42 protein-coding genes are annotated in these 53427 nt (G+C 70.2%); 22 read left to right on the forward strand and 20 right to left on the reverse strand.

What is annotated here, in order from left to right:
- Positions 1-104 precede the first annotated feature (104 nt).
- Together OXS27_RS23800 and OXS27_RS23805 are read right to left on the reverse strand one after the other, a co-directional pair.
- Positions 105-1553, reverse strand: a complete 1449-nt coding sequence (locus OXS27_RS23800; RefSeq protein ID WP_267359128.1) for an amidase family protein — start codon at positions 1551-1553, stop codon at positions 105-107.
- 13 nt (positions 1554-1566) lie between these two features.
- Positions 1567-3159 (reverse strand): ABC transporter substrate-binding protein, encoded by a 1593-nt coding sequence (locus OXS27_RS23805; protein WP_267359130.1) that lies wholly within the window; start codon positions 3157-3159, stop codon positions 1567-1569.
- Positions 3160-3374: 215 nt separating this feature from the next.
- Between OXS27_RS23805 and OXS27_RS23810 the strand changes: the two genes are divergently transcribed.
- The 3 genes from OXS27_RS23810 to OXS27_RS23820 all read left to right on the forward strand — a co-directional run bounded on the left by OXS27_RS23810 (position 3375) and on the right by OXS27_RS23820 (position 6758).
- Positions 3375-4220 (forward strand): aspartate dehydrogenase, encoded by an 846-nt coding sequence (locus tag OXS27_RS23810; RefSeq protein WP_267359132.1) that lies wholly within the window; start codon positions 3375-3377, stop codon positions 4218-4220.
- Positions 4221-4309: 89 nt separating this feature from the next.
- Positions 4310-5629, forward strand: a complete 1320-nt coding sequence (locus OXS27_RS23815) for an MFS transporter (protein ID WP_267359134.1) — start codon at positions 4310-4312, stop codon at positions 5627-5629.
- 361 nt (positions 5630-5990) lie between these two features.
- Complete coding sequence (locus OXS27_RS23820; RefSeq protein ID WP_267359135.1) at positions 5991-6758, forward strand: substrate-binding domain-containing protein; 768 nt, start codon at positions 5991-5993, stop codon at positions 6756-6758.
- Between the two features lie 48 nt (positions 6759-6806).
- Here OXS27_RS23820 and OXS27_RS23825 read toward each other — a convergent pair whose 3' ends face one another.
- The 5 genes from OXS27_RS23825 to OXS27_RS23845 all read right to left on the reverse strand — a co-directional run bounded on the left by OXS27_RS23825 (position 6807) and on the right by OXS27_RS23845 (position 12752).
- Positions 6807-7604 carry an alpha/beta fold hydrolase gene (locus tag OXS27_RS23825; RefSeq protein ID WP_267359137.1) on the reverse strand — a complete coding sequence of 266 codons (798 nt, stop codon included), beginning with the start codon at positions 7602-7604 and terminating at the stop codon, positions 6807-6809.
- A gap of 4 nt (positions 7605-7608) precedes the next feature.
- Positions 7609-8967, reverse strand: coding sequence for an MFS transporter (locus tag OXS27_RS23830; protein WP_267359139.1), 1359 nt, complete (start codon positions 8965-8967; stop codon positions 7609-7611).
- Positions 8968-9236: 269 nt separating this feature from the next.
- On the reverse strand, positions 9237-10292 hold the full coding sequence (locus OXS27_RS23835) for an Ldh family oxidoreductase (protein ID WP_267359141.1): 1056 nt from the start codon (positions 10290-10292) through the stop codon (positions 9237-9239).
- 101 nt (positions 10293-10393) lie between these two features.
- Positions 10394-11449 (reverse strand): lactonase family protein, encoded by a 1056-nt coding sequence (locus tag OXS27_RS23840; protein WP_267359143.1) that lies wholly within the window; start codon positions 11447-11449, stop codon positions 10394-10396.
- Positions 11450-11456: 7 nt separating this feature from the next.
- The gene (locus OXS27_RS23845; RefSeq protein ID WP_267359145.1) at positions 11457-12752 is read right to left on the reverse strand and encodes an MFS transporter; all 1296 of its coding nucleotides are present in this window, start codon (positions 12750-12752) and stop codon (positions 11457-11459) included.
- 278 nt (positions 12753-13030) lie between these two features.
- On the opposite strand from OXS27_RS23845, the gene OXS27_RS23850 reads away from it, so the two are divergent.
- A complete protein-coding gene (locus OXS27_RS23850; RefSeq protein WP_267359147.1) occupies positions 13031-13723 on the forward strand; it encodes a GntR family transcriptional regulator in 693 nt (230 codons plus the stop codon).
- A 198-nt stretch (positions 13724-13921) separates the two neighbouring features.
- On the opposite strand, the gene OXS27_RS23855 is transcribed toward OXS27_RS23850, so the two are convergent.
- The 12 genes from OXS27_RS23855 to OXS27_RS23910 all read right to left on the reverse strand — a co-directional run bounded on the left by OXS27_RS23855 (position 13922) and on the right by OXS27_RS23910 (position 28420).
- Positions 13922-14728 (reverse strand): amidohydrolase family protein, encoded by an 807-nt coding sequence (locus tag OXS27_RS23855; RefSeq protein ID WP_267359149.1) that lies wholly within the window; start codon positions 14726-14728, stop codon positions 13922-13924.
- Between the two features lie 62 nt (positions 14729-14790).
- Positions 14791-16719, reverse strand: a complete 1929-nt coding sequence (locus tag OXS27_RS23860) for a TRAP transporter large permease subunit (RefSeq protein ID WP_267359151.1) — start codon at positions 16717-16719, stop codon at positions 14791-14793.
- A gap of 6 nt (positions 16720-16725) precedes the next feature.
- On the reverse strand, positions 16726-17727 hold the full coding sequence (locus OXS27_RS23865) for a TRAP transporter substrate-binding protein (protein WP_267359153.1): 1002 nt from the start codon (positions 17725-17727) through the stop codon (positions 16726-16728).
- 381 nt (positions 17728-18108) lie between these two features.
- Positions 18109-19416: an MFS transporter gene (locus OXS27_RS23870; RefSeq protein WP_267359155.1), complete on the reverse strand. Its 1308-nt coding sequence runs from the start codon at positions 19414-19416 to the stop codon at positions 18109-18111.
- A gap of 69 nt (positions 19417-19485) precedes the next feature.
- Positions 19486-20658 (reverse strand): CoA transferase, encoded by a 1173-nt coding sequence (locus OXS27_RS23875; RefSeq protein WP_267359157.1) that lies wholly within the window; start codon positions 20656-20658, stop codon positions 19486-19488.
- A 73-nt stretch (positions 20659-20731) separates the two neighbouring features.
- Positions 20732-21520, reverse strand: a complete 789-nt coding sequence (locus OXS27_RS23880) for an enoyl-CoA hydratase (RefSeq protein WP_267359159.1) — start codon at positions 21518-21520, stop codon at positions 20732-20734.
- Positions 21469-22914 (reverse strand): MFS transporter, encoded by a 1446-nt coding sequence (locus tag OXS27_RS23885; protein WP_267359161.1) that lies wholly within the window; start codon positions 22912-22914, stop codon positions 21469-21471. The genes OXS27_RS23880 and OXS27_RS23885 overlap by 52 nt, the downstream gene beginning before the upstream one ends.
- Positions 22915-22928: 14 nt before the next feature.
- On the reverse strand, positions 22929-24272 hold the full coding sequence (locus OXS27_RS23890) for an MFS transporter (RefSeq protein ID WP_267359163.1): 1344 nt from the start codon (positions 24270-24272) through the stop codon (positions 22929-22931).
- Positions 24273-24342: 70 nt separating this feature from the next.
- The gene (locus OXS27_RS23895; protein ID WP_267359210.1) at positions 24343-25716 is read right to left on the reverse strand and encodes an MmgE/PrpD family protein; all 1374 of its coding nucleotides are present in this window, start codon (positions 25714-25716) and stop codon (positions 24343-24345) included.
- 11 nt (positions 25717-25727) lie between these two features.
- The gene (locus tag OXS27_RS23900; protein ID WP_244006336.1) at positions 25728-26531 is read right to left on the reverse strand and encodes a class II aldolase/adducin family protein; all 804 of its coding nucleotides are present in this window, start codon (positions 26529-26531) and stop codon (positions 25728-25730) included.
- A gap of 102 nt (positions 26532-26633) precedes the next feature.
- The gene (locus OXS27_RS32695; RefSeq protein WP_267359167.1) at positions 26634-27404 is read right to left on the reverse strand and encodes an IclR family transcriptional regulator C-terminal domain-containing protein; all 771 of its coding nucleotides are present in this window, start codon (positions 27402-27404) and stop codon (positions 26634-26636) included.
- Positions 27405-27526: 122 nt separating this feature from the next.
- Positions 27527-28420 carry an amidohydrolase family protein gene (locus tag OXS27_RS23910; RefSeq protein ID WP_267359169.1) on the reverse strand — a complete coding sequence of 298 codons (894 nt, stop codon included), beginning with the start codon at positions 28418-28420 and terminating at the stop codon, positions 27527-27529.
- 318 nt (positions 28421-28738) lie between these two features.
- Between OXS27_RS23910 and OXS27_RS23915 the strand changes: the two genes are divergently transcribed.
- From OXS27_RS23915 to OXS27_RS24000, 18 genes are all read left to right on the forward strand, one after another.
- The gene (locus OXS27_RS23915) at positions 28739-29995 is read left to right on the forward strand and encodes an alpha-hydroxy acid oxidase (protein ID WP_267359171.1); all 1257 of its coding nucleotides are present in this window, start codon (positions 28739-28741) and stop codon (positions 29993-29995) included.
- A gap of 21 nt (positions 29996-30016) precedes the next feature.
- The gene (locus OXS27_RS23920; protein ID WP_267359173.1) at positions 30017-31000 is read left to right on the forward strand and encodes a 2-hydroxyacid dehydrogenase; all 984 of its coding nucleotides are present in this window, start codon (positions 30017-30019) and stop codon (positions 30998-31000) included.
- 53 nt (positions 31001-31053) lie between these two features.
- A complete protein-coding gene (locus tag OXS27_RS23925) occupies positions 31054-32505 on the forward strand; it encodes an MmgE/PrpD family protein (RefSeq protein ID WP_267359175.1) in 1452 nt (483 codons plus the stop codon).
- 113 nt (positions 32506-32618) lie between these two features.
- Entirely contained in the window at positions 32619-33515 is an 897-nt protein-coding gene (locus OXS27_RS23930) for a LysR family transcriptional regulator (RefSeq protein ID WP_267359177.1), read from the forward strand.
- A 186-nt stretch (positions 33516-33701) separates the two neighbouring features.
- Positions 33702-34427 carry a PIG-L deacetylase family protein gene (locus OXS27_RS23935; RefSeq protein ID WP_267359179.1) on the forward strand — a complete coding sequence of 242 codons (726 nt, stop codon included), beginning with the start codon at positions 33702-33704 and terminating at the stop codon, positions 34425-34427.
- Positions 34424-35113, forward strand: a complete 690-nt coding sequence (locus tag OXS27_RS23940) for a 4-carboxy-4-hydroxy-2-oxoadipate aldolase/oxaloacetate decarboxylase (RefSeq protein ID WP_267359181.1) — start codon at positions 34424-34426, stop codon at positions 35111-35113. Before OXS27_RS23935 ends, OXS27_RS23940 begins: the two co-directional genes overlap by 4 nt.
- A 120-nt stretch (positions 35114-35233) precedes the next feature.
- Positions 35234-36538, forward strand: coding sequence for an MFS transporter (locus OXS27_RS23945; protein WP_267359183.1), 1305 nt, complete (start codon positions 35234-35236; stop codon positions 36536-36538).
- A gap of 1188 nt (positions 36539-37726) precedes the next feature.
- Positions 37727-37993, forward strand: coding sequence for a hypothetical protein (locus OXS27_RS23950; protein WP_267359185.1), 267 nt, complete (start codon positions 37727-37729; stop codon positions 37991-37993).
- Between the two features lie 78 nt (positions 37994-38071).
- Complete coding sequence (locus OXS27_RS23955) at positions 38072-38917, forward strand: Crp/Fnr family transcriptional regulator (RefSeq protein ID WP_267359187.1); 846 nt, start codon at positions 38072-38074, stop codon at positions 38915-38917.
- Positions 38918-39098: 181 nt separating this feature from the next.
- Positions 39099-39806 carry a sugar transferase gene (locus tag OXS27_RS23960; protein ID WP_267359189.1) on the forward strand — a complete coding sequence of 236 codons (708 nt, stop codon included), beginning with the start codon at positions 39099-39101 and terminating at the stop codon, positions 39804-39806.
- Complete coding sequence (locus OXS27_RS23965; protein WP_267359191.1) at positions 39803-40660, forward strand: glycosyltransferase; 858 nt, start codon at positions 39803-39805, stop codon at positions 40658-40660. The genes OXS27_RS23960 and OXS27_RS23965 overlap by 4 nt, the downstream gene beginning before the upstream one ends.
- Positions 40657-42069, forward strand: a complete 1413-nt coding sequence (locus OXS27_RS23970; protein ID WP_267359193.1) for a hypothetical protein — start codon at positions 40657-40659, stop codon at positions 42067-42069. The genes OXS27_RS23965 and OXS27_RS23970 overlap by 4 nt, the downstream gene beginning before the upstream one ends.
- Entirely contained in the window at positions 42066-43484 is a 1419-nt protein-coding gene (locus OXS27_RS23975; protein ID WP_267359195.1) for an O-antigen ligase family protein, read from the forward strand. Before OXS27_RS23970 ends, OXS27_RS23975 begins: the two co-directional genes overlap by 4 nt.
- The gene (locus OXS27_RS23980; RefSeq protein WP_267359197.1) at positions 43481-45655 is read left to right on the forward strand and encodes a family 16 glycosylhydrolase; all 2175 of its coding nucleotides are present in this window, start codon (positions 43481-43483) and stop codon (positions 45653-45655) included. The genes OXS27_RS23975 and OXS27_RS23980 overlap by 4 nt, the downstream gene beginning before the upstream one ends.
- The gene (locus OXS27_RS23985; protein WP_267359199.1) at positions 45652-46896 is read left to right on the forward strand and encodes a polysaccharide biosynthesis/export family protein; all 1245 of its coding nucleotides are present in this window, start codon (positions 45652-45654) and stop codon (positions 46894-46896) included. The genes OXS27_RS23980 and OXS27_RS23985 overlap by 4 nt, the downstream gene beginning before the upstream one ends.
- The gene (locus tag OXS27_RS23990; RefSeq protein ID WP_267359202.1) at positions 46893-47996 is read left to right on the forward strand and encodes a polysaccharide deacetylase family protein; all 1104 of its coding nucleotides are present in this window, start codon (positions 46893-46895) and stop codon (positions 47994-47996) included. Before OXS27_RS23985 ends, OXS27_RS23990 begins: the two co-directional genes overlap by 4 nt.
- Positions 47993-49120: a glycosyltransferase family 2 protein gene (locus OXS27_RS23995; protein WP_267359204.1), complete on the forward strand. Its 1128-nt coding sequence runs from the start codon at positions 47993-47995 to the stop codon at positions 49118-49120. Before OXS27_RS23990 ends, OXS27_RS23995 begins: the two co-directional genes overlap by 4 nt.
- Before the next feature lie 49 nt (positions 49121-49169).
- Positions 49170-51905, forward strand: coding sequence for an AMP-binding protein (locus tag OXS27_RS24000; protein WP_267359206.1), 2736 nt, complete (start codon positions 49170-49172; stop codon positions 51903-51905).
- A 28-nt stretch (positions 51906-51933) separates the two neighbouring features.
- Here OXS27_RS24000 and OXS27_RS24005 read toward each other — a convergent pair whose 3' ends face one another.
- Positions 51934-52887 carry a class I SAM-dependent methyltransferase gene (locus OXS27_RS24005; RefSeq protein ID WP_267359208.1) on the reverse strand — a complete coding sequence of 318 codons (954 nt, stop codon included), beginning with the start codon at positions 52885-52887 and terminating at the stop codon, positions 51934-51936.
- Positions 52888-53427 lie beyond the last annotated feature (540 nt).

Below are 53427 nucleotides of genomic sequence, written 5' to 3' on the forward strand. Positions count from 1 at the left end.
GTAGGCACGGGGCGAGTCGGCACCTGCGAGGAACGTCTCCGCGGCGGCCTCAAAGCTCGGGGTTCGGCGGTGCGGATCGTAGGTGCCCATCTCTGCTCCTCGGGTCAGTCGAGTTCCGGCAGCGGCGGCCGCCGGTCCGCCCAGGGCATCGCCCGCTCGAAGGCGGCCGCCACGCGCAGCAGGCGCGCGTCCTCGCCGACGCGTCCGACGAGCTGGATCGCGACCGGTACGCCCGCTTCGTCGAGCCCGCAGGGCAGGCTCACGGCCGGGTTGCCGGTGAGGTTGAACGGCATCGTGTAGGGGTACCAGGCCGCGCGCAGGTTCGGCACGGGTGTCCCGTCGATCGTGATCGGCCCGAAGAAGTCTTGGTCGATCGGCAGGGCCGTGCGCGACAGGGTCGGCATCGCCAGGACATCGATGTCGTCAAACCACGCTTGCACCTGACGGTAGAGGGCGGTGCGGGCGAAGATCGCCGCGTAGAGCTCGGCGGCCGAGACGTCGCGCACCCGGTCCATCTGGCGCACGAAGGTCGGGCACAGGATCTCCCGGTGCCGCGCGAGGTGGTGGCCGAACTGCGCCATGCGGTAGGCGCCGTTGCTGACGAACCAGAGGGTCTCCGGGTTTTCGAACGGCGCCGCGTGCCCGCGCGTCTCGGCACCGAGATCCGCCAGGGCGGCGACCGCCCGCTCGCAGGCGGCCAGCACGTCGGCCGCCACGTGCGCGTTGCCGAGGAGTGGTCGCCAGCCGACGCGCAGCCCGGCGAGGGACTTCGCTCCGGGCGAAACGGCGTCCAGCGTCGCGACGAAGCCCGGTTGGAGCCGACCCGCGCTGAGTGGATCCCGGGGATCGGGTCCGGCCATCGCGTCGAGCATCAGCGCCGTGTCGCGGACGGTGCGGGTCATCGGCGTCACGTAGGAGATGTTGCCGAACCCGTCCTGGGCGTACTCCTGCGGCACGACGCCGAGCCCCTGCTTGAATCCGACGACGCCGTTGCAGGCGGCGGGGATCCGGGTCGAGCCGCCGCCGTCCGTAGCGACGCCGAGCGCGGTCAGTCCCGCCGCCGCGGCGACCGCCGCCCCGCCGCTGGAGCCACCCGATGTGCGGCCCGCGTCCCAGGCGTTGCGCGTGCGCCCGAACAGGGGCGCCTGGGTCAGGCATTGCTGCCCGAATTCCGGTGTGGTGGTCTTGCCCACGACGATTGCGCCGGAAGCCTTCAGGCGGGTCACCACCTCCGCGTCGGCCTCCGGCACGTGCTCGGCGAAGACGCGCGAGCCCCAGGTGGTGCGGATCCCGGCGGTCGGAACGAGATCCTTGATCGAGACCGGCTGACCGTGCAGCGGCGCCAGCGGCTCTCCGCGCATCACCGCGGCCTCCGCTGCCCGGGCGCCGGCGAGCGCCTGCTCCTCCGCGACGGTGATGAAGGCGTTCAGCACAGGTTGGGCCCTGGCGATACGCGCGAGCGTCGCCGTCATGAGCTCCACCGGTGACAGCCGCCGCGTTCGGATCAGGGTCGCGAGTTCCGCCGCGGGCATGTAGGCGAGGTCATCCGCCATGATCCCGATCTCCTCAAGCCCGCCGCACATTCCAGAAGGTGCTGAAGCCCTTCAGAATGCCTGTGAGGTCGCGCTTGGCCGCCGTGGCGTAGAAGGCTTGCCCCAGCGGCATGAAGGGCACCTCGGCCATCGCCCGTGCCTGGATGTCCCTGCAGATCGCCCGCTGCTGCGCGGGGTCGCCGCTCGCCAGCCACTGGGCGCGCAGATCCTCCACCCGTGCGTCGGTCGGCCAGCCGAACCACGCGCGCTCGCCGGTGCCGCGCAATGCCAGGTAGCCCGCGGGGTCGAGCAGGTCCTGGCCGGAGAAGGTCGTGAAGAACGCGCTCCAGCCACCCTGCGCGACCGGCTCCTTCTTAGCGCGGCGCTGCACCACGGTGCCCCAGTCGGTGACCTGCGGGTCGACGTTCATGCCGATGCGACGCATCAGGTCGGCCGCCACCTCGCCGAGCGCCTGGAGCTTGGGGCTGTCGGTCGAGATCAGCACCACCGCGCGCTCGCCCCGATAGCCCGCCGTCTCCAGCGCGCGCTTGGCCTCCTCCACCGGCCGCGGGCTCGTCAGGACGTCGAGGCCGGCCTCGCTCGCCATCGGCGTGCCGGGCGGGAAGATGCCGACCCCGTCGCGCCACAGGGCGCGGTCCTCGCCCATCATCGCCAGCATGAAGTCCTCCTGGCGCACGGCCGAGAGGACGGCGCGGCGCACGCCCGGATTGTCGAAGGGCGGGTGCAGGTGATTCACCCGCATCAGGGCGACGTTGCCGAGGGGATCGCCCTGGAAGACCTGGAGGTCGCGACTGCGGCGCAGGATCGGCAACAGGTCGGTGGGCGGATTGTAGAACATGTCGACCTCGCCCGCGACGAGGGCGTTGACTGCGGTGGCCGCGTCCGGCTGGACGAGCCACTCGACCCGGTCGAAATGCACGATCTTCGGCCCGGCGGAGCCGCTCGGCGTCCCGGTCTCGCGCGGGCGATAGCCCTCGAACCGGGTGTACACGGCGCGCGCGCCGACGACGCGCTCGTCCGCCTTGAAGCGGAACGGGCCGCTCCCGACAATCTCGGTGAGCTGGGTGAAGGCGTCGGTCCGTGCCAGCCGCTCGGGCATGATTGCGGGGTAGGGGGCGCCGTTGCGGGCCAGGGCGTAGGGCAAGAGCGGGAAGGGCCGCTTGAGGCGGAAGCGGATGGTGCCGTCGTCGGGTGCCGCGAGTTCGTCGGTCACGGCCATCAGCGCCCCGCCGAAGGCGTCACGGCGCGCCCAGCGCACGAGGCTCGCGACGCAATCGCGGGCGAGTACGGCCGAGCCGTCGTGGAAGTTCAGTCCCGGCCGTAGCGTGAGATCCCAGGTGAGGCCATCGTCCGAGACCGTGTGGCCATCGAGCATCTGGGGCTGGGGCGTCAGCCGTTCGTCGAGGGCGAACAGCGTGTCGTAGACCATCGCCGCGTGGTCGCGGGTGACGTAGGCGGTGCTCCAGGTGGGGTCGAGGACCGTGACGTCGGTGTAGGGCACGTAGCGCAGGACGCGTGTGCCCTGCGCGGCGACGCGGACCGGCCGTGCGATGCCCGCGGTGAGGGCCGGGGCCGCTGCGAGCCGGAGGAAACGACGGCGATCCATCCTGCACCTCGTCGAGCACGCACGCGCCCGGCGCGCCAGTCAGGGTCACATCCCCGGGGGCACATGGCAAGCCGCATGCCGGCGGCGCGTTCGGGCCTAGCAGCCGGTTGATCGGCGGTCCAAGATGGAGCCGATCCGCGTCATTGTTCGGCACAGCCGATGCGTAAGGGTGGCGGTGGCCGGCCGTTTCGGCCGCGATAAAACGGGACCCCAGCATGCCGACGCAGGAAGCAGCCAGATCGCCGGTCCGCGGTGGGCGCGTCGCGATCGCCGGCCTCGGCACCGTCGGGCGCGCCGTGGCGCGCGCACTCGACGGGGGGGCCATACCGGGTCTGACCCTGACCGCCGTCGCGGTCCGCGACGCCGGCAAAGCCCGCGCTGCGCTCGCGGCGTTCGCTGAACCGCCCGAGGTCGTCACAGCGTTCGACGCTCTGGAGCCGCGGGCCGACATCGTGCTGGAATGCGCGCCGTCCCAGCACCTCCCCGCGATCGTGCGGCCGTTCGTGACGGCGGGCAAAACCGCCGTCGTGCTGAGCTGCGGGGCGCTCCTCGACCACGAGGACCTCGTGGCGGCGGCGCGTGCCAACGGCGGGCAGATCGTCGTGCCGACCGGCGCCTTACTCGGCCTCGATGCCGTGACGGCCGCCGCGGAGGGAACGATCCACACCGTGCGGATGATCACCCGCAAGCCCGTGCGCGGCCTCGTCGGCGCGCCCTACCTCGTGGAGAACGGCATCGCGATCGCCGGCATCACCGAGCCGATGCGGGTCTTCTCGGGCAGCCCGCGCGAGGCGGCGCGGGGGTTTCCGGCCAACCTCAACGTCGCGGTCGCGCTCTCGCTCGCCGGCATCGGACCGGATCGGACCGAACTCGAGATCTGGGCGGACCCGAACCTCGACCGCAACACCCACCGCATCGAGGTCGAGGCCGACGCGGCGCGGTTCTCCATGACGATCGAGAACGTGCCGACCGACGAGAACCCCCGTACGGGCCGCATCACGGCCCTGTCGGTCATCGCCTACCTGCGCAAGCTCGCCGCCCCGCTCCGGGTCGGCACCTGACGGGCCGGGCTGGCACAGCCCGTGCTGCCGGTCGCCTGCGCCCGGACCAGCATCCGCGCGCGGATGCCCCCTCAGACCCGGAGCGGCCCGTGACATCGACGAGCGACGACACCCCGTCCGAGATCGAGCGGGCGACGATGCGGCGCGTCACGCTCCGGATCATGCCGCTCTTGATGCTGGGCTTCCTCGTCGCCTTCATCGACCGGGTCAATGTCGGCTTCGCGGCGCTGCAGATGAACGCCGATGCCGGCCTCTCGGCCTCGGTCTTCGGCCTGGGCGCGGGCCTGTTCTTCGTCGCCTACTTCCTGTTCGAGGTGCCCTCGAACCTGATGCTCGAGCGGTTCGGCGCCCGCCTGTGGCTGGCCCGGATCATGATCACCTGGGGGTTGATCTCCGCGGCCACCGCGCTCGTCGTCGGACCGGTCTCGTTCTGCGCGGTCCGCTTCCTGCTCGGCGCGGCTGAAGCCGGCTTTTATCCCGGCGTGATCTTCTACCTGACGCGCTGGTTCCCGAAGGCCTATCGCGCCCGGGTGATCGCCCTCTTCGCGGTGGCCGTGCCCCTGTCGAACTTCGTCGGCTCGCCGCTCTCGGCGGCACTGCTCGGGCTCGACGGCTGGCTGGGTCTGCGCGGTTGGCAGCTGATGTCGATCGTCGAGGCGATGCCGGCCGTGGTGCTGGGCTTGCTCGTCCTTCGGTTCCTCCCGGAGGGCCCGGACCGGGCGCCCTGGCTCGACGCAGCGCAGCGCGGCTGGCTCACCGGACGTTTGGACGCCGAGCGCGCGGAGCAGCCGCTGGTCCGGCCGTCCGTCTGGCGGGTGATCCTCGATCGACGCGTGCTGGCGGCCGGCCTGATCTTCGCCGGCAGTGTCGGCGCGAGCGCGTGCCTGTCGATCTGGCAGCCGCAGATCTTCAAGTCCTATGGCCTCTCAACCATGGAGATCGGCCTGCTCAACTCGGTGCCGTTCGGGGTCGCGGCCGGGCTGATGGTGCTTTGGGCCCGACGCTCGGACCGCACGGGGGAGCGGGCCTGGCACGTGGCCGGGCCGCAGGCGCTCACCGCGCTCTGCCTCGCGGCGGCGCTGGCCGCGCAGGGGTTCGGATCAACGGTCGCGATCCTGTTCCTCGCGATCCTGGGGACCTACGCCGTCAAGGGCCCATTCTGGGCCATGGTCACGGAATGGCTGCCGCCGGGCGCGTCCGCGGCCGGGATCGCGCAGATCAACGCCATCGGCAATCTCGGCGCCTTCGTCGGGACGTTCCTGATGGGCGTGATCAAGGATGCGAGCGGCAGCTACGCGCTGGGCCTGCTGCCGCTCGCCCTGGTCACGGCCACGGGCGCCGCGCTCGCGTTGGGATTGGGCCGCACGCGCGCCCCGCTGATCCCCGTCCTACCGGGCGAGCGGGCGTAGGCCGCAACGCTCGCCCCGCGGGCGAAAACACCCGAGGCAGGATGAGGGGCAAGTCCCGGCTTCGAGCACCGCCCGCTCCGCGCTCCGTGGCCGACAGCCCGCCCTCGCTGTCCGGGCTCACTTCCCCGGGCGACCGTGCGGCGATGCCACGAGGAGAGGCGTCCCGGTGCCGCCGTATCGGGCGTCTCCGGGGCCGCGCTCGGACGGGGGAGGGCGCGACGGGGGAGGGCGCGACAGGCGGGGCGGCGGACAGCGGCCGGACGCGGCCCATCGTGTGTAGAGTGCGGCGCTCCGCGTTCCGCAATCCGACGCATCCCGTCGGTTCGCGCGATCGCGGGCGTCGCGCCCGAGGAGAAATTCCATGTGCCGAGCTCAGCTGCTGTCGATCGCCTGCTGCATGGCAGCGCTAAGCCCGCCCGCGGCGGCGGCCGACATCCGTGTGCTTGCGACGGGCGTCTACGCGTCCAGCCTGCGCGACCTCGCCGGGCCGTTCGAGGCAATGACCGGCGATCACCTCGTCTTGACGATCACCAATGCGGGCGGCGTCCTCGCTAAGCTTGCCGCGCACGAAGACGCCGACGTGGTCATGACCGCCTCGGCCGGCATCGACGCGCTGGTCGCGCGCGGCGACGTCCGGCCGGAGACCAAGGTCGATGTCGCACGTATGCGGCTCGGCGCCGCCGTCAAATCCGGGGCCGCGCTCCCCGACCTGACGGGCGGGGCAGGTTTCCGCACCGCGCTCCTTGCGGCGCCCGCCGTGGCCTACATCGATCCCAAGGGCGGCGGCTCGGCGGGCGCCTTCTTCGACGGGATGCTGACCCGGCTCGGCCTCGCTGAGGCCGTGCAGGCCAGAGCGGTGCTCTGCGCCACCGGCGCCGAGGTGGCATCTGCCGTCGCCTTGGGCCGGGCAGCGATCGGGCTGACACAGGCCAGCGAGCTCATCGACGCACCAGGTGTGGCGTTCGCGGGGTTCCTGCCCGAGGCCGTCAACACGTGGACGCCCTACGCCGCCGCCGTCACGACAAAGACGCAGGACCCGAGCGCGGCACGCGCCTTCATCGCCTTCGTGACCGGACCGAACGGGAGCGCCCGGCTGAAGCAGGCGGGTTGGGACGTCCCGCCACGCTAAGGGAAGGACCCGTATCAGCGGGACATCCGAGGGGTTCAGCGTTCTCGATCAACCGGCGAGGAAGGCGAGCAGGCGCGCGTTGAACGCCTCCGCGCTATCCAGAGACGAGATGTGCGCGGCCCCAGGGATGATCGTGAATTGCGCATCGGCCATGCCGTCGCTGACCTCGCGCGCGACGGCGGGCGGGAACAGCCTGTCCTCTTCGCCGGCGATCACCAGGGTGGGATGCCCGATACCCTGGAGGCGGCCCGCGACGTCGAACGCGCGCATGCCGAGGGCGACGTTCGCGAGTGAGGACCCGCTGTGTCGCTCGGCCAAGCGGCACCAAGTTGCGTAAGTCGCGCGTCCGGCCGAGCTTTCCCGGTACTGCGCGTTGAGCATCACGGGCCACGTCGCTTGGAAGCGTCGGAGTGGCCCGCCCGGCTGATGAAACATCTCGACCCAGCCGGAGACGAGACCCGCCGTCGCCGGGTCGTTGAACGCGGCCCGCGAGTTGGCCACGACCAGCCGGTCGACCCGCTGCGGCTGCTCGAGCGCGAGCGTCAGCGCGATCATGCCGCCGAGCGACAAGCCGCAGACCGAGGCGCGCGCGATCGCGAGATGGTCGAGCAACCCGATCACATCCCGGGTCAGATCGTCCACGGTGGTGACGTCGGCGGCGGGATCCGACAGGCCGTGCCCGCGCAGATCGGGCAGAATCACACTGTAGCCGGCGAACACCAGGGCGGCGACCTGGTTCATCCAGGACCACCCGGCGTTCGTGAAACCGTGAATCAGCATCACGGGATCGCCCCGGCCGAGCACCTCGTAGTGCAGCCGGCGTCTGTCGCGTTCGAAATGCGGCATCGTCTCACACCTGACCCGTCGTCCCGGCGAGTTCCGCCGCGACCGCTTCCAGTGATTTGCCGCGCGTCTCGTAGCCGAGGAGGTAGCCCCCGACACCCCCGATCAGCAGCAGGACGCCCAAGGCGGTGAAGAAGGCGTAGTTGGGGGCGCCGCTGCCCAGCATCCATCCGAGCATCGGCGCCGCGACGATCCCGCCGATCCTCTGCCAGGCCGCGGCCCAGCCCGTCCCGACCGCGCGGTACCGCGTCGGGTAGACCTCGCTCGTGTAGGCGAAGAGTGGACCGCCCGCACCGCCCGAAGCGAAGAACGCCGTCAGCGCGCCGAGCCCGAGGATGGACCAGGATTCGGTGGCCTGCCCCCACGCGAACATGAGGAGACCCCCGACGCAGAGGAACACCGGGACGGTCGTGCGCCGCCCCCAACGATCCAGCAGCAGGCCGCCCGCGATGTTGCCCAGCGCGCCCGTCCCGGCGATCAGTCCGGTGAACGCGAAGCTTTTGACCACCGGAAAGCCCATCCGCGCGAAGATCGACGGCAGCCAGATCGCCACGGCGAAGAACACCGCCCCGCCGGTGAGCTGCATCAGCCAGATGCTCGCGGTCGGCCGCAGATAGCCGCCGCGCAGAATTGCACTCAGGTGCGCCGGCTCGGCCGGCGGTCGATGTCGGGGCGGCGGAAGCGTCCGTGGGTCGATGGTGCTGAGACCATCGACGATGCGGCCGGCCTGTTCGAGACGTCCGCGGGCGATGAGGAAGCGGACCGACTCGGGTAGCATCACCCAGAGCACGATCAGAACGAGGCCTGGAACGGCTCCCGCGATGAACATTCCCCGCCACGTGAACGCCGGGATGATGAAGAGGGCGACCATCGCCGCGAGGAAGCTCGAGCCTTGCCAGAACGCCACGGTCGAGGCGAGCATGAGGCCGCGCCGGCGCGTCGGGATGAACTCGGAGAGGTACGTGAAGACGAGCGGCACCTCCGCCCCCAAACCGATACCCTGGAGGATCCGCAGCACCAGGAGTGAGTCGTGGTTCCAGGCGAACGCGACGGCGCAGCTGAGGGCGCAATAGGCGGTGATCGCGCCGACCATCGTCCACTTGCGTCCGAACCGGTCGGCGAGGAAGCCGACACAGGTCGAGCCGATCAGCATGCCGATGAAGACGCTCGAGGCGAGGATGCCGGCCTGAGCTGGGCTGAGCGCGAAGGCCGCGACGATGCCGGGCAGCGCGAAGCCCATCATGTTGATGTCGAAGCCGTCGAACAGATGGCCGAGCGCGGCCGTCACGTACATGCGCCAGTGTTTGGGCGTGAGCGCTGATCGATCGAGGCTTTCGAGCAGCTGACCCGAGTTTATCTGTGGCATCGTGTTCAGCAACTCGACTGTCTTAATTGTTTCGTCTCTTCGCTCGAATATCGCTGCAAATTCGGGTCCATCACCCATCGACTTGTCGCCCCGGTGCTTCAGGCCGCTCGGTGCTGAGCGTTCGGCAGAGTGCGCAGCGCGCGTTATCGGGCGCGCGGGTGACGAGCGGCGCAGGAGGCTCCCCGCGCCGCTTCGCGGAGTGACCGGGCAGGATCCGCGGTCGTGTCGTCGCGTCAGCAGACTTTGCCAGGCCCCGGACGCCGCGCCGCTCAGGAGAAAGGAAGCCGGTCCGCGAGCCCGATCTCGCCCGCGAGTGTTCGCAAGTCGTCCAGCGTGTCGTCGGGCAGCTGCAACCCGGCGCGCCGATGATCGGCGTCGTTCCGAGCCTCGATCTCGCCGGGATAGAAGACCTCGTCGTATCCCTGTGCCAGCGGGACGGCCTTCAGGCCCGCGATCATCTCGTCCATGCGCGTGCCGAAGTTCTCGATCGGCTGGAATGCCGCGATATCGAGGGCGATCATCAGGTGACCGGCGCCGCTGCGTTCCCGGGCCTGATACGGCCCGTGCACCCCGGGTCCGAAGGCGCTGCCGGTGAGAACCCCCGAGAGCATGTCCATCGCGACCGAGATGGCATAGCCCTTGTGCTGCGCCATGGGCAGGATGATGCCGTCGATCGCCTCCTGCGGATCGATGGTCGGCGCGCCCTCAGCGTTGATCGCCCAGCCTTCCGGGATCGTTTGCCCCCTCTGACGCGCGAGGTAGATCTTGCCGCGGGCCACGCCCGTGTTGGCGATGTCGAGCACCAGAGGCGCGTGGGTGCCGGCGGGTGCGGCCCAGGACCACGGATTGTTGCCGACGACCTTCCGCCGCCCGCCCCAGGGCGCCATGGCGGGGCTGGCGTTCGTCGAGAGAAAGCCGACGCAGTCCGCGCGCGCCGCCATCAGCGTGAAGTACATCGCGGTTCCGAAGTGGTTCGAGTTGCGGACCGCCACGGCGCCGATGCCGTGCCGCTTTGCTCGATCGACCGCTTCCTGCGCCGCGCGGGCAGCCGAGATCTGTCCCATGGCCTCGCGGCCGTCGAGGACCGCGATCGCACCGCCGTCGACCACGAGTTCGGGTTCGGCGAGCGGATCGCAGACGCCGGCCCGCAACCGGGCCATGTACCAGGGTAAGCGCATGACGCCGTGCGACTGGTGCCCCCAGAGATCGGCCTGCACGAGCGTGTCGGCGCACAGCGCCGCCCAATCCTCCGGCATGCCGGTGGTCGCGTAGGCGGCCGTCGCGAAGGCGCGCAGCCGGTCTGGGGAAATTCGCTCGTCGGTCATGGGCGCGGATCCGGGGTCGGACGGGGATTCGATCTGTGAGGAGAAAGGCGGCCATCTACCGCCGGGTCCGGCAGGCCGTGGCGGCGCGGAGCGCTGATCCATCATGCCGCCGGGCTGCCGAACACGACGCAGACGGGCGATCCGGTCTCGACCGCCTGCCCGGTCCGGGCGAGAGCGCCGGTGACCTGATCCACGGCGAAGGATACGATCGTATCGCTGTCCTCGTTCGCGACCAGCAGCGTCAGTCCGGTGGGGTCCAGCGTGATGAAACGCGGCTTCGCGCCCCCGGTCGGGATCCAGGCCTTCGGCCTCAGGCCCGCGGCCTCCACAGCGATGACTGCGATGCTGTCGTCGCCACGGTTCGACACGTAGAGCCAGCGCCCGCACGGGGTCAGCGCGATGCCGGCGGCGTGGCTGGTCTTGAGGCAGCTGGCCGGCAGCGTGGAGACGATCTCGCGCGGCGAGAGACGGCCGCTGCCTGCCTCATAGGCGAAGCGGGTGACCGTCGAGTCGAGCTCGTTCGCCACGAAGAGGATGGTGCCGGAACGATCGAAGACGGCATGGCGCGGCCCGGCGCCCTCGCGGCCGGGTGGCGGTCCGTCCGGACTGAGTGCGAGGCGGCCGTCATCGCGTCCGACGGCGACGACGAACACTCGGTCCAGGCCCTTGTCCGGCACGATGACCCGGTCGCCGGTCGGGTCCAGCACGACCTGATGGGGATGAGACCCCGTCTGCTGGGTTCGATGCGGGCCCGTCTGACCCGGCAGTTCGAGACGCTGGGCCACGCAGCCGAGCGTGCCGTCCGCGTGGATCGGTAGGCGCGCGAGGCTCCCGGTGGCGTAATTCGCGACGAGGAGCGCGCGCGCGCGTTCGTGGATCAGGAGGTGGACGGGGTTTCGCCCCTCGGTCGCTCGTGTGCCGAGGAGCGAGACGGCACCGTCCCGCGCGACCGCGAAGGCGCTGACGCTCTCTCCGTCGCCGTGCACGGCGTAGAGCCGATCCGCCGCCCGGCTCAGGGCGAGATAGGACGGGTTGGTCAGGCCACGCAGCACATGGCGCAGCTCCCAGGTGCCGTCGGGCAGGACCGCGTAGACCGACAGACCCTCGCCCCGCGCGTTGCGCTCGACCGTCGTGCGTGATCCGACGAAAGCGAACATGACGGCCTCAGATCCGCTGCGACAGGGGAGCGACCTCTGCCTCGACTTCGGATCGCCGCGCGCCGATCGGCGTGCGGGTGAGCGTCAGGACCGAGGCCGCGCCGCAGATGAGGAGGGCACCGGCGACGTAGAAGGCGCCGTCGTAGCTGCCCGTCGCCCGGATGACGTACCCGGTCACGATCGGCGCCATCAGCCCGAAGACGTTGCCGCCGACCACGACGAAGGCCATGGCGACACCGATATCGCGCGGGTTAGGCAGCAGGTCGTTGACCAGGGAGAACGTCAGCGACGTCGTCGAGGCGATGCCGGTCAGGGATACCGCGATCAGCGCCAGGATCAGCCACACGGCGTCGACGAAGGGCGCGAACAGGACGGTGGCCGCGAGCATCATCGTGGACGCGATGACGTACCGGCGCCGACCGCCGCCGACCTCACCCCGCATCATACGATCGCTGAGAAACCCGATCACGATGCAGAGCACCATGGCCACCGTGTACGGGATCGCGGCGTAGAGACCGGTCTTGGCGATCGTGAGCCCCTTGGTGGTCTGCAGATAGCTCGGCAGCCATGTCAGGAAGAGGTACTGCGAGTAAACGTTGCAGCCCATCGTCAGGGCCAGCCCCCACAGCGTCGGCCCGGACGACAGCATACCGACCAGGCCCGTGCGGTCGCCCGCGGCCGCCGTGTTGCCGGTCCGCTCGGCCAGGATCTTGGCCCGCTCAGGCTCGCTCAGCCAGCGCGCGTCCTCCGGGCGGAAGAAGAGGCTGAGCCAGCAGATCAGCCAGAGCAGCCCGATCGCCCCGGCGGCGAAGAAGAGCGCGCGCCAGCCGAAATGCTCGATGATGGGACCGGCCACGAGGGCGCACAGGGCAGGCCCCGCGTAGGACCCGCTGTTGAAGGCCGCGTTCATGGCCCCACGCTCGCCGGCCGGCATCCATTCGCGAATGACGCGAGCGCCCGCGGGATTGCTCGTCGCCTCACCCGCCCCCATCGCGAGACGTGTCGCGAGAAGCGAGGCGAAGCCGGTCGACAGGCCGGTCGCCGCCGTCGCCAGCGACCAGAGCGTGAGCCCGAAACCCGCGACGCGCTTGGCACCGAACCGGTCGACCAGCAGGCCCATCGGGATCAGAAACAGCGCGTATGTCCACAGGAACGACGAGAAGAGATACCCCAAGGAAACCGGATCCAGCCCGTATTCCTTCGCGATCGGCCCTGCGGCAAAAGATAACGTTACGCGATCGATATAATTGATCATCGCGAGCGCGAACAGGAGCAGCGCGATCCAACCTCGCCTGAACGGCATGTCTACTCCCGGGCGATGTTTCACTGACTCCAGGCCCGCGCGTTACGGGCCGGATCGTGCAGGGCGGCGACCTTCTGTGTGTCGCTCTCGTTTGGCGCGCCGGGTCGAACGGCCCCGAATGGAGGCCCGCAAATCCCGAAATGGCAGGACCACACTCGGAAGGCTTCGCGGGCCGTTGCACGCGGATCCGACCCGTACCCGTCAATCCATATACAATTGTATACGGTTGAGTCCAGCGTGACGTGACGGTAGGGTTCGAGGCGGGACGCGGGAGCGTGATGGAGGGACAACTGCGGTCGGAGGCTGAGAAATCCTGGCTGCCCGGAAGTCCAGGGGGTGACCGGCCGCTGAGCCGCCGCGCCTACGACGCGATCTTCACGGCGATTCAGGACGGTCAGCTGGCGCCGGGATCGCTCGTGCGCGAGGCAGATCTGACCACGTGGCTCGAGATGAGCCGCACGCCGCTCCGGGATGCCCTGCAGCGCCTGGAGGCGGAGGGACTGCTGAGCATGCAGTCGCATCGCGGCATCCGGATCGCGGCCCTGGATCAGCAGCAGGTCTCGGAGCTGTACACGGCGCGCGAATGGGCCGAGGGCGCCGCAGCGTCATTGGCCGCGCGATACGCGACGCCGGTCGACATCGCACGGATGCGGCACATCCTCGAACAGGAGCGCGCCTCAGCGGACGATCCCGTGGCCGGCGCACGGCACAACCGCGAACTTCATCTGACGATCCACACCTGTGCCCGGAACCGGTACCTCGCCGAGCATCTCAGCTCCATGGCGGCCCTGCTGGCCCTCGTCGGCAACACGCGGCGGCGCAATGCGAACCGTGTGGTCGAAGCCGAACAGGAGCACACCGCGCTGGTGGTGGCCATCGCGGATGGCGACAGTCAACGTGCGGAGGCCAGCGCCCGTCAGCACATCCAGGCCGCGCAGCGAAACGTGCTGACCCATTGGGTCGGCGCCTGAGTTCGAGGCGTTCCCCGGAGAGGATGGCGTTCGCGTCCCTGCCCGATCCGCGGGCCTGAAGCTCCGTAGGGCGTGGGTCGCCCCCAATCCCGCTTGTCCGTCCCGGGGGACGGGGAGGGAAGACCGTTCCTCGCCCCGGAAGCCGATGGTGCGGCGGACCAGTCCATCGCGACCGACGATGCCGCCCTGTCAACGCGCTCAAAATTCGAAGAGCGCATCCGGGTTGTCGACGAGAATGCGCCGACGGTCAGCCTCGTCGGAAACCCAGGAACCAAACAGTTCTAGGAGGTCGCTGGTGTTGGGCATCCCGCTTCTCAACCCGACATGTGGCCAGTCACTCCCCCACAGGAGACGATCGGGTCTGAGCGCGAGGAGGGCCTCCACATAGGGGCGAAGCTCCGGATAATGCGGGCCTCCCTGAGACAGGCGATAGGCGCCGGAAAGCTTGACCCACCCCGTGCCGGCTTCGATGAGGCGACGCAGGGCCTGAAACCCCGGCTGCTCGAGCCCCTGCTCGGGCGCCAGAAACCCCATGTGGTCGATCACCACCGGACAGGGAAGCCGCCGCAGGCGCGGCTCCAGCTCCACGAGGTGTGCGGGCTTCAGGAGGAACTGGAGGTGCCAGCCCATCTCGCAGGCCCGGGCCGCGGCCCGCTCGATCCCGGACGGTTCGAGGCCGCCCGGATGGGCCATGATGAAGCGAATGCCGCGCGCACCTCGCTCGTGCAAGGCACGCATCTCCGCCTCGGAGGCGTCCGGACCGACCACCACGACCGCGCGCATCGGTAGCCCGATCTGGGCGCCTTCCTCGAGCTGGTCACGGTTGTCGAAGCCGAAGATGCTCGCCTGGATGACGACGATCCGCTTGATGCCGAGCGCGTCGAACAGCCGGCGCGCGCTCGCGGCCGCGGCTTCCGGCGGCGTGTAGTCGCGCTGGGGCACGAGCCGCGCGAGGCGGTTCGGACCGAAGACGTGGAAATGGGCGTCGGTCGCACCGGGCGGCATCTGGAAGGTCGGGGGACGCACGTCCGGATCGGGTGCGAGGCAGGTATCGTCCATCATGGGGCTCAGCGCGATCCGACGAGGTTGGGCAGGGCGTGGGTGAACCAGGGTATGAACGCCACGGCGAGCACGCCAAGGACGAGCACGATGAGGTAGGGGATCATCGCCCGGCTGGCCGCCTCGATGCGGCTCTCGGCGACGGCGCACGCGATGTAGAAGCCGATGCCGATCGGTGGAATGAAGATGCCGATCCCCATCGCGAGGATGATGACCATCGCGTAGTGGATGCTGTCGATCCCGTACTGGCCCGCGATGGGGATCAGCAGCGGCCCGAGGATGATCAGCGCCGGCAGCCCTTCAAGCAGCGAGCCGACCACGACGAGCAGCGCGAGCGAGCCGATCAGGAACGCCGCCCGGCTGTCGCCGAGCGCGTGCAGGAGCGAGATCAGGGCGACCGGAAGGTTCGCCGCGGTGAGCGTCCAGGCGAACGAGCCGGCCGCGGCGATGATGAACAGCACCATCCCGGACAGCACCCCGCATTCCACGACGATCCGCACGAGATCGCGCAGCCCGAAGGCGCGGTACACGCCGCAGGCCAGGATGAGGCCGTAGAGCACGGCGACCGCCGATATTTCCGTCGGGGTGGCGAAACCGAAGCGGATGCCGACGACCATCAGGACCGGCATGACGAGCGGCAACGCGGCCGCCCCGGCCGCCAGGGCGAGTTCGGGTCCGGTCGCGCGCGGCATGCGTGGTGCCCCTTCACGCACGGCCAGGCCCCAGTTCAGGATCATCAACAGAACGGCGATCACGGCCGCGGGCAGGAGGCCGGCGATGAACAGTGTCCCGATGGAGATCGGCGCGACGGAGCCGAGGACCAGCATCGCCAGGCTCGGCGGGATCGTCTCCGACATCGCGGCCGAGGCTGCCAGGACCGCCGCGCTCCGCTCGGGCCCGTAGCCCTGCTTCTTCAGCTCGCCCCGCAGCACCGAGCCGACCGCGACGACGTCGGCGACCTTCGATCCGGAGATGCCGGACACGAGGTAGATCGTCAGGACCACGACCTGGAGCAGGCCGCCGCGCAGATGGCCGACGAGCGCCATCGCGAAGCGAACCAGCCGGAGGCTGATCCCGCCGCGTTCCATTATGAGGCCCGTCCAGATGAAGAACGGCAGGGTCAGCAGGATGAAGTTGCCCGTCCCATCGACGGTGTTCTGCGCTGCCGCGATCAGCGGCGCCGTTCCGGTCAGTTGGAGGAAGAACAGCGAGCCGAGCAGCATCGCGAAGCTGACCGGCAGGCCGAGGAGGACGGCGGCGAAGAACAGGACCAGCATCAGGCCGAGCGCCGCCTGTGGACCGGGGCGCGAGACGGCTGGCAGCGCGGTGACGGCGAGCACGATCGAAACAGTGCCGGCGACGCCAGCCAGCGTGCGCCAGGCGAGAGCAGGGCGGTAATCCGTCGCGAACCGCTCGATCGCAAACAGCACGACGAGCGCCATACCGACGCTGAGCGGGACGACGAACCAAGCGGCGCTGATCTGCAGGATCGGCGTCGTGGACAGCGCAGTGATCGATAGAAGGTCGAGGGAGACGTAGCCGACGGTGGCCGCGGTCACGAGGACGAGACCGTCGATCGCGATCGCGACGGGCTCGCGCCAACCGGCCGGCAGCAGTTGGCGCACGAACTCGACGGTGGTGTGATGCTTGGCGCGGTAGGCCAAGGCGCCCCCGATGAAGGCGAGCGTCGTGAGGCAGAGCTTGGCGGCCTCGTCCGCCCACAACAGCGACAGATCGATCGTCGAGCGGGCGGTGATGTCCCAGAGGATGATCCCGAGTTCGCCGACGAGCGCCACGACGAGGAGGGCGCGGCAGAGCCACTCGACGAGGTCGAGCCCGCGGCCGTACAGGCGGAGCGCGGCGTATGGCGACAGGGCGAGCGTTGTCGATGTCCGCTCGATCGTACCGTGGGCCAGCGTGGGCTCTCCGGCGGACACGGGAGGCTAACCCTTCCCGACCTCCTTCATCACGGTATCGACCAGATCCGGCCCGATGATGTCGCGGAACTGCTTGTACACCGGCTCGACCTGCTTGCGGTATGCGTCCTGGTCCACCGGCAGGATCGCCAAGCCCTTCGCCTTGAAGCGCGCGGTGGTCTCGTCGGTCGCCGCCGCGATCGTGGTGCGCCAGTCGCCCGTCATATCGTGCGCCGCCGCCCTGATCGCGCTCCGCGCCTGCTCGGGCAGGGCGTCGAACTTGGCCTTGCTCGCCATGAGGACGCCGACGTTGTAGACGTGATTGGTCGTGTTGATCGTTCGCACGACTTCGTCGTGCTTGCCGGCCGCGACCGAGATCATCGGCGTCTCGATGGCTTCGATCGTGTGCTGGGACAGCGCGAGGTAGACTTCGGTCAGGTCGATCGAGATCGGGTTCGCGCTGAGTGTTCGGAACATCGCCGCGAAGATCGCGCCGGGCTGGACACGGATCTTGAGTCCCTTGATGTCAGTCGGCTCCGGCACCTTCCGCTCGACGCTCGATACGACGCGCCAACCCCAGTGACCGTAGGATAGTCCGTAGATGCCCTTGGCGGGCATGAGGTCGAGGAGTTGACCGCCGATCGGCCCGTCCAAAACCCGTTCGGCGGTCTTGGCCTCGGGGAAGAGGAAGGGCAGATCCACCACTTGAAATCGCGGGAAGAGCGGGCCGATGAAGCCGGAGGTGTGTGCGCACAGATCGATGATGCCGGTCTGCATGCCGGTGATGATGTTGGTGCCGCTGCCGAGCTGGCCGATGCTGAACACCTGGATTTCGACAGCGCCGTCCGTCCGCTTGTTTACGTTCTCGGTGAAGCGCTTCAGCACAGCGTAGAGCGGATGCGCCTGCGTGTCGGCGAAGGTGAGCTTCAGTGTGTGGGTCGGTGTTGCGGCGAAGCCCGATCGCGCCAGGAACGGCAGGGCTACCGGCGCGCCGAGGACGGCACCGGCGAACGTGCGGCGACTGATCAAAGGCGTTCCCTCGTTCCCCGGGCAGGCCTATTGGCTGGCCTACCACTTGTTCTTCGGCCCGTTTTTCTGGGCCGCGGATTGATTGCGAGGATGTCCCCGACCGGGGTGCCCGTCAATCATGCTCTACAGGCAGCAATGTACATCGGGTGACAGTTGGCTCTTGAATTTCAGCCGCTGATCCGGCGGCGCATCGTTTGCTTTACCGATTGCTGGCTTGCGCGCCCCACAACCATGTTAGACCAAACCGAGTGGACTGACGAAGATAATTAATCCTCAACCCCAGATGTTTGCATCTTATACGATAGCGTAGAATTTCCCCGCAGTGTCTGGACGAAACATCTGGACCTGCCAGATCGTCGGATCCAGGAGACCATTCCGCTCTTAGACAGGAAGCGCCTTGTTCGCGGTCTCAGGAGCAAGCCAGATTGTCGGCAAGCCGATGAGATAGATCAGCGAGATGATCGCCAGGGCTTCCGGATACGATCCTGTCACGACCACGAGGCTGCCGACGATCGTCGGCCCCAGCGCGCCGAGGATGCGCCCGAAGCTGAAGGCGAAGCCGGATCCGAAGGCGCGGCGGCGCGTCGGGAACAGCTCGGGCAGCCAGATCGTGTAGAGCGCGAACACCGCGTTGGTGAAGAAGCCGACGAGCGGCAACAGCGCGATGAACAGCGTGACGCTGTCGAGCCAGACGGCTGCGCCCAGATAGGCCACCAGGTTGATGGTGAAGGCGCCGAGGAAGAAGGCCGTGGCCGTCCGGCGGCGGCTGCCTAACCACGTCGCGATGAACGGCATCGCGAGGCAGCCGATCAGCGTGCCGATGTTGGTGATGATCCCGCTGATCGCCGCCACCTTCTGGGCGGCGGCCGGCGTCGATCCCGTCGCGACGAGCTTGCTGATCACCAGGGTCGGCGCCCAGTAGGTCGAGGACCACAGGCCCAGGATGATGCACGACATCATCAGCCCGGCCGCCCAGGTGGTGCGGCCCTGCGGCCCCGTGAACATGGCGGCGAGGCTCGGCTGATCGGCGCCGGGCTCGGTCCGCGCCTGCTGTGCCCGGGGCGGTTCCTGCACGGTGGCGCGGATCGCCACGACGAGGAGGGCGGGCAGCACGCCCAGGAAGAACATGCCCCGCCAGCCGATCACAGGGGCGAGGAACGAGGCGGCCGCGCCCAGCAGCAGACCGGTCGGCGTCGCGGTGTGGAGCCAGCCCGCGAGCCGCACGCGCTGATGCTCGCTCACCGATTCGTGGAGCAGCGGCGTTCCCGCCGCCCACTCGCCGCCGACGCCGAATCCCGCGCAGAACCGGAACACGGCGAACGAGGCGAGCCCGCCCGCGAGGCCGCAAAGCCCGGTGAACACCGAGTAGACGAGGATCGTCAGGCACATCACCTTCACGCGCCCGATCCGGTCGGCGAGCCAGCCCCAGAACATCGAGCAGGCCCAGCCCAGCATGAAGATCGAGAAGAAGTAGCCGCCGTAGAGCGCGATCGTACCGCGGGCGGGCTCGATGCCCCCGGCCGCGAGGAGGTCCGATACCGCCGGGACCAGCACGAAGATGTAGATGGCCGAGTCGAAGCCATCGAGCATCCAGCCCGCCCAGGTGATCCAGAAGACCCGGCTGCTTGACGTCACCCGTGCGGCCGTGGGTGCGCGGTCCGGGACCGCGGCGAGGCTCAAGCGGTCCATGGGCGTCTCCGGTCCGACATGGTGTCCTCCCTGATGGCCGCCCGGTCTCGGGGCCGGGCTGGCCGGTCTTCAGATCACGCGCTTCTCCCGCAGGTCCGCCACCGCCTGCGCGTCGAAGCCGAAGGCGTGCAGGATCGTGTCGCTCTGCGCGCCGAGATCGGGCGCCGCCGTTCGTACATGCCCTTCCGAGCGGGACATCCGGATCGGCTGGGCGATGAGACCGATGGGCCCGAGGCGTTGATGCTCCACCGTCTCGGCCATGCCGAGATGCTGCACCTGCGGGTCGGAGAAGACCTGATCCATCGTGTAGACCGGGCCGCAGGCGATCTCGGCCGCGTTCAGGGCCTCGACCCAATGGGCGGCTATCCGGGTCCGCGTCACCGCGGTGATCGCCTCGGCGAGGTCGTGGCGGTTGCGGCTGCGCGCCGGCTGGTCGGCGAAGCGCGGATCCTCGGCCCATTCGGGATGGCCCAGCACGGCGCACAGGCGCCACCACATGGCCTCGCCGATCGGCGCGATGTTCACGTGCCCGTCGGCCGCCGGGAACGCGCCCATGGGGCTGGCGGTCGGGTGGTGGTTGCCGATCTGCGGCGGGACCTCGTGGTCCATGGTCCAGCGCGCCGCCTGGAAGTCGAGCAGCGCGATCTGCGCCTGCAGGAGCGAGGTCTGGACCCACTGCCCCTGGCCCGACTGCTCCCGCTCCAAGAGCGCCGTCAGGATGCCGAGGGCGCAGTACAGGCCGGCGCTCGAATCGGCGACCGCGATGCCGGCCCGCACCGGGCCCCCGCCGGCCTCGCCGGTGATCGACATCAGCCCGCCCATCCCCTGCGCGATCTGATCGAGCCCGGGGCGCATGCGGTAGGGGCCGTCCTGCCCGTAGCCGGAGATGCTGGCGTAGACGAGCCGGGGGTTCTCGGCCGCCAGCGCCGCGTAGCCGATGCCGAGACGGTCCTTCACGTCCGGCCGGAAATTCTCGACGAGCACGTCGGCCGAGTGCCCGAGCCGCTTCAGCACGGCGACGCCCTCGGGCTGCTTCAGGTCGAGGGTGAGGCTGCGCTTGTTGCGGTGCAGGTTCTGGAAGTCCGAACCGTCGCGGTTGCCGCCGATCCGGTCGCCCCCGGGGGGCTCGATCTTGATGACGTCTGCGCCCCAATCGGCGAGTTGGCGCACCGCCGTGGGCCCCGAGCGCACGCGGGTGAGATCCAGCACCGTGAAGCGGCTCAGCGCATGGGCGGAGGGCATGGGCGTCTCCCGGTTTCGCGTCGCAGGGTTCTGCGTGGCAAGGTTTCGCGCGGTGTGGCGGGTCGGGGGCCGCTCAGCGGCCCTTGAAGTTCGGCGGCCGCTTCTCGCGGAAGGCGATCGGACCCTCCCGGTAATCCTCGCTGGCGAAGCAGGCCTTGATCGCCCGGTCGACGGCGGCCAGCGCATCCGGGCCGGGCTCGGTGGTGGCCGCGTCGATGGCGAGCTTGGCGGCCGCGATCGTCAGCGGCGCGTTGGCGGCGACGCGGGCCCCGTAGCCGCGGACCTCCTCCTCCAGTGCCTCTTTGGGGACGACCCGGTTGATCAGCCCCATGTCGAGCGCCTCGGCGGTGTCGAACTGGCGTGCCGAATAGAAGATGTCCTTGGCCCGCGAGGGGCCGACCACGTCGACGAGGCGGCGCATGCCGGCGTAGCGGTAGCCCAGGCCGAGCTTGGCCGCCGGGATCGCGAACCGCGTACCCTCGGCGGCGAAGCGCAGATCACAGGCCAGCGCCAGGGCGAGGCCGCCGCCGATGCAGTAGCCGCGCACCATGGCGAGCGTCGGCTTGGGGCAGGTCTGGATGATGGCCGTCGCCGCATCCGCGGCGGCGTTATAGGCCATCTGGGCCTCGCTGGAGCCGCGCTTCGTCTCGAACTCGGAGATGTCGGCGCCGGACACGAACGCCTTCTCGCCCGCGCCCTTCAGCGCGAGGATGCGGATCTCCGGATCCTCCGCGAGGCCGGCGATCGCCTCGGGCACGCCGCCCCACATCTCGAACGTCATGGCGTTGTGCTTGGCGACGTTGCTGAAGATCAGCCAGCCGATCGGCCCGTCCCGCTGCACGATGAGTTGGGGGTCTGCCATGGGGTCAATCCTTGGTCGGTCTGGCTGTGATCGTCACGGATCGGGAACCGGTCGCGCGCGTCGTCCCCGCCCGCAAGGCTTCCCGCGACCCGCTCCGGATCGAGGCTCGCCGTGCCGCCCTCCTTGAGGAACAGCGTCGTGACGAAGGTACAGGCGATGCAGGCGCTGACGTAGTAGAAGAACAGGCTCTCGTGGCCGAGACGCTTGAACCACAGGCCGACATACTCGGCGCTGCCGCCGAACAGGGACGTCGCCAAAGTATAAGGAAGGCCCACGCCGAGGACGCGCACGCTGGTCGGGAACAGCTCCGCCTTCACCACCGAGTTCACCGACGTGTAGCCGGACACGATGACGAGCGCGATCATGAGGAGGATGAGTGCCGACCACGCATCGTGGACCCGGGTCATCGCGGTCATCAGCGGCACGGTGCCGAGCGTCCCGAATACGCCGAAGGCGAGCAGCAGGGGCTTGCGCCCGATCCGGTCCGACAGCGCGCCGAGCAAGGGCTGCAGCAGGGCGAACACGAACAGCGTGGCGCAGGAGACCAGCGTCGTCTGGTCCCGCGTCAGCCCCGCCGAATTCGACAGGAAACGGTGCATGTAGACGGTGTAGGTGAAGAACGCGACCGTGCCGCCGACGGTCATGCCGGCGACCAGGACCAGCGCGCGCGGGTAAGCCAGGAGGCGCAGGGTTGGCCGCTCCGGCGGGCCCCGGCGCTGGAGCGCCTTGAACTGGTCCGTCTCGGCGATGTTCCGGCGCAGGGCGTAGCCGATCACCGCGCAGGCCGCCCCGATGGCGAAGGGGATGCGCCAGCCCCAGGCGGCGATCTGGTCGGTGCTGAGCAGGATCCGCATCAAGACCAGCAGGGCTGTCGCCAGCAGCTGGCCGGAGATCAGCGTCACGTAGTTGAAGCTGCTGAAGAAGCCGCGGCGCCGCGGATCCGCGATCTCCGTCAGGTAGACGGAACTCGCTCCGTACTCGCCGCCGAGCGACAGGCCCTGAAGCATGCGCGCGAGGAGCAGCAAAGCCGGCGCCAGAATCCCGGCCTGGGTGTAGGTCGGGCAGATCGCGATCATCAGCGAGCCCGCGCACATCAGGGTCACGCACAGGCTCAGCGCGGTACGCCGCCCGTGCCGGTCGGCGTAGATGCCGAAGATCCAGCTCCCGAGGGGCCGCAGCAGGAAGCCCAGGGCGAAGATCCCGGCGGCGTTGAGGAGCTGCACGTTCGGCGAGTCGCCGGGGAAGAATTGCGGCGCGAAGTAGAGCGAGAACGCCGTGTAGATGTGCAGATCGAACCACTCGATCAGGTTGCCCACCGATCCGCCGAGGATCGAGGCGACGCGGGTGTGAAGGGCAGGGCGCGCGGCCCCGAGGGCGGTGTCCGTGGCGAGCATTGCGCGTCCCTCCGTCATCGTGCCGCGGAGGCGGCGACGCGCCGCTCGAAGGCGGGGGCGAGCAGGGCCTGCACGCCCCCCAGGAACGCGACCACGGCCAGAAACAGGAGGCCGTAGGCGAAGTGCCCCGTCGAATCCTTGATCCAGCCGACGAGGTAGGGGGGCAGGAAGCCGGACAGGTTGCCGAGCGCCGTCACCATAGCGATCGAGCCGGCTGCCGCCGGCCCCGGGAAGCTCTCGGTGTAGAGCGCCAGCGACGGACCCTTGAGTCCGTAGATCCCGATCATCACCACGCAGATCGCGGCGAACTGCGCGAGCGGCTGGGCGAGCCAGACCGAGGCCGTGAGGCCGGCGGCCACCAGGAAGGTCATGGCGGCGGTCGGCACGATCCGGTCCGCGTGCCGATCCGACCACCAGCCGCCCAGCACCATCGCCAGCGTGCCGAACGCGTAGGGTATCGCGGTGACGAAGCCCGTCTGGGCGTTGGTCAGGCCGGCAGCCTTGATGATCTGCGGCAGCCACAGGCTCAGGCCGTAGCTCGCCGTGGTGACGTTGAAGAACAGCAGCGCGTAGAACAGCACCCGCGGGTCGCGGATCGTCGCCCAGACGTTCAGCGCGGCGTGCGCCCGGACCGGCTCGGCGGCGAGCGTGCGGCGCAGCCAGTCCCGCTGCGCGTGGCTGAGCCACTCGGCCTTGTCGGGCGTGTCGGTCAGGACGAACAGCAGCAGCACGCCGAGGATGACTGCCGGCAGCCCTTCGAGGATGTACATCCACTGCCAGCCGGACAGGCCGAGCCACCCGTCGAGGCCGAGCAGCAGCCCCGAGATCGGCGCGCCGACGAGGCTCGACACCGCCATGCCGATCAGCATGACGCCGATGCAGCGGGCGCGGTAGGCTTTCGGGTACCAGAGCGAGGCGAACAGCAGCAGGCCGGGGAAGAACCCGGCCTCCGCGACCCCGAGCAGGAACCGGGCGATACAGAACGAGACCGGCCCGGTCACCAGCGCCATCCCGGCCGAGATGAAGCCCCAGGTGATCATGATGCGGGACAGCCAGAAGCGGGCGCCGACCCGGCCCATCATCACGTTGCTGGGATACTCGAACAGGAAGTAGCCGAGGAAGAAAATCCCGGCGCCCCAGCCGTAGGCGGTGGCCGAGAGGCCGAGTTCCTTGTTGGCGGTCAGCGCCGCGAAGCCGACATTCACCCGGTCGATGAACGAGACCATGTAGGCGATGACGAGGATCGGCATGAACCGCCGGTTGATCCGGCGGATCGTGTCACGCTCCAGGTCCGTCACCCCGTCCGACCGCGTGCCGTCCTGTACGGCGAGGCCGGCGGGGATTGCCCGCGTGTCCATGCGCTCTCCTCCCTGGAGGCCGCCGGCCGATCTCGCGGCTCTGGCGGGTATGGTCTTGCGGCGCGCCCGCCTAGTCTGGCATCGGCGGTCCGAGCCCGAGCCGCGCCACCGCCTTGGCCGGGGCCGTGTCCAGCGTGCGCAGAGCCGCCAGCAGGTCGGCCGCCGCCGCGTCCCCCACAGCGGGGACGGCGAGTTCGCGGAACTTGTCGGCCAGCTCGTCGTCGGTGAGCGGCGCGTCCGGATCGCCCTTGCGGGTCGGCTGCCGCTGCATGAGGCGGCGCCCGTCCGTCAGGGTGATGGTCACCACGGCCGAGCGCCGGGCCGGGAACGCGGCCTCGCTTTCCGGATCGACCACCATCGTGACCCGGCGCATCAGCGCCTGGACCCGCGGATCGGAGAGGCGCTCCGGCGAGACCGCGTCGAGGCGCACGCTGCCGTGGACCAGGGCGCTCGCCACCGTGAAGGGCGTCGAGAACCGCCCCTCGAAGGGCGTCGCGACCGTGCGCCGGTCGGTGACGTCGAGGGCCGTCCGGTAGGTGCCGATGGTGATCGCCGCAATGGCGTCGAGGTCGAGATCCGGCCGCAGCGCCAGGGCGGCGTCGATCGCCGCGAAGGCGTGGCCGCAGCAGCCGTGGTTCTTGAACGTCATGGCGCAGATGTTGTAGCGGCGCCCGAGTTCATCGACAGCGTGCGCCCACTCGGCGCCCCGGCTCATCGCGGCCCCGAACCCGGCCTCGCCCTCCAGCACGTCGAGGGCGCCGGTGACCCCGCGGCTGGCCGCGAGCGCCGCGAGGGCGCCGGCTTCCGCGGCGTGCCCGGCATGGAGCGGCTTCGACATGGCGTCCGAGCGGAAGGCTTGCTGGAGCCCGGCCGCCATCGTGGCGGCGGTGGCCAGCGCGTGGGCGAAGCGCCCAGCATCGAGGCCGAGCAGGGACGCGGTCGCGGCGGCGGCCCCGAAGGTCCCGATCGTGCCGGTCGTGTGCCAGTAGTGATAGTGTGAGGGCTGGACCGCCACGCCGATGCGTGTCGAGACCTCGTAGCCGATGACGATGGCGCGCAGCAGAGCCGCGCCGTCGGCGCCGACCGTTTGCGCGGCGGCGAGCGCCGCGCCGATCACCGGGCAGCCCGGATGATAGATCGCATCGCGAAAGATGTCGTCGAATTCGACGCTATGCGAGGCGGTGGCGTTGATCAGCGCCGCCGTGCGCAAGGGGGCCCGACGCTCGGTGCCGTACACCACGGCGCCGCCGGCCGTCCCGAACTCGTCCGCGAGCGCCGCGGCCAGCAGGGTCGCGGGCGGGAGCTGCGCGCCCGGCAGGAGCGCGGCGAACCAGTCGATCAGGGCGCGCTTGGCGTGGTGCAACACGTCCGCCGGCAGCGATCGCTCGCCTTCGGAAGCCGCGTAGTCCGCCAGCGTCTCGATCACCGTGCCGGGATGCGCCATGGCCACGGCGGTCAGTCCCGGTAGGTCGGATCGATCCGGTCGAGCTTGCGCAGGAGGGCCGGCCATTCGAGCACGCCGAACGGGCGGCGCACCTCCGGCCGGTAGAGGTGGTTGGTCTTGGCGATCACCTCATCCGAGGGCAGGACGAGGTCGGTGCTCGCCGCCATCGCCATGAGTTGCGCCTTGCAGGCGAGTTCCGCGCGGTAGATGTTGCTGAAGGCCTGCGGCACGGTCGGCCCGACGACCAGGAGGCCGTGGTTGCGCAGGATCATCAGGTCGGCGTCGCCGAGATCGTCCACGATGCGCTTCTGTTCTTCGAGATCGACCGCCACGCCCTCGTAATCGTGGTAGGCGACCGTCGAGAACCGCATCGCCGTCTGGGTCATCGGCAGCAGGCCGCACTTCATGGCGGAGATCGCCATGCCGGCCGGCGTGTGCGTGTGGATCACGCAATCGACCTCGTGCCGGGCCCGGTGGACCGCGCTGTGGATCACGAAGCCGGCGCGGTTCACGCCGTAATCGAAGGCGGGCTTGTCGACGATGTTGCCGTCGAAATCGATCTTCACGAGGTTCGAGGCGGAGATCTCCTCGTAGAGCAGACCGTAGGCGTTGATCAGGAAGTGCTCCGGCTCGCCGGGGACGCGAACCGAGATGTGGTTCGCGATCATGTCGGTCATGTCCCAGAGGGCGACCAGCCGGTAGCAGGCCGCGAGGTTGACCCGCGCCTCCCACTCCGCGGGCGAGACCTGGTCGCGCAGCGAGGGGAGGTCGAGGTCGTAGCGCTTCCCCCGAAGCTCGGCGATGCCGCTCGTCATCCGCTCCTCCCGTCTGTCCGACGCAGGTCCCGCGGGACCCGGCGCATCGGCGTGTGTTGACCGGAGGGTCGCTCACTTCCGCAAAATTTACAACCGTGAATTTCAGGGATCGACGCGCGGTGGCCCGACGATGCTGCGCAGGCTCGCGAGGATCCGCTCCCGGTTCGGTTCGAGCCGCGACAGGGGGCCGGCGACCCCGAGGACGGTGGCACGGCCATCGGCCATCTTGGGCGCGAGCACCGCCATGGTCCCGGCGCCCTCGGTGACCTGATTGGCCGACCACCCGAAACCCGCGGCGCGAACCTCTTGGAGGCCGTCCCAGAAGGAGTCGAGATCGAGGGTCACTCCAGCACGCCGGTCGAGTTGCCGGACCAAGCGGGCGATCGCGTCCCGCGACTGGTGGGCCAGCAGCATGCGGCCAGCGGCCGTGGAGTGGATCGGCCGGAACGTACCGGGGTGCAGGTGATAGCGCAGGAGATGGCGCGCCTGGACGACATGGATGTACTGCACGTGAAGATCGTTCTGCATGCCGAGAACGACAGTCTCGCCGGTCGCCTCCTGCAGTGCCTCCATCAGGCGGATCAGCACCCCGTCGCGGAACACGCAGGCCTGCACCCAGGCGCCGAGCATCGCCACCCGCATGGTCGGACTGTAGGTGCGACGCTCGAAGTCGTAAGACAGATAATCGAGGGCCAGCAGGCTCTTGAGCAGGGCCAGGGTGCTGGAGGCCGGGTAGCCCAGCGCCAACGCGATCTCGGTGAGCGATTGCGGGCACTGGACGCGGTCAAAATGCTCCAGCACCTCGACCACGCGGCGGGCCGACTTGACGGCCGCGCCCTGTGCCTCGGGCGGGATGTCCGCACGTAGGGTCACGAGGCCCGCACCACCAGCATTCTATTCACATATATGAAACGCATGCCCCAGTCCGGCCGACCCGCTCCTTCGACGACCGGTTGGTGATACCGGAAGGCGCGGAATCCCGGTAGCGGCGGCGCTCACGGGAAGCCGTAGAGCGTGGCCGGGTTGTCCACCAGGATGCGGCGCAGGCTCCGGTCATCCGTCCAGCGCCGCAGCGCCCGCAGCAGATCCGCATCCGACGGGACGCCCAGGTCGGTCGCGCCGCCGAAATAGTTGATGTGCGGCCAGTCACTGCCCCAGACGAGGCGCTCCGGATTGGCCGCGATCAGCGCCGCGGCGAAGGGATCGACGTCGTCGTAGGGGGAACCCGCCGCGGTGAGGCGGTCCGCCCCCGAGATCTTCGTCCAGGCAGCCCCGTCCGCCACGAGGCGGCACAGCTGCGTGAAGCCCGGATCGTCGACGCCACGCGCCGTGCTCATGCGGCCCATATGGTCGATCACCACCGGCATGCCGCTGGCGGCGAGGGCCGGCCAGAGCTCGAGCAGGTCCGGCGCGTGCAGCCACGCCTGGAGGTGCCAGCCCCGCGCCCGCAGCCGCGGCGCGAGCGCCCTCAAAGCCTCCAGCCCCATGCCGTTGCGGTAGACCTGACGGCCGTCCCGCCGGAACAGGTTGACGCGCACGCCGCGCACGCCGGCTGCCGTCAGGACGTCGAGTTCGGCCTCGCTGACGCCGTCGGACAGGACCGCCACGCCGCGCAGGCGGTCGGGTGCCTGCGCGAGCGCATCCAGCATGGCGCGGTTGTCGGCCCCGTAGGCGCTGGCGGTGACGATCACGCACCGGGCGAGGCCCATGGCATCGAGCTGGCTCAGGAGGGCCGCGCCGTCGTTCTCCGGGGGCGTGTAGCTGCGATCCTCCGCCAGGGGGTAGCGCGCGTAGGGCCCGAACACGTGGGTGTGGCTGTCGCAGGCACCTTCCGGCAGCGCAAAGCCCGGCGGCGCTGGCGCCTGCGGAGCGAGGCAGTCGCGGCTCATGGGCGTCCTCCGGCTTGATTCTGGCAGCCTTGATGGCCTGCTGCAGATGCGGCCACAATGCACAGATATAAATTTTCTGAGGCAACATCGGCGTTATCCCGGCACGCCGTCCGTCACCACATCGCGGTTTCACCCCACTCTTGTGCGCTGACAGACTCCGTCGCGCTCAGTCACCCATTGCGCACAACGCGGCTGTCTCGAAAGAACTGGACCTATGGACAGCCGGCAGCCGATCTTACACACTTGTGAAACGCGCGGCTAGGGTTCCGCCGCCTTGCGGGCATCGCGACACCCGGCCCAGCACCGAACGGACGATCGATGGCGTCAGGCGCTCAGAAACTACCCGGCCGCACGGAAGCGAGCCCCGGCACGGCGGCGACCGAGACCGCCAGGACGGCGCGCCGGCGCGGCAAGCCCGTTGCGCTGGCCCTGGCGGATTACGAAGCGGCAGCGCGGCGGCACCTGCCGCGGCCCGTATTCGGCTACATCGCGGGCGCCGCGGAAACCAATGCGGCGCGCGACGACAACCGGCGGGCGCTGCGCGAGGTCGGGTTCGTGCCGCGGGTTTTGGTCGGGGTCGGTGCGCGCACATCCGCCGCGACGGTGCTCGGCCCGGATTATGCCGCGCCGTTCGGCATCGCCCCGATGGGCCTGAGCGCGCTTGCCGCCTATCGCGGGGACATCGTGCTGGCGGCGGCCGCGCGGGCGGCGCGGGTGCCGATGATCATGAGCGGCTCGTCCCTCATCCGCATGGAGGACGTGATCCCGCACAACCCGGACGCGTGGTTCCAGGCTTACTTGCCCGCAGAGCCCGATCGGATCGCCGCCCTGGTCGACCGGGTGGCGGAAGCGGGCTTCGGCACGCTGGTCGTGACCGTCGACACCGTTGTCTCCGGCAACCGCGAGAACATCACCCGCACCGGCTTCTCGACGCCGCTTCGGCCGAGCCTGCGCCTTGCCCTCGACGGGCTCGCATGCCCGCGCTGGACCGCGGGCACGTTCCTGCGCACGCTGGCGCGCCACGGCATGCCGCATTTCGAGAATTCCTACGCGGTGCGGGGGGCGCCGATCCTGTCCGCCTCGGTGCTGCGGGATTTCGGCAACCGCGACCACCTGTGCTGGGACCACCTGCGGCTGGTGCGGGCGCGCTGGCGCGGCCGGCTGGTGATCAAGGGAATCATGGCGGCGGCCGACGCCGTCGCGGCCCGGGGTCTCGGCGCCGATGGGGTGATCCTGTCGAACCACGGCGGCCGGCAGCTCGACGCCACGGTCTCGCCCTTTCGCACCCTGCCGGCGGTCGTCGCGGCGCTCGGCGGGACGATCCCGGTGATGATCGACAGCGGCTTCCGCCGCGGCACGGACGTGCTGAAGGCGCTGGCGCTGGGCGCCGCCTTCGTGTTCGTCGGACGGCCGTTCCTCTACGCCGCCGCAATCGGCGGCCAGTCCGAGGTCGAGCGCGCGATCGCGATCCTGAAGGATGAGATCGTGCGCAACATGGGCCTGCTCGGCGTGAACGCCCTGTCCGAGCTCAGGTCCGATCGCCTGTACCCCGTCCCGGCCGGACCGCAGACCTGAATGTCGGAGGAGGGAGCGCGCATGAGCGATTGGTCGTCGAGGCCCGGCGAAGCGGGCGGGCTGAAGCCGGACGTGCTCCTGGCGATCGACCTCGCGCCCTTCGCCCTCGACCGGCTGCGGGCGCGCTTCACCGTGCATCAGGCCGTCACGCCCGAGGCCCGCACCGACCTCGCCGCGCGGGCGGGCGACCGCATCCGGGCCATCGTGACGAACGGCACGACGCCGATCCCGGCCGCCCTGATCGCGGCGCTGCCCAATCTCGGGATCATCTGCGCACAGGGCGTCGGCCATGAGGGCGTCGACCTGCCGGCGGCCCAGGCACGCGGGATCGTCATCACGCACGGCACGGGCATCAACGCGGGCTGCGTGGCCGATCACGCCCTCGCCCTGTTCCTGGCGGTGCTGCGCGACATCCCGCGCTTCGACGCCGCCGTCCGGGCGGGCCGCTGGCGGGAGGGCGGGACCGCCCGGCCGGGGGCGCAGGGCAGGCGCGCCGGCATCCTGGGGCTCGGCGGGATCGGCAGCCGCATCGCCCGGCGCTGCGCCGGCTTCGACATGGCGGTGCGCTACCACAACCGCCGGCCGGTCCCGGACGTGCCGTGGGACTACGCCCCGAGCCTCGGCGATCTCTGCGCCTGGGCGGACGTGCTTTTCGTGGCACTGCCGGGCGGCGCTGCGACCCGTCACTGCGTCGGCCGCGCGGCCCTCGACGCCCTCGGCCCTGGCGGCTTCCTCATCAATGTCGGGCGCGGCTCGGTCGTGGACACCGAGGCCCTGATCGAGGCCCTGGAGGCGGGCCGCCTCGCCGGGGCGGCGCTCGACGTGATCGAGGGCGAGCCTGCGGTGCCGGCTTCCCTGTGCGCGCTGCCGAACGTGGTGCTGTCGCCCCACATCGCCGGGCGCTCGCCGGAGACCCTGGAGGCGACGATCGGTCAGGTCGTGGCCAACCTCACCGCCTTCTTCGCGGGCGAGCCCGTCCTCTCGCCGATCCCCGAGCGCGCCTGAACCGCGCGCACCACGAACCGTCCGGAGCAAAGATGTCACCGAGAGGCAATCCGATGCGCGCGAGCCGCCGCGCCCTGCTGCGCGGCGCCGGTGCTGGCGCCGTCTTGGGGGCCGCGCCGCTGCGCGCCCTGGCGGCGACAGGCACCATCAGCCCCGTCATGGCCAAGCTCAGCGCCTACATGGCCGAGGCCGCGGACCGGCCGCTTCCGGACGCGGTCGTCGAGGCGGCCAAGCACCACATCCTCGACACCTTCGCCGCCATGGTGTCGGGCTCCGGCCTGCTGCCGGCCAAGGCCGCCTACAGCTTCGCGGCTTCCTACGGCGGCTCCGGCAACGCGACGCTCGTCGCTTCCAGAGCCACGGCCGACCCGCTCGTGGCGGCGCTGGTCAACGGCATGCTGGCGCATTCGGACGAGACCGACGATTCGAACGAGTTCTCGCAGTCGCATCCGGGCGCGCCGATCGTGCCGGCGGCGCTCGCCGCCGCGGAGAAATTCGGGATCGACGGCACGCGCTTCCTGCGCGCCGTGACGCTCGGCTACGATGTCGGCCCGCGGGTCACCCTCAGCTTCGACGCGATCCCGTTCCGCAACACCAGCCACAAGAGCACCCACGCCATCGCGGGGGCCTTCGGGGCCGCGGCGGCGGCCGCCTGCACCGCCGGGCTCGACGCGCAGCAGATGCGCTGGGTCCTCGACTATGCGGCCCAGCAATCCTCCGGGATCGGCGCCTGGACCCGCGACACGCAGCACATCGAAAAGTCCTTCGTGTTCGCCGGGATGCCCGCGCGCAGCGGCCTCACCGCGGCGCTGATGGTAGAGGCGGGATGCACCGGCATCGACGACATCTTCTCGGGCGCCGACAATTACTTCCTGGCCTACGCGCCCGATGCCCGCCTGGATGCGCTGACGGCCGAGCTGGGCGCGCGCTACGAGATCTCCCGCACTAACATCAAGAAATGGACGGTGGGCTCCCCGATCCAGGCGCCGCTGGATGCCCTGAGCAACATCCTCCAGCGCCGCTCCGTCGATCCCGGGACGATCCAGTCGGTCACCGTCCGCGTCGCCCACACCGAGGCTCGGGTCGTCGACAACCGCGACATGCCCGACATCTGCCTCCAGCACATGGTGGCGATCATGCTGCTCGACGGGACGGCCTCGTTCCAGGCGGCGCATGACAAGGACCGCATGGCCGATCCGACGGTGCTGCGGATGCGCGCCAAGGTCCGGCTGATCCCGAGCGACGAGCTGGAGCGCCTCGAGCCGGCACGCGCCGCCATCGTGGAGATCGCGCTGAACGACGGGACGGTCCTGTCCGACACGGTGCTGGCGGTCCGCGGCACGGCCGACAACCCGATGCCGCGCGCGGAGGTGGTAAGCAAGTGTCGCGACCTGATGGCGCCGGTCCTCGGGGCGGACAAGACGTCCCGGCTGATCGACACCGTCCTCGCCCTCGAGTCGGTGGGGACCATGCGCGACGTCGCCGGCCTGCTGCGCCTGAGCTGATCGGGCGCCGCAACCGCCGCCCTGGACACGTTACGCGCTGCGCGCAATTCCGCCCCGGCTCCGGCGAAGCGATCGCATGTCGCGGCGCGAGGGGCGCGGGGCTGCGAGGGGTGATGGAGCGGATCGACTTTCTGGGCCTTCAAGCCTTCCTCAGCATTGCCAACTGGGGAAGCTTCAACCGGGCCGCGGCCAGCCTCAGCCTCTCGCAGGCGGCCCTGAGCCACCGCCTGAAGAAGCTGGAGGACGAGCTCGGCGTCAGGCTGGTCGCGCGGACGACGCGGCAGGTCACGCTAACGGCCGCCGGTGTCGAGCTTCTGCCGAGCGCGCAGCGCATCGTCGACGAGCTCTCCCAGATCTTCGGGACGCTGCGGCGGCAGGGCCGCGAGAGCCAGGACGTCGTCCGGTTCGGCTGCCTGCCGACGATCGCCGGCCACCATCTCCCCGTCATCCTGCGGGGGTTCAGCGCCGCTCACCCGGGCGTGCTGGTCCGCGTCCTTGATCAATCGGCCACCGCGATCATCGAGCGGGTGCGGGCAGGCGAGGCTGAGTTCGGCATCACCATCATGTCGGCCCAGCACTACGACCTCGACATCACGCCCATCCACCAGGAAGCCTTCGTGCTGGTGTGCCGGGCCGATCACGCGCTCGCCGGCGCGAAGGTGGTGATGTGGTCCGAGCTGGACCGCGAGATCCTGATCAAGATCGGGGAGCAGACCGGCAACAACCTGCTCATCGCGGCGGGGCTGGGGGGACGCTACGCCGACGTGACCTGGGCCTACGAGGTGCACCGCGTCGCCACCGCCATCGGCATGGTGCGCGGGGGCCTGGGCGTGACCGTCGTGCCGCGCCTCGCCTTTCAGGCCGCCGATGAGGGAAAGATCGTCGCCGTGCCGCTCCGGGCCCCGAGCATCGCGCGGACGATCGGCATCGTGACGCGCCGCAATCACACCCTGTCGCCGGTGGCGGAGAGCTTGGCGCGGATGATCCAGGCGTACTTCAACGCGCTCTGACCGCGCTGCCTCCCGGCACGAGCCGGTCCGGTGGCATCGTGCCGATGTGCGCCGAGCGAGCGAGCATTATTCGATAACCCGCATCAATAGCCTCAATCTATTCATTTGTTTGCTCGGACTGACGGCGATAGCTCTGCATGCACGATAGTGCGCGAGAAGCAACGCACGCTCCGGGAGAGATGAGACATGGCGGTCGCAACCCGATCGGGCCTCGTCGTGACAGCCCATCCGGGCGATTTCGTCTGGCGCGCCGGCGGCGCCATCGCCCTGCACGCGGCCAAGGGCTACCGGATGAAGATCGTCTGCCTGTCGTTCGGCGAGCGCGGCGAGAGCCAGTGGGCCTGGAAGAAGGCCGGCGTGCGCATCGAGGACGTCAAGGCGCAGCGCCGCGCCGAGGCCGAGGAGGCGGCCGGCATTCTCGGCGCCGAAATCGAGTTCCTCGACGTCGGCGACTATCCCCTGCGGGTCGGCGAAGCCGTCCTCGACCGGCTCGTCGACGTCTATCGCGAGGAGCGTCCGGCCTTCGTGCTGACCCACGCCCTCGAAGATCCCTACAATTTCGACCATCCGGTCGCCGCCCACGTGGCGCAGGAGGCCCGGGTGATCGCCCAGGCGGCCGGGCACAAGCCGGACCCAGACCGCAGCTACGCCGCGCCGCCCGTGTTCCTGTTCGAGCCGCACCAGCCGGAGCAGTGCAATTTCAAGCCCCAGGTCATCCTGAACATCGATGCCGCGTGGGAGACCAAGTTCCGCGCGTTCCAAGTGCTCGCCGCGCAGAAGCACCTCTGGGAATACTACACGCGCGTCGCGCTCAACCGCGGCGTCCAGGGCGGCCGCAACTCCGGAACGGCGATGACCTACGGGGAGGCCTATCAGCGCCTCTTCCCGATGACGCTCGAGGAATTGGCATGAGCAACGTCGTCGTCCGCAACATCCCCCGCGTCGCGCCGGCCGTCGCCGCGACGCTCGCCGGGCACGGCGTCTCCACGGTCCACGAGGCGCAGGGGCGGACCGGCCTCCTGAAGACCTACATTCGCCCGGTCTGGGAGGGCGCCGCGATCGCCGGCAGCGCCGTCACCGTGCTGGCGCAGCCCGGCGACAACTGGATGCTGCACGTGGCCATCGAGCAGTGCCGCCCCGGCGACGTCCTGGTGGTGGCCTGCACGACCGACAACACCGACGGCATGTTCGGCGACCTGCTTGCCACATCGCTGAAGGCGCGCGGCGCCGTCGGCCTCGTGATCGACGCGGGCTGCCGCGACGTGCACGCACTCAAGGAGATGGGGTTCCCGGTATGGTCGCGGGCGATCTCGGCCAAGGGCACGGTCAAGGCGACGCTGGGCAGCGTCAACGTGCCCGTGGTCTGCGCCGGCGCCCTGGTCCGGCCGGGCGACGCGATCGTGGCGGACGATGACGGTGTCGTGGTCGTACCGCACGCCGAGGCCGAAGCCGTCGCCGCGAAGGCGGACGCGCGGGCCGCGAACGAAGTCACCAAGCGCGCCCGGCTCGCCGCCGGAGAACTCGGTCTCGACATCTACGGGATGCGCCCGGCGCTGGCGGCCGCCGGCCTCGAATACCACGACGATCCGCAGGACTGACGAACGCCCGGGCAGAGGCCGGCCGACCGTCCGCGAAGAGACGGCGCCGGCTGCATTGTGCAGCCCGCCCGGCCTGCGGGCGACCGGCGCGCGATCCCGTATGACCGGAGGAGACGCAACATGATGAAGCTCGGCTGGTACCACACGCTCGATCGGACCGAGCGCCGAACCTACTGGGCCTGCTTCGCGGGGTTCGGGCTCGACGCCATGGACACCACGATCTACGCCCTCGTCATCCCGGCGCTGATCGCGACGCTCGGCCTGACGCAGGCCGAGGCCGGATACCTTGCCACGGCCTCCCTCGCCGGGGCTGCGGTCGGCGGCTGGGCCGCCGGCATCCTGGCCGACCGGATCGGCCGGGTCAGGATCCTGCAGGTCACCATCCTGATGGTCGCGGGTTTCACCTGCCTGGCGGCGTTCATGAGCGACTTCTGGTCCCTCGCCGTCGTCCGCTTCCTCCAGGGACTCGGCTACGGCGGCGAGGCCGCGGTCGGCGGGGTTCTGATCAGCGAGGTGATCCGTCCGGCCCTGCGAGGGCGGGTCGCGGCCTCCGTCCAGAGCAGCTACGCGGTCGGCTACGCGATCTCGGTCAGCCTCCTGCCGGTCATCGCATCCCTGTTCTCCGAGGAGACGGGCTGGCGCGTCTTCTTCGCCATCGGCATCATCCCGGCGGGCCTCGTCTTCTTCATCCGCCGGCTCGTTCCGGAATCCGGAATCTACGCCGAGGCGCGGGCGGCTCAGCGCGCTGGTGTCGTGCCGCCGCCGTTCTGGACGATCTTTACGGGCCGGCACCTGCGCCGCACGGCTGCCGCCGCGATCATGTCGACCGGCATCTTCGGCGGCGCCTACGTGATGATCACGTGGCTGCCGACCTACCTGCGCACGGCGCTCGGCCTCTCGATCAAGTCGAGCACCGGCTATCTCGCGATGAACATCCTCGGCTCCCTGGTCGGCCCGCTTCTCTACGGCTGGCTGTCGGACCGGATCGGCCGCCGCCCGGCCTTCATGACCTTCCTTGTGCTGCAATCCAGCAACGTCGCGATCCTACTGCTCGCGCCGATCGGCCTCACCACGACCATCGTTTTGAGCTTCTTCCTGGGCGCGTTCCAGGGGGCCCTGGCCTCGGGCATGCTGCCGACCTTCGCGGAATTGTTCCCCACGTCGATCCGGGCGAGCGGCCAGGGCTTCTGCCTCGGGGGCGGGCGCGGCTTCGGTTCGGTCGTGCCCGCCACGGTGGGCCTCCTGTCCGCGAGCTGGCCGCTGGGGACGGCGATGGGCGCCTGCGCCCTCTGCGCCTACGGGGTCGCCTTCTGCGCGGCGCTGCTCATGCCGGAGACGGCCGGAACGGATCTCCACGACCAGAGTGGCGGGCAGGCACCTGCGGTCGGTCAAACGCAACACGCATCGCGCATCGTGTCGGCCTAACTCTGCAACCGAGCGGCGGCTTCTCAACCTTTGTGGCCGAAAGCCGCTGGTCCGCTTTCGGCCAGACCACGTCACGCTTGATCGCCATCGCGCGCAGAACCGGATATTCGGCTGTGCGCCCATCCCGGTCATTCAGGTGATTTTTAACGAGGTTCCATAAGCAGACGCTTCCAGCTGCGTTCAGCTGTTCACATAGCCTGACGACCGTGGGATGAGCGCATTGGTTGCGGTGGACGGGCCGAGCCGAGGATCGCGTCCATGCACGGCGGATCGGACGGCCTGATGTCGTAGCTTTCCGACTCGTTCTGGTGCTGCTGATGCCGGGCAGATTATCCCGCGCCGGCCTCATCGTCGCGCTCCTACTCGCCTGTGGGGCCGCCTCCACCACCTCAGCCTCCGCGATGTCCGAGGCCGAAATGCTGGTCGAAGCGCCCACATCGCGGCCCGCTACGAAGCGATCTGGTCGCCCGACGACGTGAGTGCGAGCGCGGGGGTGCCGTGCATGTACGGCCTGACGGTGCAATTGCACACCCGGACCAACACCCAGCGCTAGCGCGTGGAGGCGAAGCGGCGCGCCATCCGGCGGTGGCCGGTCTGGCACTATGCCGTCCGCCCCGGCACGCTCAGGGTCACCTGCAACGTGCCCGAGATGAAGTGCGGAGCCCGGCGGACCACCGATCACGAGATCGCCGATCCGGCCCGCGGAAAAGGCCGCCGCAGCGCGGCACACTTCGACCCCGGCGTCCCTTCGGCGGGCCCCGGCGCCGTTTCCTCTACCAGGGCAGCGGCCAGACCGATCGGTGGTCGATATTGTTTTCGATGCGCGGTCGAGAACGCTTAATGAGCCATAATCAGTATCAAGCTCGATCTCGTCGACATCCAAAGCCGCTAACAAGCCAGCCTATTGCTTTTACATTAAATATTAGTAAATATGCCCCTGGCTGGCCCGAGCCGGCGTACGGGCCCATCCCTCCGTTTCGTCAGTTACGCCGTGGTTTAGTCAGTCGATACCAGCCTTCAGGACGGCTTTGCCTCGCTCCCGTTGAAACATCGGAGAGCTATAATGGCTCTAAACTGTTGGCTTAAAAATAAGTACGCCCCTTGTGTTGTCTCCTGCATCGCCAAACCCGATGGCGCCTGCCCGAAATCCCGCAATCGTGTCGCGGCCGATGCCCCCCGGTGCGCGCGATGACTGCAGAAGATTGGAAGCGCGCCGCGGAGGCCGGCGCGGAGCCCCATGGACGGACGGCGATCATGCTTTGCGAATCCCTCATCCTCACCATGGTCGACAAGAACCTGCTCACGCGGGACGAGGCGGTCGACTTGGTGGAATCCGTTCGAGAGACCGTGGAGACGATGACGCCCGAGGATGTCGGGCATGTGCAAAGCCAGAGTACCGAGAGGCGGCTCGGGGACATCCTCGCCAGCCTCCAAGCCCTGCCACCCCCCGACTGACGCGCGGCGAAGCGCCCGACAGGGGCGGATCCGCGTCAGCCATGCCCCGCATCAATCCCAGAGCATCCGAGGACGACGATGACCGGAATGACCCCGCTCGCCAGGACGCTGGCCCGGTTCCAAGTGATCGGGAGCGAGCGCATGGCCGACCTGGACGCGATCCCGCAGCCGGAACGGCGCTTCGCGCCGGGCGACGTCATCATCGAAGAAGGGAAAGCCCCGACCGCGGCCCACCTTCTCGTCTCTGGGATCGCCTGCTGCCAGAGGGACCTCGCCGACGGCGGCCGGCAGATCTCCGACTTCGTTATCGCCGGCGACATGTGCGGCCTGCATGCCGGACTTGGCCCGCCAATGGACCATTCTGTCGTCGCCGTCACGCCCGTGCGCGCCGTCTCGGTGGCGAACAAGGCCATGCTCGGCCTGTGGGCGCATCCGCCGACAGCCATGGGCCTTTGTCGGATGTGGCACCGGGAGGCCGTCCGGCTCAGGGAGCAGGTCGTGACCCTCGGCCGACGTAACGCGCGCGGACGGGTGGCCCATCTCCTTTGTCAGATGCACTGGCGCTACGGCGACGCCGGCCTCGACACGGCGCCCTGCCTGCAGCTGCAGCTGACCCAGACGCGGGTGGCCGACGCCCTCGGCCTCACCGCCGTCCACGTCGGGCGCGTCCTGAGGCAGTTCCGCCGGGACAAGCTTATCCGGATCGAGCGGGGGGCGCTCATCCTGCAGCGGATCGACGCGCTGCGCGACATCTCCGAGTTCACCGACGACCACTTGCGCGCGCCGCCCCCACCCTCCGCGCACGGGATGAGCGGATCGCACCCCGCGCTCGACACCGATTCGGCGCCCGGCCCGGCGAGTTTTCCCACGGCTATCGCCGGCATGGTCAGCGCAGCCGCACCTGTCACGGAAGCGGCCCTATAAACAACCTGCAATAGAACCCATGTACTAAAGACCGCCTGAAATTCATGCCATCGATGGAATGCCGGTCACCATTGTGGCTGTTATCAAGGGTCCTGCGGGACTGGCGCTCACGCGCTGTCCGGCACTTGGTCGTCCGCGCCCGGAACTGTGATCGGCGTGCAGGAATGCTGGAGATTCAGCGATGCTGCTTGCCAGGGTCGACGCCCAGGATCTCGCCGCCGCCAACGGGAATGCGAACCCGAAGACGCTCCCAGCGCTCCACGCCACCGCGCGCAGGCGCTGCTTCCTGGCGACGAAGCGCGCCATCGACATCCTGGCCGCCTCGGCGCTCCTCGCCTTCCTTGCGCCCCTGATGAGCGTCGTCGCCATCTTCGTCGCGATCGACGGCGGCCCCGTCCTGTTTCGGCACCAGAGGAGCGGGCGCGGCGGCGCGGTTTTCGACTGCCTCAAGTTCCGGACAATGATCGCCGACGCCGAGGAGACCTTCGAGGAATACCTGTCATACCACCCGGAGGCCCGCCCCGACTGGGACGCGGACCGCAAGCTGCGATTCGACCCACGCCTCACCGCCATCGGCCGTGTGCTGCGCACGAGCAGCCTCGACGAGCTTCCCCGACTCCTGAACGTCCTGCGCGGCGACATGAGCCTCGTGGGGCCGCGCGCGATCACCGTCCCCGAAGTCGCGCTCTATGGAGATAGGCTGCACCTCTACCAGAGCCTCAGGCCGGGGCTGACCGGGCTATGGCACGTGAGCGGCTTGAAAAACGCGGATCTGGGCGCCCGGGTCGCCCTCGACGAGCGGTACGTCCTGGGGGTCGACCTCCTCCTCGACCTCTCGATCCTGCTCCGGACCATCCCGGCCCTCCTGCGGCGGCGGGGCGCCCGATGAACGCCCACGCGCCGCCCGTACGCGACCGGCGCCCCGGGGTGACCGTGCTGATGTCCACCCATGCGGGCGAGACCGCCGCGAATCTGGCGGCATCCTTGGGCAGCATCCGCGCCCAGACCCTGCCCCCCGACCGGATCGTGCTCGTGCTCGACGGCCCCGTCGGTGCGGACCAGGAGGCCGTCATCGCCGCCAGCCTGGCCGCGCCGGCCCTCGACGTCGTCAGGCTGCTCGGCAACGTCGGCCTCGCCGCCGCCATGAACGAGGGCCTCGCACACTGCCCGGACGGCTGGGTCATGCGCATGGACAGCGACGACCTGTGCCAACCCGATAGGCTCGCGGTCCAGATGGCCTACGCTGCGGCTAACCCCGGCATCGATGTGATCTCGTCGTGGAGCGAGGAGTTCTACGAAGACGGCGCCGCCTCTCAGATCAAGGTGTCCGCAACCGGGCACGACGCCGTGGTCCAGGCCCTGCGCTGGCGCAACGTCCTCGTCCACCCGACCATCCTGGCGCGCACCGAGGCGCTGCGCCGCATCGGGGGCTACCGCGCCGATTACGGCCGCCTGGAGGATTACGACCTCTTCGTCAGGCTGGCCCAGTCAGGAGCGAGGTTCCACGTCATCCCGAAGGTCCTCGTTCGCGTCCGGTCCAGCACGGCCCAGAAGCAGCGCCGGGGAGGGCTCGCCTACTGCCTGTCGGAGCTCCGGTTCCGCATCGCCTGCTACCGCAGCGGCTTCCTCACCCTGCGCCAGTTCGCGACGGTGACCCCCCTCTACCTTGGATTCCGGCTCGCATCCGGCAGGGCCAAGCGCGCCCTCTACCGCCTCGCACGCACCACGGATGCCACCGCATGAGCGCCGCCGCCTCGCCCCTCGCACGGTCGCCCGGGGAGTCCCGGCATCCGGTCGAACTCGCCCCGCGCGCTTGGTCCGCCCCGTTCCCCGATACGGCGCCCATGCCCCGAGCGCGAAGCCGACCGCGGCGGCGGTTCGCCCTCGCCGCCGTCATCGTCCTCGCCGCCGTGGCGGTGGCCTATCCCTACCTGCCGCGCCGCTACGAGTCGGTCGCCTCGCTCGTGCTCCAGCCCACCGACCAAGATGGGCAGGGCGACCGCACCCTTCGCAATCCGATGGATGACGGCGCCGTGCAGTCGGCGGTGGACGTCGTCACCGGACCAGAGCTCATCGATGCCGTCATCGAGGCGAACCGTCTTGCGGCCGATCCCGAGTTCGGCGCCGCGCGCGGCGCCCTTGAGGGCGGGTACGCATTCCTCGCCGGCCGCTGGCCCTGGCTGGACCCATACCTGCCCCAGCCCCAGCCCCAGCCCCCGACGCAAGCCGAGCTGCGCCGGCGCGTGCTGTCCCACGTCCAGGTCTCCAGGGACCGCCGCTCCTACACGGTTCACATGGGGTTCTGGTCGGCCTCCCCGGACAAGGCCGCAGCCTTGACCGCATCGCTGGCGGATGCCTACCTCGCGGGTCAGCGCGACCGGAAGCGCCGCTCCCTGGAACGGCTGACGTCGTGGCTCGCGCAACGGGCCCACCTCTTGGGCGAGCGCTACGCCGCCTCCACGGCCGCCGTCGCCGCGTTCCTGTCGTCCTCGGGCCTGGTCGACACCGGCGCGCAGGCGGCGATCGACCAGCGCCTACAGGTCATGAGCGTCGAGGCCGCGCAGGCGCGGGCTCGGTACATCGACGCCTCCGTGCGGGCGAACGCGCTGGCCGCCAAGCGGGAAGCCGGCGATCTGTCCGCAGCGCCGGAGATCCTGTCCTCGCCCGCCATCCTGCGACTCAAGGAAGGCATGGCCTCCGCCCTCGCGCGCACGGCGGTCTGGGCCAGCGAGACCCAGGCGATCCAGGACCAGATCACGCTGGAATCCGACCGGATCGTCTCAGCGGCCAAGGCCGAGGCTGCCGAATGGGCCGCACGGGAGGGGATGCTCTCCGCCGAGATCAGCCAGCTCCGGGTCGAGACCGTCAAACGGCGCGAGGCCGAGCCGCGGCTCCAGGAGCTCCAGCGGGTCGCGGCGTCGGACAAGGCGATCCTTGAGGAGGCCCTTACCCGGCTCAAGGGCATGACCGCGCGCGAGCAGGCCCTCGGGGCCGACGCCGAGATCCTGTCGATCGGCGAGGTCGCCGGGTCGGCGGCGTTCCCGAGGCCGGTGCCCACCGGGGCCGCCGCGCTGATGATGGCCGTCCTCGCGGGACTGGCGCTGACCTGGCGCGAGGCCCTCGCCGGCCTCAAGCGGCTCGCTGCGCCATGACGGCCCCGTCGGACGCGCGGGGCGGACGCCGCGCCGACCTCCTGGCGGGCGCGGGCATCGCCGTGCCGGCGGCCCTCGCCCTCGTCGCCGCGCTGGCCTCGCCGGTCCTCGGCGAAGCCGCCTACGCGATGCCGGTGCTGGCCCTCGTGGCCGCGGCGGCGGCGATCGTTCTCCTCGGCGCCCTGAGGGGACGACCCTGGGCGATCGGGGCAATCCTCGCCTTCACGATCGTCGGGCTGAACATCAACTTCCGCCTCCGGGAGATCGGGGACGTCGGCCTCGACTGGCAGAACGGCACGAAGCTCGCGACGTGGCTCGCCGTCGTCGGGGTGGCGGCCGCCCGCTACAGGACGCTGGCCGTCCTGCTCCGCGACCCGGCCGTGGCCTGCGTGGCGGTCTACGGAATCCTCGCGCTGGCGTCCGCGGCGTGGTCGCCGACCCCCGCCTACACCGGGGCCAACGCATTCGGCCTGGTGGCGGCCCTGTGCCTCGCTGCCCTGATCGCCGTCGACCTCGGCACGGTCCGCGCCCTCAGGGTGTCCGTCGCATCGCTCTGCGCTCTGATGCTGATCTCGCTCGCCGGCGGGGTTGCCGTCCCAGATATCGCCTTCACCCCGCCCTCCGACGTCGAGACCGTCTATAGGCTTCAGGGGTTCTCGGGCCATCCCAACGTGCTCGGCCAGCAGGCGGTCATCCTGTGCCTGCTCGCCGTCGCGGCGTGGCGCCTGCGCGCCGTCGGCCCGGCGGCGTTCCTCGCGGCCCTGGCGCTCGGGCTAGCCACAGTCATGGCGAGCCGCAGCCGCTTCGCGCTGACGGCCTTCCTCGTCGGCTGGGCATTCGTCGTCCTGCGGCGCCGGCTACCTCTGGCCGCGGCGATCGCGATCCCTGCGCTGGCCGCGGCCACCCTCGTCGCCGGAATCGCCGCCGTCGTCCCCCTGCCGGATCCCGACGCCCTGTTCGGTGAACTCAGCCGGACCGGGTCGGCGAACGAGATCACCACACTGACCGGGCGGACAGACCTATGGGCCGCCGCCGCCGGACGCATCGCGGAGCGACCGCTGTTCGGCTGGGGTTTCAACGGCACCGAAGGCATGCTCCTCGATGCACTGCCGAAGACGTTCGTCGGCTCGGCTGTCAATGCCCACAACATGATCGTGCAGACGCTGCTCTCGCTCGGGTTCGTCGGGTCGATCCCGGCCTTCGGGTTCCTTGGCATCCTCGTGGCCAAGGCGGTCTCGGCGCCCGAGCCGCTGCGGGACAACATCACCGTCTTCGTGCTGGTCAACGGCATGGGTGAGGTCGAAATCTTCGGGACCCCGGTCCTGCTCACGCTCCTCGCCTACTGGGCGATTGCCCGTCATGCGGCGGAGGCGTCGCGTCCCGCGGGTCCCAATGCGGAGGGCGTTGCGCGATGAGCCTCGCCGACACGCTCCCCGCCACAGGCCTCGCCGATCCCGCGCCGCGCCCCGCCTCGGGCCGCCCCGCCGGGACGCGCTGGCTGGGCCGCCCGTTCGCCTACGCCACCTGCGCCCCGATCCTCAGCGTCCTGGGATCGGGCACGATGTTACTGGCGCCACGGCTTCTGGGGCCGGTGGACTTCGGGTCGTTCTCGCTCCTCAGCAGCCTGTTCCAGGTCCTGGGCAAGGGCGATCTCGGGCTGTCTCAGATGGCGGATCGGGAGCTCGCCGCCCGGCAGGGCCGGCGGGGGGCGGCACTGGCCGAGTCGATCGTGCGCGCGCGCTGGGTCGTCGGTTTGGCGACCCTCCTCTCCCTCGCCCCCTGCCTCTGCCTCGCCGCCTGGTGGACGGCCGCCCTGCCGCCGCTCGACGTCGCGCTCGTCCTGTTCGCGGGCACGGCGGCCATGGTCGCGAACGGACCGGTGAGCATCCACCGCGCCAAGGCCCGGATCTGGGAGTTCACCGCCTCGGCCCTCGCCCTTCAGGCCGGCCTGACGGCGCCGCGCCTGCTCGGGCTCATCGCCGGAGGGACCACCGGGTGCTTCGCCGCCATGGCCCTCTGGTTCGGCGCGCTCGCCCTGGTCTTGGTCCTGCCCGCATTGCGGTTGGCCGGGCGCACGTCCGTCCTCCCGCTCGTGCTGGCGGGGCTTCCGATGTTCGCCTTCAGTTGGGGTTGGCTGTTATACCTGCAGGCGAACCGCTGGATCTCCGCCGCCCTGTCCGCACCTGCGGATTTCGGCCTGTTCGCGTTCGCCGCGAACCTCGCCTTCATCGTGATCGCGCTCCTCGGCACCGTGGCGCAGGTCCGATACCCGACCATCCTCGCCCGGGTCGCCGTCGGCCGGAAGGGGGATGCCGCCGGCCTGATCGAGCGCGAGGCCAGCCTGCTCGGGATCGCGCTGTCGGCGGCCGTCGCCTGCGCGATCCCGATCCTGCCGCCGGCCATCGACCTCGTCTTCCCGGGCTACCAGGCGACGACGGGGGCGACGATGATCCTGGCCGTGTCCTGCGTACCGCTCGGGATCGCCTGCTGGTTCGTGCCGATCCTCGTCGCTCTGTCGCCGTCCCCGGCCAGCGACGCCGTCCGCACCCTCGCCGGCGGCTTCGCCGTCCTGGCGGCCGGCATGGCGGCCGGGAACGCGCTGGGGGGCATCGAGGGGCAGGCCTGGGGCTGCGTCGTGGGCAGCCTCGGGCTTCTGGCGGGGGTCGCCGCCTCGTTCCGCCGGCTCGGGATGCTCGGGACCGGTCGCAGCCTAAGGCTCGCCGGCCTCGCGGCGGCCTCGGTCACCGCGCTCTGTGCCCTGGTCGCCTCCGCGCTGCCGGTGCGGGCCGGGGACGTCGCCGTCATGGGACCGCCCGCGGGCTGGACCGTCGCCTTCGAGGACAGATTCGAGCGGCTCTCGCTCTGGGACGCGGGCTTCGGCACCTGGCAGCCCTCCTACAGGTCCGGCGCCCGCAGCAATGCCGACAACCGCGAATCCCAATACTACGTCGACCCGCGTCCCGGCCGGGACGCCCCGGTCCTCCAGCGCTTGGCGCCGTTCCGGGCAGGACCGGAGGGCCTGGTCATCTCCGCGCGCCCGATTCCGCAGGTGGATTCCCGATCCGCGGCGGGGCAGGCCTACGCCTCCGGCATGCTGACCACCGCCATGTCGTTCCGGTTCACCTATGGCTACGCGGAGATCGAGGCGCGCGTCCCCAAAGGCAAGGGAACCTGGCCGGCCTTCTGGCTGCTGCCGGCCGCGGGGGGCTGGCCGCCCGAGATTGACGTGATGGAGGTCCTCGGCGACGCAACGGACGGGTACTGGGCGACCCTGCACCTCGGCGCCGCGGGCAACCACCGCGAGATCCAGGAGCGCGTCAAGGCCACTGACCTGTCGAAGGGATTCCACGCCTACGCGGTGCAATGGACGGCCGCCGAGATCGCCTGGTTCCTCGACGGCAGGCGGGTCTTTGCGGTGCCGACGCCGGCCGCGCTTCACGAGCCGATGTACCTGCTGGTCAACCTCGCCGTCGGCGGCACGTGGCCCGGGCCGCCCGACGCCGGCACCCCGTTCCCGGCCGAGATGGCCGTCCGCCGCATCCGTGTCCTGACGCAACCAGCCACGGCTATGGGGAGCGCACGATGAGACGCTTCGGGATCCCGCGACGACTCGCCGCCGGCACCCTCACCGCGGTGATCGGAGCCGGCGCGTTCTGGCCGTCGCCCTCCGGGGCGGCGTACCTGCTGGACGCCGGCGACGTCCTCGAAGTCTCCGTCTTCGGCGTTGCCGATTACAGGCGAAGAGTCACCGTAAACGTCGACGGCGACGTCTCGCTCCCGATCGTCGGCGAGGTCGCCGCCACCGGCCTGAGCCTCGCGGACCTCCGCAAGCGGGTCGGATCCCTCCTAGCGGACAGCAAGACCCTGCGGGCGCCGGACGTGACGGTCGAGCTGGTCGAGCACCGCCCCTTCTACGTCACGGGGGACGTGGCGCGCCCCGGCGCAGTCCCGTTCCGGCCCGGTCTGACCGCAAGGGTGGCTGTGGCCCTGGCCGGCGGCTACGACGCCCTGCGCTTCCGGTCCGAGAACCCGCTCCTGGCCGCCCCGGACCTGCGCAGCCAGTACGAGTCGCTGTGGATGGAGCTTGTGCGCCGCCACGCCAGGGCCCTGACGCTACAGGCCGAGATGGACGGCCGGGACGAGGCGAATTTGAAGGCCCTCGACGACGCGCCCCTGGCGAAGGCCTCGATCCGGGCGGTGGCCGACGTCGAACTCAAGGACCTCCGGTCGCGCGTCCTCGACCATGCCCGGCAACGCGCCTTCCTGGAGCGGTCGCTGGCGCAGGCGCAGGCCAACGTCGCCGGGTACGAGGCGGCCGCCAAGGAGCAGGGCACTTTCATCGACCGACAGGTCGTGGCCGTCGACCGGCTGCAGACGAGCTTCAGCCGGGGGATCTCGCCGGTGATGCGCCTTGAGGAGGAGAACCGGTCCATGGCGTCGCTGCGCAACCAGCAGCTTGAGACCACGGCGAAGCTGGCGCAGGCGCGAAAGGAACGCGACGAGATTGCGCGCGCGCTCGAACGCCTTGCCGACGAGCGCCGGCATCGCCTGCTCGGCGAGGCGCAGGACGCCTTCGTCGAGGTCGAGCGGCTGCGCTCCGCGGTGCGGGCCGCGAGCGAGAAGCTGCTCTACACCGGTGCGGTCAAGGCCCAGATGAAGCGCGGGGCCGCGGGTCCGGAGCTCGTCCTGCACCGCAAGGTCGACGGCCGCCCGACGGAGATGGCGGTCACGGAGGAGGACGACATCCAGCCCGGCGACGTGCTCGACGTCGTGATCCGCCCGGGTGAGCTCGTCGCCGCGCCGGGCGCCAAGGAGGCGATGCGATGAACGCGACTAGCAGCTCCGCCGGTGTGCCGTGGCGGCATCGCCTCTATGGTGCGGCCTTCACGGCGCTCGCCGCGACGGGGGCCCGACGATGGCTCGGCCCGATCGCCCGCGGCGACGGCGTGATCCTGACCTTCCACCACGTCCGGCCCTGGCGCGAAAAGGCGTTCGCGCCGAACCGGTACCTGGAGATCACACCGGAGTTCCTGGGGTCGACGGTGCGCACCCTGCTGGAGGAGGGCTTCGAGGTCATCCCCCTCGATGACGTGCCGGCGCGGCTCTCCCATGCCAGGTCCCGTCGCCCGTTCGCGGTCCTGACCTTCGACGACGGCTACCGGGACAACCTCTACCACGCCCGCCCCGTGCTGCGCGATCTCGGGGTGCCGTGGACCCTGTTCGTCACCGAGTCCCTCGCCTCCGGGACCGGTCGGCTGTGGTGGGTCGAGCTTGAGGCGGCCGTCGCGCGGCTGGACCGCGTCGCGCACGACGGCCCGCACGGGCGCTTTGAGATGCGCACCCGCACCGTCGGCGAGAAGTACGCGGCGTTCCGGAGGCTGTCCGGACTGTTCGCCCGCGGCGCACACGCCGACCTCCTCGAAGGCGTCGCAGCCCTGTCGGCCAGCGCCGACGTGGACGGCGCGCGGATCGCCCGGCTGCTGTGCGCGGACTGGTCGGAACTGACCTTCCTGGCGGCGGACCCGTCCGTGACCATCGGCTCGCACACCCTGTCCCACCCCGTGCTCTCCCGCGTCACGGCCAAGGCCGCCGACGCCGAGATTGGGGACAGCAAGTCCGCCATCGCCGCCCGCATCGGCCGGCCCGTACGGCACCTGGCCTACCCGTCCGGCGGCGCGGCCGACGCCGGCGAGCGCGAGTTCGGGCTGGCGCGCGGCCATGGTTACGCGACGGCCGTAACCACCCGTCCCGGACACGTGGACCGGCGGCACGGCTCCGCCCTCACGGCCCTGCCGCGGATCTCCGTGAACGGCCACCACCAGGACGTCGGGCGCATCCGTCAGCTCGCCTCCGGGGTGCCGTTCCTGCCCGCGGCAATGATGAGCCTCGCGCGGCACGGGCCGGCGAGCGGATGGAGACGGTCATGACGACGCGATGCCGACATGCCTTGGTTGAGCTCGGCCGGCGGGCAGACCGGCGGACGGGGTCCATCGACGCCTATTTGGTCGTCCGGGACGAGGCGGCCCGGCTGCCATACATGTTCGAGCACCACCGCGGCCTGGGCGTCGAGCGGTTCTTCGTGGTCGACAACGCCTCCGCGGACGGCACGGCCGAGTTCCTCGCCGGCCAATCCGACTGCTACGCCTACCGGACGACGGCCTCGTTTGCCGAGGCGAACCACGGCATGGACTGGATCAACGCCCTGGTGGAGCGCCACGGCGACAGCAACTGGTGCCTGTTCGCCGACGCCGACGAGCTGCTGACATACCCCCACGCCGACCGCATGCCGCTGCGCGACCTGTGCGCATTCCTGGACAGGTCGGGGTACGAGGGCCTGTTCGCCACCCTGCTCGACATGTACCCGGACGGACCGGTGGCGAGGGCGGACTATGTTTCCGGTACGCCGTTCCTGGACACGTGCCGCCATCACGACACCGGGTACCGCCTCCGGTCCAAGGTCCGCATCAACCCCACCCGCCCCGCCTTCGCCGAGGTCGAGGCAGTCGGAGGCCCCCGGCTGCGGGTGTTCTACCCGGAGCTGGCCCGCGCCGGGCGCTGGCGCATGGCCCTGCTCCGCACCCTGCGCGGGATCCGCCTCCACCCCGTGGGCAAGAAGCTCGGGCTGGGACGCCTCGGCAGTCCCCTCCCGCCGGACCTGACCAAGATCCCGCTTGTGAAGGGGGCGCCGGGACGGCGCTGGATCTCGAACCACCGGACGACGCCCCTCAGGCTGTCGCCGGTCACCGGGGCGCTCCTACACTTCAAGTTTTTCTCGGACTTCCACCGCCGCGCGGTCGCCGAGGCGGCGCGGGGGGAACACTGGGACGGCGGCAGTGAGTACCTCCGCTACGCCGAGCAGCTGTCCCGCGACCCGAACGCGACGCTGATGCACGCAGGGAGCGAGGCGTTCCGGTCACCGGGCCGGCTCGTCGACCTAGGGATCATGGCGTCCGGGCCAGAGCTCGACCGGCTGTTCCCCGGGGCGCGTGCACCGGTCCGCAACCCGGTCCCCGCCCCGGCGATGCGGGTTGCGCGGGCTCATCGCTTCTGACGCGACCCGGCGTCCCGCGGGTACCGATGGACACGACGAGGAGAGCATCATGACCGCCACGTCCCAAGAGCGTCACTCCCAAGAGCGTCACGACTGTCAGCCCCGGTTCCGTCCGGACCACGCCTGGTCCACCCCCTCGGACCGCCCCCTCGACGCCGGCGGGTCGCGCCAGGGCGCCCTGCCGCCGCTGCCCCACGACTTCGTCGCCGTCCCCGTCTTCGATCACCTAAAGCGGATCGCAGCCGCCCGGCCCGGCGCCCCCGCGGTGGACGACGGCTCGCTCCGGCTCTCCTACGGTGAGCTGGTCGAGGCCGCGGAACGGCTGGCCCGGGGCATCGCGGCCACGACGCCCGAGGGGGCCGCAGTCGGGCTCGTGCTCAGGAATTCCTCGCTCTACGCGGTCGCCGCGCTCGCGTGCCTGGCGGCGGGCCGGCCCTACGTCGCCCTTGACGCCGCTGACCCGCGCGAGCGGATCGCCGCCCTCGTGGCGAGCGCGGGCTGCAGGACTGTGGTCGAACTCGGGTTCGGCGTAGCCCCGCGGATCGCCTTTCCGGACAGCGTCCGCAAGCTCGACATCGGCCTCGCTTTCGCCGACGAGAGCATCCACCCGTGGTGGTCCACGGAGCTCCCGCCCGTCGACGTCGACGCCCCCGCCGTGATTCTGCTGACCTCTGGTAGCACCGGAACGCCAAAGGGCATCGCCAACGGCCAGCGTGCGATGCTTCAGAGGGTCCGCCAGCAGCTTGACGCCATCCACGCCGGACCCGGCGACGTGTTCATGCCGCTGAGTTCGATGTGCACCGTCGCCGGGACCCGCGAGTGGCTGGCCGCCCTGCTCTCCGGGTCCGTGCTACGGGTCTGCGACACGCGTGCCAGCGGCCTCGGCGCGATCCGGCGCATTATCCGCGAGCGCAAGGTGACGGCGACCTACGTGGTCCCGGCCCTCTTCCGGGCCCTGGTCGAGTCGGACGGCAGCGGCGCCGATTTCGCATCGCTCCGGGTTGTCCGGATGGGCGGCGACCGCATCCTGTGGGCCGATGTCGACCTGTTCGAGACGGCGCTGCCGGATTGCGACCTTCAGATCGGCTACTCCTCCACCGAGACCACCGGGTCGCAATGGTTCGTCCCGAGGGGCGCGCCCCGCACGGGGTCGAGCGCCCCCGTCGGCCACATGCTTCCGGGGATGTCCTTCGCCGTCCTATCGGAGGACGGGTTCGCAGTCGGGCCCGATGACGTCGGCGAGCTCGTGGTCCGGAGCCCCTACGTCGCTCTGGGGATCTGGGAAGGTGGCAAGCTGCTCGGCTACCCCACGGACGAGCGGGGGGAGCGGACCTTCGCCACGGGCGACATGCTCAAGGTTGGTGCTGACGGCCTGGCGGTGCACCGGGGCCGCAAGGACAGGCAGGTCAAGGTCAACGGCCGCCGTGTCGAGCCGGCGGAGCTCGAAGCCGCGCTGCGGCGCCATCCCCGCGTCCGCGACGCCGCGGTCACGATCCGGCTTTCCCCGGGCAACGCCGCGCTCGTCGCTTTCGTCGCCGCATCGGACCCGTCTGGGAGTCTTGAGGGAGAACTGCGCGGCCATCTCAGGGCGACCCTCACCGCCGACCTGAACCCGGCCGGCATCCACGTCCTGCCGGCTCTACCGCAGCTTCAAGGGCACAAAGTCGATTGCCTGACCCTGCAGGCGATCGATGCCGCGCGCGCGCCGCCCGCACGCGCCGACGGATCCCTTGCGGCCGGCCCGGACGGGCGCGCGGTGCGCGACGCAACCCATCGCGCGTGGTGCGCCGTGCTTGGGACGAGCCCTCCGGCGCGCGAGGTCCCATGGGACGCGGCAGGGGGCGATTCCCTTGGATTCATGCGCCTCCTCAACGGGGTCGAGCGGGTGCTGGGCTGCACACTGTCGCCCGGGTCGTTCCGCCTGTCGATGACGCCGGGCGAGTTCTCGGCGGCCGTCTCCGCGGCGATGCACAATGCGCCCGGCGGGACGGCGGCAGACGATACGCGGCCGACCGTCTTCCTGTGCCCCGGGACGATCGGGGACGGCCCGGCGCTAATGCAGTTCCGCGATGAGGTCGAGCGGCAGGTCCGCCTCGTCACCTTGCGCTACATGCCTTGGACGCAGATGGTGGTCGGCGGCGGCATTGCGGACGTCGCGGAGGACATCGCGCGCCAAATCACGGCGCTCGCGCCTACCGGGGACATCCGGATCGCCGGCTACTCGTTCGGCGGTCCTGTTGCCCTGGAGGCGGCCGCTCGGCTCTCACTCGAAGGCCGCGTCGTCTCCTTCGTCGGCGTCCTCGATTCCTGCATCGTGCCGCTCCGGGACGGCATCCTTGCCGCCGCAGCGCGGGCCGTGGTCCGGCTTCGCGACGGGCTGGACACGCCCTACCGGATGGCGGTCCGGGCCCTCGTTCGCCGCCTGGAGGAGGCCGGAGTCCACGACCGCATCGCGTGGCTCCTTGATCGCCTCCCAGAGCGTATGCGCTTCACGGTCGGCCTTGAGATCGACGATGTGACACGGAGCGGGGCCTACCGGCGCTGGGTCGCCGGCGACCGGAAGCCCCGAGTCGGGTTCCGGGTGACCCTGTTTCGTTCGCAGGAAGTAAGGCCCGGCGCACCGCGCGACCTGGGCTGGGCTGAGATCGCGGGCGACCTCGTAGTCGTGGACATCCAGGGGAGCCACCTCAACATGCTCATGCCCCCGCACCGAAAGCCGACGGCGCGCCTATTCAGCGAGGCCCTGGCGGGCCCGCGGATGCCGTCCGCGGCCGCGGCGCCCTGAACCGGGACCGGGCTCGCCCAAGCCCGTTTCACCCGGCGTGATTGAGCGGGGCTGGCGCAGCCCAGGCCCGGACCCAGACCGAAAGTGCGAGCAGATCCTCGTCCGGGCGTCCCCGGAACGCCGGGGCGATCGGGACGCACGCGAGGTCTTCCGCGGAACCAAGCGCGGGCTCGAAGGCGCACTTAGCGAACCCAGCCTGAGCGAAGGCGTGGCGGTAGTCGCCCAGCCTCAGGCGGCTGAGGGGGATGATCGGGTTGTTGATCAGGCGCCAGGCTCGGTCCGAGAACCGCAGGAAGTTGAACGGGGTAATAGATTTATCGAAGTAGGCGTACTCATCAGATAGGTCTATCCAGTGGCTTGCGACCCCACCGGGCGACAGGCGGGCTCGGGAAGCCTGCAGCAGCGCCACGAGAGCCGAGTACGGCAGATATTCCAGGACGGCCGTGCTGAACACGAGGTCCGCTCTCCGGGCGGATGCGTCCGCCTGCAAGGGGGCGACCGTGTACCGGATTCCGAGGTTCGTCAGCCCCTCCGCGAAGCCGCCCGGCGCCGCGCCGCGCACCATCCGCTCGAGCCGGGCGACGCGGTCCCGGTCGGCATGGGGCAGGGCCTGTACGAGCCGGCCGTCATCCCAGGCGGCTAGGAAATGTCCAACCGTTGCCGCGATGCGCGCCTCTGTAGCGTGCCGGACGAGGTCGTAAGTCTCGACCTCCTCGGCCCCGCAAAGCCAGATCGCAATCGGGACGACGGGGAACCACCCGGTGCCGATCTCGACGACCCTCGCGGGCATAGCGGGGCCGCTCGATCCCGCTTGGTAGTTGGCGAGATGGCCCCGGGCCCGCCCGAGCTTGTCGAGGAACAACCTATCGTCAAGTCCGACTGAGCGGGTCACGCACTTCTGGATGATGCCATTCCAGAAGTGCGGGGACGGGAGGAGGCTGACGGCGCGTTGGACCGCGGCCTTGATCATCCAGGATGGCATGGCCTCGCACCTGCCCGACGTAGAAAGGCACGAGGCTACCATCCGTCCCGGCGCGCCAACGACGACTTGGATCGCCCTCGCGTCGGGGAATCCACGAGGCAGCCGACGATCGGCTGGTGCTTGTTGTTCATCAAGAAGTTCGTGCTGGCTGGCGGCTGGCGGCTGGCGGCTGGTGAGCAGACAGAAGCGCGAGCGGTAGCTGCCCCCCGTGACGCTATCGGACTACTTGGCGCCTAAAGCCGCGTCCCCACTGGCTTGCGCCGCCCCCCCACACAGACAGCCGTGCACACGGGCTGTTGGCCATTGATGGCGTCACTGCCTCGATTGGGATACCAGAGCTCGGGAGAACACCCAGCGCGGACGTAATTAGAGCGTCCTCAGCGCGCACGTGTGGCCGGTTCATGTCACACGATCCCGTCCGCTTTTGCATAGGGTGAACGCCAGAGCAGCCATTCTGATTTCGGCCAGATTACGCCGTGCTGGATCGCTGATGAGCGCAACAGCGGCTGTTCAGCTTTGCGCCCATTGCCGTCGTCTAGC

It is taken from the genome of Methylobacterium sp. GC_Met_3 (genome assembly GCF_026540775.1).
Lineage (GTDB): Bacteria > Pseudomonadota > Alphaproteobacteria > Rhizobiales > Beijerinckiaceae > Methylobacterium.

What these genes read in the sequence shown, in the direction of transcription:
- OXS27_RS23880 (WP_267359159.1), bottom strand. Translation starts at nt 21,520, where the DNA reads ATGGCAGACCCCCAACTCATCGTGCAGCGGGACGGGCCGATCGGCTGG.
- OXS27_RS23950 (WP_267359185.1), top strand. Translation starts at nt 37,727, where the DNA reads ATGACTGCAGAAGATTGGAAGCGCGCCGCGGAGGCCGGCGCGGAGCCC.
- OXS27_RS24005 (WP_267359208.1), bottom strand. Translation starts at nt 52,887, where the DNA reads ATGCCATCCTGGATGATCAAGGCCGCGGTCCAACGCGCCGTCAGCCTC.
- OXS27_RS23955 (WP_267359187.1), top strand. Translation starts at nt 38,072, where the DNA reads ATGACCGGAATGACCCCGCTCGCCAGGACGCTGGCCCGGTTCCAAGTG.
- OXS27_RS23835 (WP_267359141.1), bottom strand. Translation starts at nt 10,292, where the DNA reads ATGACCGACGAGCGAATTTCCCCAGACCGGCTGCGCGCCTTCGCGACG.
- OXS27_RS23935 (WP_267359179.1), top strand. Translation starts at nt 33,702, where the DNA reads ATGGCGGTCGCAACCCGATCGGGCCTCGTCGTGACAGCCCATCCGGGC.
- OXS27_RS23910 (WP_267359169.1), bottom strand. Translation starts at nt 28,420, where the DNA reads ATGAGCCGCGACTGCCTCGCTCCGCAGGCGCCAGCGCCGCCGGGCTTT.
- OXS27_RS23820 (WP_267359135.1), top strand. Translation starts at nt 5,991, where the DNA reads ATGTGCCGAGCTCAGCTGCTGTCGATCGCCTGCTGCATGGCAGCGCTA.
- OXS27_RS23870 (WP_267359155.1), bottom strand. Translation starts at nt 19,416, where the DNA reads ATGGACCGCTTGAGCCTCGCCGCGGTCCCGGACCGCGCACCCACGGCC.
- OXS27_RS23850 (WP_267359147.1), top strand. Translation starts at nt 13,031, where the DNA reads ATGGAGGGACAACTGCGGTCGGAGGCTGAGAAATCCTGGCTGCCCGGA.
- OXS27_RS23895 (WP_267359210.1), bottom strand. Translation starts at nt 25,716, where the DNA reads ATGGCGCATCCCGGCACGGTGATCGAGACGCTGGCGGACTACGCGGCT.
- OXS27_RS23985 (WP_267359199.1), top strand. Translation starts at nt 45,652, where the DNA reads ATGAGACGCTTCGGGATCCCGCGACGACTCGCCGCCGGCACCCTCACC.
- OXS27_RS23980 (WP_267359197.1), top strand. Translation starts at nt 43,481, where the DNA reads ATGAGCCTCGCCGACACGCTCCCCGCCACAGGCCTCGCCGATCCCGCG.
- OXS27_RS23830 (WP_267359139.1), bottom strand. Translation starts at nt 8,967, where the DNA reads ATGCCACAGATAAACTCGGGTCAGCTGCTCGAAAGCCTCGATCGATCA.
- OXS27_RS23995 (WP_267359204.1), top strand. Translation starts at nt 47,993, where the DNA reads ATGACGACGCGATGCCGACATGCCTTGGTTGAGCTCGGCCGGCGGGCA.
- OXS27_RS23960 (WP_267359189.1), top strand. Translation starts at nt 39,099, where the DNA reads ATGCTGCTTGCCAGGGTCGACGCCCAGGATCTCGCCGCCGCCAACGGG.
- OXS27_RS23825 (WP_267359137.1), bottom strand. Translation starts at nt 7,604, where the DNA reads ATGCCGCATTTCGAACGCGACAGACGCCGGCTGCACTACGAGGTGCTC.
- OXS27_RS23915 (WP_267359171.1), top strand. Translation starts at nt 28,739, where the DNA reads ATGGCGTCAGGCGCTCAGAAACTACCCGGCCGCACGGAAGCGAGCCCC.
- OXS27_RS23945 (WP_267359183.1), top strand. Translation starts at nt 35,234, where the DNA reads ATGATGAAGCTCGGCTGGTACCACACGCTCGATCGGACCGAGCGCCGA.
- OXS27_RS23810 (WP_267359132.1), top strand. Translation starts at nt 3,375, where the DNA reads ATGCCGACGCAGGAAGCAGCCAGATCGCCGGTCCGCGGTGGGCGCGTC.
- OXS27_RS23990 (WP_267359202.1), top strand. Translation starts at nt 46,893, where the DNA reads ATGAACGCGACTAGCAGCTCCGCCGGTGTGCCGTGGCGGCATCGCCTC.
- OXS27_RS23800 (WP_267359128.1), bottom strand. Translation starts at nt 1,553, where the DNA reads ATGGCGGATGACCTCGCCTACATGCCCGCGGCGGAACTCGCGACCCTG.
- OXS27_RS24000 (WP_267359206.1), top strand. Translation starts at nt 49,170, where the DNA reads ATGACCGCCACGTCCCAAGAGCGTCACTCCCAAGAGCGTCACGACTGT.
- OXS27_RS23875 (WP_267359157.1), bottom strand. Translation starts at nt 20,658, where the DNA reads ATGCCCTCCGCCCATGCGCTGAGCCGCTTCACGGTGCTGGATCTCACC.
- OXS27_RS23855 (WP_267359149.1), bottom strand. Translation starts at nt 14,728, where the DNA reads ATGCCGCCCGGTGCGACCGACGCCCATTTCCACGTCTTCGGTCCGAAC.
- OXS27_RS23845 (WP_267359145.1), bottom strand. Translation starts at nt 12,752, where the DNA reads ATGCCGTTCAGGCGAGGTTGGATCGCGCTGCTCCTGTTCGCGCTCGCG.
- OXS27_RS23975 (WP_267359195.1), top strand. Translation starts at nt 42,066, where the DNA reads ATGACGGCCCCGTCGGACGCGCGGGGCGGACGCCGCGCCGACCTCCTG.
- OXS27_RS23925 (WP_267359175.1), top strand. Translation starts at nt 31,054, where the DNA reads ATGCGCGCGAGCCGCCGCGCCCTGCTGCGCGGCGCCGGTGCTGGCGCC.
- OXS27_RS23920 (WP_267359173.1), top strand. Translation starts at nt 30,017, where the DNA reads ATGAGCGATTGGTCGTCGAGGCCCGGCGAAGCGGGCGGGCTGAAGCCG.
- OXS27_RS23890 (WP_267359163.1), bottom strand. Translation starts at nt 24,272, where the DNA reads ATGGACACGCGGGCAATCCCCGCCGGCCTCGCCGTACAGGACGGCACG.
- OXS27_RS23970 (WP_267359193.1), top strand. Translation starts at nt 40,657, where the DNA reads ATGAGCGCCGCCGCCTCGCCCCTCGCACGGTCGCCCGGGGAGTCCCGG.
- OXS27_RS23930 (WP_267359177.1), top strand. Translation starts at nt 32,619, where the DNA reads ATGGAGCGGATCGACTTTCTGGGCCTTCAAGCCTTCCTCAGCATTGCC.
- OXS27_RS23900 (WP_244006336.1), bottom strand. Translation starts at nt 26,531, where the DNA reads ATGACGAGCGGCATCGCCGAGCTTCGGGGGAAGCGCTACGACCTCGAC.
- OXS27_RS23965 (WP_267359191.1), top strand. Translation starts at nt 39,803, where the DNA reads ATGAACGCCCACGCGCCGCCCGTACGCGACCGGCGCCCCGGGGTGACC.
- OXS27_RS23940 (WP_267359181.1), top strand. Translation starts at nt 34,424, where the DNA reads ATGAGCAACGTCGTCGTCCGCAACATCCCCCGCGTCGCGCCGGCCGTC.
- OXS27_RS23885 (WP_267359161.1), bottom strand. Translation starts at nt 22,914, where the DNA reads ATGCTCGCCACGGACACCGCCCTCGGGGCCGCGCGCCCTGCCCTTCAC.
- OXS27_RS23805 (WP_267359130.1), bottom strand. Translation starts at nt 3,159, where the DNA reads ATGGATCGCCGTCGTTTCCTCCGGCTCGCAGCGGCCCCGGCCCTCACC.
- OXS27_RS23840 (WP_267359143.1), bottom strand. Translation starts at nt 11,449, where the DNA reads ATGTTCGCTTTCGTCGGATCACGCACGACGGTCGAGCGCAACGCGCGG.